General features: G+C 50.6%; 49 protein-coding genes (2 of these 49 running past the window's edge). 19 read left to right on the forward strand and 30 right to left on the reverse strand.

Annotated features, from left to right (window positions below; translation table 11 throughout):
* The 3 genes from MRJ96_08265 to MRJ96_08275 form a co-directional block, all read right to left on the reverse strand.
* Positions 1-632: the 5' portion of a FecR family protein gene (locus tag MRJ96_08265; GenBank protein MDR4501426.1), read on the reverse strand. Its footprint begins 31 nt before the window's first position; only the first 632 of its 663 coding nucleotides appear in the window; its start codon is at positions 630-632; its stop codon lies off the left edge, out of view.
* 45 nt (positions 633-677) lie between these two features.
* Positions 678-1,673 carry a hypothetical protein gene (locus MRJ96_08270; GenBank protein MDR4501427.1) on the reverse strand — a complete coding sequence of 332 codons (996 nt, stop codon included), beginning with the start codon at positions 1,671-1,673 and terminating at the stop codon, positions 678-680.
* A 91-nt stretch (positions 1,674-1,764) separates the two neighbouring features.
* Complete coding sequence (locus tag MRJ96_08275; protein ID MDR4501428.1) at positions 1,765-5,106, reverse strand: caspase family protein; 3,342 nt, start codon at positions 5,104-5,106, stop codon at positions 1,765-1,767.
* Between the two features lie 683 nt (positions 5,107-5,789).
* Here MRJ96_08275 and MRJ96_08280 point away from each other — a divergent pair.
* Positions 5,790-6,437, forward strand: coding sequence for a transposase (locus tag MRJ96_08280; protein ID MDR4501429.1), 648 nt, complete (start codon positions 5,790-5,792; stop codon positions 6,435-6,437).
* Here the strand turns inward: MRJ96_08280 and MRJ96_08285 are convergent.
* The 10 genes from MRJ96_08285 to MRJ96_08330 form a co-directional block, all read right to left on the reverse strand.
* Complete coding sequence (locus MRJ96_08285; protein ID MDR4501430.1) at positions 6,432-6,620, reverse strand: hypothetical protein; 189 nt, start codon at positions 6,618-6,620, stop codon at positions 6,432-6,434. The two genes, MRJ96_08280 and MRJ96_08285, sit on opposite strands and share 6 nt — an antisense overlap.
* Positions 6,617-6,850, reverse strand: a complete 234-nt coding sequence (locus MRJ96_08290) for a hypothetical protein (GenBank protein MDR4501431.1) — start codon at positions 6,848-6,850, stop codon at positions 6,617-6,619. Before MRJ96_08290 ends, MRJ96_08285 begins: the two co-directional genes overlap by 4 nt.
* A 237-nt stretch (positions 6,851-7,087) precedes the next feature.
* The gene (locus MRJ96_08295; protein ID MDR4501432.1) at positions 7,088-7,867 is read right to left on the reverse strand and encodes a hypothetical protein; all 780 of its coding nucleotides are present in this window, start codon (positions 7,865-7,867) and stop codon (positions 7,088-7,090) included.
* Between the two features lie 47 nt (positions 7,868-7,914).
* On the reverse strand, positions 7,915-8,901 hold the full coding sequence (locus MRJ96_08300) for a hypothetical protein (protein MDR4501433.1): 987 nt from the start codon (positions 8,899-8,901) through the stop codon (positions 7,915-7,917).
* 37 nt (positions 8,902-8,938) lie between these two features.
* Positions 8,939-10,981, reverse strand: a complete 2,043-nt coding sequence (locus MRJ96_08305) for a hypothetical protein (GenBank protein ID MDR4501434.1) — start codon at positions 10,979-10,981, stop codon at positions 8,939-8,941.
* Between the two features lie 165 nt (positions 10,982-11,146).
* Positions 11,147-12,604 (reverse strand): hypothetical protein, encoded by a 1,458-nt coding sequence (locus tag MRJ96_08310; GenBank protein MDR4501435.1) that lies wholly within the window; start codon positions 12,602-12,604, stop codon positions 11,147-11,149.
* Between the two features lie 156 nt (positions 12,605-12,760).
* Positions 12,761-12,931 carry a hypothetical protein gene (locus tag MRJ96_08315; GenBank protein MDR4501436.1) on the reverse strand — a complete coding sequence of 57 codons (171 nt, stop codon included), beginning with the start codon at positions 12,929-12,931 and terminating at the stop codon, positions 12,761-12,763.
* Positions 12,931-13,815 (reverse strand): hypothetical protein, encoded by an 885-nt coding sequence (locus MRJ96_08320; GenBank protein ID MDR4501437.1) that lies wholly within the window; start codon positions 13,813-13,815, stop codon positions 12,931-12,933. The genes MRJ96_08315 and MRJ96_08320 overlap by 1 nt, the downstream gene beginning before the upstream one ends.
* Before the next feature lie 16 nt (positions 13,816-13,831).
* On the reverse strand, positions 13,832-14,446 hold the full coding sequence (locus MRJ96_08325; protein ID MDR4501438.1) for a hypothetical protein: 615 nt from the start codon (positions 14,444-14,446) through the stop codon (positions 13,832-13,834).
* 277 nt (positions 14,447-14,723) lie between these two features.
* Positions 14,724-16,184 carry a M28 family peptidase gene (locus MRJ96_08330; GenBank protein ID MDR4501439.1) on the reverse strand — a complete coding sequence of 487 codons (1,461 nt, stop codon included), beginning with the start codon at positions 16,182-16,184 and terminating at the stop codon, positions 14,724-14,726.
* A 166-nt stretch (positions 16,185-16,350) separates the two neighbouring features.
* Between MRJ96_08330 and MRJ96_08335 the strand changes: the two genes are divergently transcribed.
* Both MRJ96_08335 and MRJ96_08340 read left to right on the forward strand, forming a co-directional pair.
* Positions 16,351-16,722 (forward strand): metalloregulator ArsR/SmtB family transcription factor, encoded by a 372-nt coding sequence (locus MRJ96_08335; protein ID MDR4501440.1) that lies wholly within the window; start codon positions 16,351-16,353, stop codon positions 16,720-16,722.
* Positions 16,723-16,996: 274 nt separating this feature from the next.
* Positions 16,997-18,817 carry a DUF262 domain-containing protein gene (locus MRJ96_08340; protein MDR4501441.1) on the forward strand — a complete coding sequence of 607 codons (1,821 nt, stop codon included), beginning with the start codon at positions 16,997-16,999 and terminating at the stop codon, positions 18,815-18,817.
* 263 nt (positions 18,818-19,080) lie between these two features.
* Here MRJ96_08340 and MRJ96_08345 read toward each other — a convergent pair whose 3' ends face one another.
* Together MRJ96_08345 and MRJ96_08350 are read right to left on the reverse strand one after the other, a co-directional pair.
* Positions 19,081-19,392, reverse strand: coding sequence for a hypothetical protein (locus tag MRJ96_08345; protein MDR4501442.1), 312 nt, complete (start codon positions 19,390-19,392; stop codon positions 19,081-19,083).
* A gap of 64 nt (positions 19,393-19,456) precedes the next feature.
* The gene (locus MRJ96_08350; protein MDR4501443.1) at positions 19,457-20,080 is read right to left on the reverse strand and encodes an SRPBCC family protein; all 624 of its coding nucleotides are present in this window, start codon (positions 20,078-20,080) and stop codon (positions 19,457-19,459) included.
* Between the two features lie 206 nt (positions 20,081-20,286).
* On the opposite strand from MRJ96_08350, the gene MRJ96_08355 reads away from it, so the two are divergent.
* A complete protein-coding gene (locus MRJ96_08355) occupies positions 20,287-20,694 on the forward strand; it encodes a hypothetical protein (GenBank protein ID MDR4501444.1) in 408 nt (135 codons plus the stop codon).
* An 85-nt stretch (positions 20,695-20,779) separates the two neighbouring features.
* Positions 20,780-21,697 (forward strand): ROK family protein, encoded by a 918-nt coding sequence (locus MRJ96_08360; GenBank protein MDR4501445.1) that lies wholly within the window; start codon positions 20,780-20,782, stop codon positions 21,695-21,697.
* A gap of 16 nt (positions 21,698-21,713) precedes the next feature.
* Here the strand turns inward: MRJ96_08360 and MRJ96_08365 are convergent, their stop codons facing one another.
* The 3 genes from MRJ96_08365 to MRJ96_08375 all read right to left on the reverse strand — a co-directional run bounded on the left by MRJ96_08365 (position 21,714) and on the right by MRJ96_08375 (position 25,314).
* Positions 21,714-22,070 (reverse strand): YdbL family protein, encoded by a 357-nt coding sequence (locus tag MRJ96_08365; GenBank protein ID MDR4501446.1) that lies wholly within the window; start codon positions 22,068-22,070, stop codon positions 21,714-21,716.
* A gap of 18 nt (positions 22,071-22,088) precedes the next feature.
* On the reverse strand, positions 22,089-22,307 hold the full coding sequence (locus tag MRJ96_08370; GenBank protein ID MDR4501447.1) for a YnbE family lipoprotein: 219 nt from the start codon (positions 22,305-22,307) through the stop codon (positions 22,089-22,091).
* Between the two features lie 175 nt (positions 22,308-22,482).
* Entirely contained in the window at positions 22,483-25,314 is a 2,832-nt protein-coding gene (locus tag MRJ96_08375; protein ID MDR4501448.1) for a YdbH domain-containing protein, read from the reverse strand.
* A 149-nt stretch (positions 25,315-25,463) separates the two neighbouring features.
* On the opposite strand from MRJ96_08375, the gene MRJ96_08380 reads away from it, so the two are divergent.
* The 6 genes from MRJ96_08380 (at position 25,464) to MRJ96_08405 (ending at position 35,114) form a co-directional block, all read left to right on the forward strand.
* The gene (locus MRJ96_08380; GenBank protein ID MDR4501449.1) at positions 25,464-27,149 is read left to right on the forward strand and encodes a glutamine--tRNA ligase/YqeY domain fusion protein; all 1,686 of its coding nucleotides are present in this window, start codon (positions 25,464-25,466) and stop codon (positions 27,147-27,149) included.
* 317 nt (positions 27,150-27,466) lie between these two features.
* Positions 27,467-27,721 (forward strand): hypothetical protein, encoded by a 255-nt coding sequence (locus tag MRJ96_08385; protein MDR4501450.1) that lies wholly within the window; start codon positions 27,467-27,469, stop codon positions 27,719-27,721.
* Positions 27,722-27,861: 140 nt separating this feature from the next.
* Complete coding sequence (locus tag MRJ96_08390) at positions 27,862-29,406, forward strand: tetratricopeptide repeat protein (GenBank protein ID MDR4501451.1); 1,545 nt, start codon at positions 27,862-27,864, stop codon at positions 29,404-29,406.
* A 788-nt stretch (positions 29,407-30,194) separates the two neighbouring features.
* Complete coding sequence (locus tag MRJ96_08395) at positions 30,195-32,705, forward strand: ATP-binding protein (protein MDR4501452.1); 2,511 nt, start codon at positions 30,195-30,197, stop codon at positions 32,703-32,705.
* A gap of 277 nt (positions 32,706-32,982) precedes the next feature.
* Positions 32,983-34,296 carry a hypothetical protein gene (locus tag MRJ96_08400; protein ID MDR4501453.1) on the forward strand — a complete coding sequence of 438 codons (1,314 nt, stop codon included), beginning with the start codon at positions 32,983-32,985 and terminating at the stop codon, positions 34,294-34,296.
* 437 nt (positions 34,297-34,733) lie between these two features.
* Positions 34,734-35,114 (forward strand): response regulator, encoded by a 381-nt coding sequence (locus MRJ96_08405; protein ID MDR4501454.1) that lies wholly within the window; start codon positions 34,734-34,736, stop codon positions 35,112-35,114.
* A gap of 43 nt (positions 35,115-35,157) precedes the next feature.
* Here MRJ96_08405 and MRJ96_08410 read toward each other — a convergent pair whose 3' ends face one another.
* The 6 genes from MRJ96_08410 to MRJ96_08435 form a co-directional block, all read right to left on the reverse strand.
* Positions 35,158-35,625 (reverse strand): helix-turn-helix domain-containing protein, encoded by a 468-nt coding sequence (locus tag MRJ96_08410; protein ID MDR4501455.1) that lies wholly within the window; start codon positions 35,623-35,625, stop codon positions 35,158-35,160.
* A 115-nt stretch (positions 35,626-35,740) separates the two neighbouring features.
* The gene (locus tag MRJ96_08415; protein ID MDR4501456.1) at positions 35,741-37,882 is read right to left on the reverse strand and encodes a TonB-dependent receptor; all 2,142 of its coding nucleotides are present in this window, start codon (positions 37,880-37,882) and stop codon (positions 35,741-35,743) included.
* A 253-nt stretch (positions 37,883-38,135) separates the two neighbouring features.
* The gene (locus MRJ96_08420) at positions 38,136-41,699 is read right to left on the reverse strand and encodes a PAS domain-containing protein (GenBank protein ID MDR4501457.1); all 3,564 of its coding nucleotides are present in this window, start codon (positions 41,697-41,699) and stop codon (positions 38,136-38,138) included.
* Positions 41,700-42,251: 552 nt separating this feature from the next.
* Positions 42,252-45,356 (reverse strand): DNA polymerase III subunit alpha, encoded by a 3,105-nt coding sequence (locus MRJ96_08425; GenBank protein ID MDR4501458.1) that lies wholly within the window; start codon positions 45,354-45,356, stop codon positions 42,252-42,254.
* Positions 45,322-46,539, reverse strand: a complete 1,218-nt coding sequence (locus MRJ96_08430; protein ID MDR4501459.1) for a hypothetical protein — start codon at positions 46,537-46,539, stop codon at positions 45,322-45,324. The genes MRJ96_08425 and MRJ96_08430 overlap by 35 nt, the downstream gene beginning before the upstream one ends.
* Before the next feature lie 241 nt (positions 46,540-46,780).
* Entirely contained in the window at positions 46,781-47,515 is a 735-nt protein-coding gene (locus MRJ96_08435; GenBank protein MDR4501460.1) for a hypothetical protein, read from the reverse strand.
* 121 nt (positions 47,516-47,636) lie between these two features.
* On the opposite strand from MRJ96_08435, the gene MRJ96_08440 reads away from it, so the two are divergent.
* From MRJ96_08440 to MRJ96_08455, 4 genes are all read left to right on the forward strand, one after another.
* Positions 47,637-47,867 carry a hypothetical protein gene (locus MRJ96_08440; GenBank protein MDR4501461.1) on the forward strand — a complete coding sequence of 77 codons (231 nt, stop codon included), beginning with the start codon at positions 47,637-47,639 and terminating at the stop codon, positions 47,865-47,867.
* Positions 47,868-47,888: 21 nt separating this feature from the next.
* Positions 47,889-48,113 (forward strand): hypothetical protein, encoded by a 225-nt coding sequence (locus MRJ96_08445; protein ID MDR4501462.1) that lies wholly within the window; start codon positions 47,889-47,891, stop codon positions 48,111-48,113.
* 235 nt (positions 48,114-48,348) lie between these two features.
* Positions 48,349-48,549 (forward strand): hypothetical protein, encoded by a 201-nt coding sequence (locus MRJ96_08450; protein MDR4501463.1) that lies wholly within the window; start codon positions 48,349-48,351, stop codon positions 48,547-48,549.
* A gap of 5 nt (positions 48,550-48,554) precedes the next feature.
* Positions 48,555-48,785: a hypothetical protein gene (locus tag MRJ96_08455; protein MDR4501464.1), complete on the forward strand. Its 231-nt coding sequence runs from the start codon at positions 48,555-48,557 to the stop codon at positions 48,783-48,785.
* 109 nt (positions 48,786-48,894) lie between these two features.
* On the opposite strand, the gene MRJ96_08460 is transcribed toward MRJ96_08455, so the two are convergent.
* From MRJ96_08460 to MRJ96_08475, 4 genes are all read right to left on the reverse strand, one after another.
* A complete protein-coding gene (locus MRJ96_08460) occupies positions 48,895-49,194 on the reverse strand; it encodes a type II toxin-antitoxin system RelE/ParE family toxin (protein ID MDR4501465.1) in 300 nt (99 codons plus the stop codon).
* Positions 49,194-49,487: a type II toxin-antitoxin system Phd/YefM family antitoxin gene (locus tag MRJ96_08465; GenBank protein ID MDR4501466.1), complete on the reverse strand. Its 294-nt coding sequence runs from the start codon at positions 49,485-49,487 to the stop codon at positions 49,194-49,196. Before MRJ96_08465 ends, MRJ96_08460 begins: the two co-directional genes overlap by 1 nt.
* Positions 49,488-50,683: 1,196 nt before the next feature.
* Positions 50,684-51,463 (reverse strand): DUF4393 domain-containing protein, encoded by a 780-nt coding sequence (locus tag MRJ96_08470; protein ID MDR4501467.1) that lies wholly within the window; start codon positions 51,461-51,463, stop codon positions 50,684-50,686.
* Positions 51,464-51,861: 398 nt separating this feature from the next.
* Positions 51,862-52,182 carry a PAS domain-containing protein gene (locus MRJ96_08475; GenBank protein MDR4501468.1) on the reverse strand — a complete coding sequence of 107 codons (321 nt, stop codon included), beginning with the start codon at positions 52,180-52,182 and terminating at the stop codon, positions 51,862-51,864.
* A 347-nt stretch (positions 52,183-52,529) separates the two neighbouring features.
* Here MRJ96_08475 and MRJ96_08480 point away from each other — a divergent pair, with 347 nt between their 5' ends.
* From MRJ96_08480 to MRJ96_08490, 3 genes are all read left to right on the forward strand, one after another.
* The gene (locus tag MRJ96_08480) at positions 52,530-53,057 is read left to right on the forward strand and encodes a hypothetical protein (protein ID MDR4501469.1); all 528 of its coding nucleotides are present in this window, start codon (positions 52,530-52,532) and stop codon (positions 53,055-53,057) included.
* Between the two features lie 327 nt (positions 53,058-53,384).
* Positions 53,385-55,169, forward strand: coding sequence for a TIGR03790 family protein (locus MRJ96_08485; protein ID MDR4501470.1), 1,785 nt, complete (start codon positions 53,385-53,387; stop codon positions 55,167-55,169).
* Between the two features lie 5 nt (positions 55,170-55,174).
* Positions 55,175-55,693 (forward strand): methylated-DNA--[protein]-cysteine S-methyltransferase, encoded by a 519-nt coding sequence (locus tag MRJ96_08490; protein MDR4501471.1) that lies wholly within the window; start codon positions 55,175-55,177, stop codon positions 55,691-55,693.
* A gap of 23 nt (positions 55,694-55,716) precedes the next feature.
* On the opposite strand, the gene MRJ96_08495 is transcribed toward MRJ96_08490, so the two are convergent.
* Complete coding sequence (locus MRJ96_08495; protein ID MDR4501472.1) at positions 55,717-56,304, reverse strand: NUDIX hydrolase; 588 nt, start codon at positions 56,302-56,304, stop codon at positions 55,717-55,719.
* 308 nt (positions 56,305-56,612) lie between these two features.
* On the opposite strand from MRJ96_08495, the gene MRJ96_08500 reads away from it, so the two are divergent.
* Entirely contained in the window at positions 56,613-56,849 is a 237-nt protein-coding gene (locus MRJ96_08500; protein ID MDR4501473.1) for a hypothetical protein, read from the forward strand.
* On the opposite strand, the gene MRJ96_08505 is transcribed toward MRJ96_08500, so the two are convergent.
* A protein-coding gene (locus MRJ96_08505) for an XRE family transcriptional regulator (GenBank protein MDR4501474.1) crosses the window boundary here: on the reverse strand, positions 56,850-57,671 show its 3' portion. The gene runs 270 nt beyond the window's last position; 822 of the gene's 1,092 nt are visible here — the last part of the coding sequence; its start codon lies off the right edge, out of view; it ends in the stop codon at positions 56,850-56,852. It lies immediately after the preceding gene.

Below are 57,671 nucleotides of genomic sequence, written 5' to 3' on the forward strand. Positions count from 1 at the left end.
TTCGGACTGACGTTGACCGACTTTGGCTTCGTGCACTTTTTCCCACGGTCGCCATAACTGATATTCGACGTTTTAATCGGACAGGTCCCAAAGGCTGTTCCGAACTCTACCACCCCGCTTACCACGGTGAGTGTCGACTGTCCGTTCTCATCGACAAGGAGGTCAAACTCTGTACCTTTGACCGCAGCCGTCGCGACGGGCGTTTCTATTTCCAAGGGTTTGGGCTCACCTTGTGTGTCAACCCAGACTTCCCCATGCTTCAGGCGCAGGACCCGCGTAAATCCTTTGGATTTTTCCCATCGTGACAGAATCAAAAACTCGGTATTCTCATTGAGGGCCACCTCGATCCCATTATCGAATTCAATTAATCCTTGGCTGGCGGACTCTGTTCGAATGACGTCGCCTTCAAAAAGCGGTAGCGCACCTTTTCCTTCCAAGCCCTCCTCGATTCCGTCACTTCGAATGATGGTAAAACCGCCAATCGCATTTTTTGCGATGCCGACTGATTCTGGAGAGGCCAGGGCTACTGGTCCCTGGTACAAAACAGACAAGGTGATTATCGTGAGGCATAAGAGTTTGAGGGTATCGCTTGCCCTCCAACGCGTGCAGTGCTGATTATTGTTCGTTTTCATGTGCTCCTCCTGTATCACGGTCATTTCATCAAGGTTCAAAGCTCGTTATCTGGACGCCACGACACGTATGGGTTTTTGGCCAACCGGGATGGTCGATAAGACTTTGTTGGTGCCAGTATCGATGATCTTCAGATCGTTGGATTTGGTATGCCCCACATAAAGCCGCGTTCCGACAGAATTTGCCCAGATACCGTTGGGACCTTGCCCGACATCAATCTGTTCTTTGATTTGCGGTGTGGAGGTATTGGCGCTCAACACGACGACTTTATCGAGTCCGGCTACCGTGACGTAGGCATTTGGACCGGCCGTGCCTTTAAAGGCAAAGGCGATCTGTTGAGGGGCCGCGCCGACCTCGATCTCATTGGAGATTTCGTTCGTTTGTGGATCGATCGTGTAGATGGAATTGCTCCCGGTATTGGTTCCCCAGATCTGGCCATCTGGCCCAAGGACCAGAAAGTGGGGATTGGGCCCGACGGGAATACGTTTAATGATCTGATGCGCCATCGTGTCGATCACATTCACATGCTTGTCTTGTGTGCTGACATAGGCCAACTTGCCGTTACGGGAGAATGTGATACCCATGGGTCCCCCCGGAATCGGGATGGTGCCGAGGATGCGAAAAATTCCCGTATCGATGATGGAGATCGTGTTGTCGGCGATATTGGCGACCCAGGCCTGCTTGTTGTTATTTGTGAGGGTAACGACATGAGCGCGATCCCCCGTGAAAATGGACGCAATCGTCTCCATCTTCTCCGTGTCGATGACAGAGACGCGTCCTGAGGCCAAATTGGTCGCCCACAACTGCTTTCCGTCACGGGTCAGGGAGAGGTCATGCGTGGCATGGTTCAGAGTATCGATCTCGCCCAATGGCTTAAAGGTCGTGCCATCGACGACGCTGACGGAATTTGAACTTTCATTAGCCACATACACTTTCGTGTCAGGACCTTCCGGTTTAGTGGGAAGCTTGGCGATGCAGCCAGCGAGCAGGCTGGCCGCCAGCATACCTCCAAGGACTGAGAACAGCGTAGACGCCACCTTCATATCAAACCTCCTTTATCTGCGAGTTGTTCACAGTATATTTTTTCATGGTCAAAAGGGAATGGTCAAATTATGCAGAATCTTCAACTAGGTTTTATTGAACGCGCCCCATGATCAGTTGGCCTTCGACCTCTCCCTTCTTCACTGGGTGTTGATTCTGACCGGTCACGGAGGGCACTTGTGTGGAGACGTAGGAATAGGCCTCATCGACTGTGATGATGCCATCGGCGTCAAAGTCGGCTTTTCCTTTAAGTCCTTCCAACAGATAATACGTAAAAACGCCATGTCTCAAATCGTCCCGTTCTTCACTAACTTCACTGGCTCGACTGGCCGTCAAGACCACTCGTCCCTTGCCTTCGGCTAACCGAGACAGGAAATTGTCCGAGACCACGGCTCGACGCGCTGCGGTGGAAAATGTCCGTCCCGCTGTGGCGCCACTATAGCAGGAATCTGTGATGAAAATGACCCGTTCTGCGGCAATACGGTCAAAAATGGTCTCGACCTCCCTCATCGGCAGGCCAGTGGTATAGAGGTCTTGCGGGTCAGCGTCATAGGGGATGAGGTATTTTTCAAGACCATCTCCGTCGGGACTTGCCGAGTCCGTTTCTGGGGCGCCATGCCCGGCGTAGTAAATGATGACGGTATCCTTGGGCCCGGCCTTGCGCTTCAGCTCGGTTCCCAAGGTTCTCTTAAGATTCACCAGCGTGGCCTGCTCGTTTATGAGCGACGTCAGGTGTTCTGCTGGAATGCCAACATCGTTCATGAGATACTCATGAAAGGCTAAGGCATCGTTATCCGCGTACTTGAGGGGGCGGACCTTGTCGTACCTGGAAATTCCGATGACGACAGCCCAGATTTTGCCTTTATCCAGGATGCGGGTGACGTTGAGGGTTCGGGTAGCTGAGATTTGTTCACCATCAAACGCGGTGATGCTGATCGTATTGGTCCCCTCCCGCAACTGAACAGACTCCGAAAACTCGTAGGTGGTATTCGTCGCAGTCCGACCCGGCACGACGGCGATTCCACGGCCTTGACGCCTGGCTTGAAGTTCCTGGTTCACTCGTACTTCGATGCGTGAAATGCCTTTTTCGCTGGCGGCAGCCCCGATTAATTGAATGCGATCAACTTTCACTTCTTGATTCTCGAATGGAGAAGCCAAGGCGATGGCTGGTGGCGTTTTGGGTGATGGGACCGTCGTGACTTGAGTCAATTGTTCTTTGAGCTCCTGTAATTCTGTTTGATACTGTCTGAGGGCTCTTTCTGCTTGTTCTCGCTGCGCATGTTCGGCGTGAAGCTTTTCCTCCATCGTGGAACGTTCATGGTTTTGCGAGGAGTGCAGAGATTCCAATTGAGCACGCAACTGCTTCATCTCATGTTCTCTGGCCTGTAACGTGGCGGTGGTCTGTTCACGCTCCGCGCGTTCCCGTTCGAGCTCTTCTTGTGTCGATGAGAGCTTTGCGTTCTCCGTGTTCGCAAGATGCTGGAGCTTTGCCTGCAAGTCGTGCATTTCTTGCTCGCGTCGTTGCAAAGCCTGCTCGATCTCCTCTCGTTGAATTTGCGCTTCTTGCAGTTGCTCATTCAACGTGATGAATTGAGCCGTTCGCGCGGCCTCTAAGCCTTGAATGATCGGAATCGGCATGCTGCCCTTGGCCATGGATACGGTGACCGAGGCTTGATTCTTGGAGATCCAGCCGGACTCCGCTTCGGAGAGTTGTACGCGATACCAGTCACCCAACTCTCCTGTTGCAGCCAGGGTTTGATCGTGTTGAACTGCGGCGATGACGGAGGAGTCCGCTCCCGCGCCGCTCAGGATCGAAGCCTGTTTCGCAGTGACCGTGATGAGCTTGTTGGTCGCCACGATCTGAAGTGGCGGCTGTGTATCGACGGCCAGATTCAAGGTGTCGTTCAGGAAAACCTGTTCTGATTTTTCTTGAATGAAGAGCTTGAATTGGAGTTCTGCGCCCGAAAAATCTGGCCACACGGTAAAGCTGACTCTGGCGCGTTTGGACGTTTCCCCTTCGAGAGCGCCAAACCGGATCACGCGAGGCCGAATTTTCAGGTGTTGATCAGCCCCATTATTGATTTCGACCCAGGTGTTCTTCGCGGGGACGGTGCTGACGTTTCGTAGGGTCAACAGAAGATCGACCGCTTCACCTTTTTGAATCCTCCCATCTCCATTTCCCACAGACTGGCCACTGCCATCATCGAGAATTTGATAGTTATAGGCTAATCGCGGTTTGGTCGAACCCGTCAGATGAATCACTGCCTGCAGTGGTGGAGGGGTGAATCCGTTATATTCCTCGAACACAATCTGCATCGGCGCCGTGTCCTGGTCGTGATCTGCTGGAATTTGGACATGCACGACCTCGGACTGCTGCTGTCCGGCTTCGATTTTTCCAAAATACAAGACTTGACCGTCGAATATTGGGTTTTCGCTCTGCGTGGTCCCCTTCATGCGATAGACTGGACCTTTTCCGGTATTCTTGATCGTCACCTGAAGTTCGACCGGATGCCCGGGCTGGGCTTCATGAGGGCGAATCACGAGTTCGGCTTGTGGGCGGGGAGGGGGAAATGGGGGAGGGCCCACTTCGTTGTCTTTCACCTCGATGGTGTTCTTGGCCTCTGGCGTTCCGCGTTGGACAATGCGCATTGAAGGATGAAATGGCTGAAGCTGGACGATGCGATCGCGGCCTCCGGAGGCAAGTGATTGACCGTCAGGAGAAAACGCTACTGCCCACACTGGTCCACGATGATTCGTGAATGATCGCAATTCCTGACCATTCTTCCAATCCCATACACGGATGCTTCCGTCTTTTGCGGCGGATACGAGAGTAAGCCCATCTGGAGAAAAGGCGAGAGATTGCAGGGCGTCCGTATGTCCAGTCAAGATTCCTCGTTCGTGGCCAGTCGAGAGGTCCCACAGGCGGATGGTTTGATCGGCTCCCCCGCTGGCGAGAATTTGGCCATTGGGAGAAATGGAGACGGCTAGAACCGCTCCCCGGTGCCCGGAGAAGGTCTTTTGCTGGCGGCCGCTCGACGGATCCCACAGATGCACCATGGCATCGCTATTGCCAGTGGCCAGCAGGTGACCATCCGGGGAAAATGCCATGGAGAATATGATCCCAAACCCACTTTTCATGACTTTTTGCGGATTTTTTGTCTGCCAGTCCCAAAGATAAATATTTCCTCCATCTCCTCCTGTGGCGAGTGTTTTCCCATCGGGGGAAAACGTTAACGACCGAACACTCCCGAAGCGCGTGCTTATATTCACCAGTTCTTTGCCCGTTCCGATCTCCCATAGTCGCCAGGTGCGGTCACGGGCACCGGAAGCTAGGAGCCGGCTATCAGGAGAAAAAGCCAACGCCCGAACGGCACCGGTATGACCTTGTAAGATCTTACGTAGACGGCCCGTGCGGGGATCCCAGAGGCGAATCATTTCATCGCCGCTCCCAGAGGCGAGATAGTGTCCGTTTGAAGAAGTGGCTAATGAGAAAATTTCACCTTGATGGCCCATCAGCGACCGTGTTGGGGGATCGATTTCTGGAGAAGGGGATGCCTGAAGAGAGCACGGGTTGGCAAGAAGCCAAAGTACAAGACAGATAGTAAATCTTAAATAAAAATACATATTAACTTTTGAGCCTGCATTCTACGATCAAGGTTTCTCTTTAAAATATACCGCGGAGATTTGATCATAATCATCTCCCTGTCCTTGTATTGGTCGCATAAAACGAGCGAGGGGTTCGATGTAAAGTTTGCCTATTCTCTCAATGCTTGTCCTCTACATAGGCTTTCCTATCGATAGCCAGAGAAAATCATATTGAATGGCCACCCAACCCGGAAAGAGCGAAACCAATTCTTGATGACAGCGGTTGACGGGCAGTTACTGGCGCAAGAGGCCCTAAAAGGTTGTCACCGGGAAAACTTTGAACCCTAGGCTCCTTCTTTTCGGACTATTCGAAAATGCTATGTTCAACATCAATGTAACATGGAAGAAAGTGTGGGAGCACTTTCGTGAAAAAGATTGAAGATGCAACTGAGAAATATGAATCGAGAATTCTCTAAAGGGGACATTCTGTTTTTCTGTCGACTGTCAGCTCGCCGGTACGCTATGGTACAGCCATGCCCCGTACCGCTCGAGCTTCCGTTGGAGGCATTTGTTACCACGTCTTGAACCGCGGCAACGCCCTGGCCGATGTGTTTCATGATGTGGAAGATTATCAGGCATTCCTCAAACTCTTACAGCGCAGCGTCGAAGAGCGTGGCATGCGGATTGTGGCCTTCTGTCTGATGCCGAATCATTTTCATGCACTGGTCTGGCCCAGAGTAGACAGGGAGCTCAGTCAATGGATGCAATGGTTGCTGACGACTCATGTCCGGCGCTATCACCGGATGTATCAGTCCAGTGGCCATGTATGGCAAGGGCGATTTAAGGCGTTTCCTGTCCAGCAGGATGAGCATGTTCTGATGGTGCGTCGGTATATCGAACAGAATCCCGTACGGTCTCGTCTCGTGACAAAGGCGGAAGAGTGGCGGTGGTCGAGTATTTCAGGGAGGGAACCCTGGCTCCATTCCGGTCCGGTCGAACGCTCTGCAGGGTGGAAAAAATTGGTCAATACGCCCCTCACGGGTGATGAAGTGGACACGATACGTCGAAGTGTTTACAGGGGAGCACCGTATGGTCAGGAATCATGGGTTCGGCGGACCGTGAAACGTTTAGGATTAGAAGCGAGCGTGAACCCTCGTGGGCGGCCACGGAAGCTGTCATAAGGTCAAATCGCCTCCGTCCAGTTTCCATTCCCGAACACGATACAGGAAAGTAAAAACACTGGCTTTTCCTTGAGCCGTGCACTCGACCTGTCCGTTGTGATCGATTCGCCAGAGGCATTCTCCATCTCGGAGGAGATACATTTCCGCTTCCGACGATCTTGCAATCCCCATCGTCTCTATCATCGTTCGTTCCTCCCTCGCGTCGATAAATTGGTGGAACTGGCCAAGACATTGGTACGGTCGCAACAACGCACGGCATCGTTCGAAACAGAAAACAACCGAATAAAGTGAGCGCACTCCACGCAAGACAGATAGCCAGATCCCTTAACCTGATAGGGGTAGATGGGGGCCAGTTCATGCCACTTGACGGTCTCGATGGACTGTTGAGTTTTAGTTGGTGTTAAGGTGTGCATGACAGAACCCTCCCTGTAAAAACGATTCCAGTTTGATGTGATCGCGGCTGCCTTTCAATTTTGTCTGGTCAGTCGCTTGGGGAGGGTCAATGGTTCAAGTCACGCAAATTGTGATCATCACAAAAGGAGGGGAGTGCGAGAAAGGCCTTATTATTTAGCGTGCTCGTCGCGATGGTCATGCCGGAATCGGCTTTTGTCGTTGGCTGTCCATGCGACAGAACCTGTGGTAGTGGTGGGCTACCAGACGTTTCCCGCTCCAGGAGTATAGGACGAGGAGATAACGCTGTTCGTGACGACCGAGTCTGACTGCACGACTCCGGTAAATTTTGACATTCCTGAATTGACCTTCACCATCCCGCCCGAGACTTCCACCATGCTGGCATTGAGCGTGATTTTAGCCGAACTGTTGAGCGTAATACCGGTTTGGCCAACTTGCATGGCCGATTCAAGCTTTGAGAGGCGGCTTTGGAGCGCATGCGCAATCTTCTGGAGGTCTTGTACCTGTTTCTCTAACTGTTGGATGGTGTTTTCGGGTGAATGAGCCTGTGGGTTCTTCTTTGTTTGGCGACGCAACACCGTTTTGGGTTTTGTCGGAGGTGTGACCTGCTTCGCTTGTTTCACCGCTCGGGATCGAATTTCACTCGTGGAGCCTTCTGCTTCCAAGCCATGGCCATCAGGCAGCAGTACTTGAATGATGATGGCATGACCTTTCTCCGGGAGAAGATTGACGATCGGCCTACTCACGTGCTCGTCATGATGAGTCGGCGTAGCCTTTAGTAAGAAAGTCTGTTTGCGTTCACCGGGTATCAAGCGAAGCCAAGGATCCGCAGCTTCCACGTGATATGTTCCTGGTTTAATGACAATATCGCTACCATTCGCCAGAGTGAAATGCGCGGGACTTTCAAGCGTGAGAAGGAGAGTCGAGGCGTTCATCTCACTTGCTTTGAGAGGATCAACGATAAGGAACAAGAGGAGGAGCGCCAGCGTTGTTGTAGAACGGTGTGGATCGATGAACATGTTTTCTCCTTTTGTGGCCCAAACGGTGCTGCGTTAACGGTATTGGACTAACGGTTCCATTCGTCGCACACAAAGCTCACACTATCGATGTATGTTCCGTATTTCCCGCGCAACGCTTTTCCGACTTTATTGCCCGGGCAAAAAAAGTCATCGCTTCTCGTCCCCCCGAAAGGAGTCCCAGGCGCACCGGCGAACGCGCATTCTGTATTGCAACTCTTGACGTCTTTAGGAGATTTGAAATTTCTGGGTCGTTTCTTGGCGGCGTCCCATCTCGGACAGAACATGGTGATCCCATTCACAAACATTCCCGATCGTGCGTGAAACCCACCGACAACTCGACCGTCCCCACATCTATCGATGCGTCCCGTGCCGCCGGATCCTCCAACCGGTTTTCGTGTATAGTCTTCTCCCAGCGAACCATCGTGATTGACCTCTTGGCAAATGAGTCCAAGCGCGTCAATCCATGAGCCACTTTTCGTCGTGACTCCCACCATCACGCCATTCGGGCCACAATCAAGGTTGTACCTTTTCTTTCCGCCACCTCCCCCGAGCAGCGGCGTTTCGAACTCAGTAGAGCGGGTGCTTTGCCGGGAAGCCAGAAGAGCCTGCAATTGTTGACGGCTCAGTTTTGATCCGGCTCGTGATCGAATGCCGCTATAGGAGCCAGTCGCCTCAAAGCTTTTTCCGTCCGGTAGTAGCAGGACAAGATGGTGGGAGTCAGGCTCGATACCCGTAACCGACAACGCCAATGGAGTCTTTAATGACTCTTGATGTCTGCCCACATGGGCTTCAAGCAGGTACGCATCCATGGCTAGACCATGGCTGGGAATAATCCGGATCCAGTCTTGGGCAGGCTCCACGACATACTCTCCGGCACCGATCCTGAGATCGCTGCCGTCTGGCGTCAGGAAGTGAATCGGGACTTCAAGTTCGATCGTGTTGAGGGCGTTGGTCGACTCGGCGTGGGATTTTAGCGCGATTCCCAGGATGATCAACGATAAAACAATTCCGATAATCCATTTCAAATTTTTCATAGTATGTACCCCATCCGTTTTGTTGATCACGTATCAGTTATCGGGCTGCGGCTTCGGCTAATAACAAGACACTCCGGTTATATCGTTCCAGGGCTTTCCTCGTGTCTTCTGTGTGCGTACTCGCGAGAATGATGATTTGCTGCTTCGATGGCAAGTATCGAAGGATCGCTGTCAATGGGCCGGCATGTTGTTGAATGGTTGCGTAGGGGCGTCCGCTTTTGAGCGCTTTTTTCCCTTCGTCGATGACCTTCCCATAGGCATACAGCAGTCCGCCCTTTACGCTGCCAACGATAATATTGTTGATCGTCAATTTCCAGATGACATCGGGAGTGACTTTGGCCACACCCGAGATGATGCCTCCCACCTCGGGGACGAGGCCGGCTGCACTTTGAACGACCGTGCCGACGGTCTGTTCGCCAAAGTCCAGAACCTCCACTGCGGATCGGATCAAAAAACTCCCACCACCCGGTAATTCACTGTTCAGATAGTTTTTTCCTACCACGCGTAGTATTTCCATCCCAATGTCGATGTACAGCGTTTCCGTCCATGGACTATTTGGGTCAAGAGCGGTTCTTACTCCACTCAAGGCTTGCGCTCGTTGTGCGGTATTGTCCAGCGATCTCGAGAGTCGTTCGACGTGAGAGGCTGCGGCGTGCAAGGTCTGTGGGTTCAAGAGCTGATCGGCCAGCACGGCATTTTTAATGTCGATGATATCTCCTAGTCCTGGAATGACTTCGCCAAGTAAGGCTTTAGCATCGTCACCGCCAAATCCTCGAGAGACAATCTGCCCTGGCGAATCAGGGCTATCGCTTGGTCCATATTCTTGAGCAATGCCTCGTGAGCGTACCGTTGTTTGGGCGATGTCACGGGGTGTCAGCGATGTCGCAGCCGACAAGATTTTGCCGATTTGCTTGCTGATGCCGCCATACAGGACAGGGGCCACTTGGTTGTCAAAGATTCGTTTGGCCTGTGTCTTGGCTGTCTGCTGTACCTGTCCGGACATCTTGTTCACTGTCTTGAGATGAGGGCTTGCAAACTGCATCAGACATCGTCCAGCTGGTCCCTTTTGCGCTAATTTTTCCAACGAGCGAAATGCCATGCTGACGACTTGCTCTCCTTGTGGTGCGGAACGGGAGGGATTCTTGATGAACTGGAGTTGTTCGCCCATGATTTCACTAAAGTTCTGTTCCCATTGCTGCATGAGGTCTTGAAAAAGCTTGTTGGCAAATCCGGCAGGATTGTTCACGAGCTGTTGAGCCATCTGCCCGACATTGCCGGTCGCTGACCCTGAGGCCTGCGCGAGGCATCCAAATAGCGGTTCGAGTTTTAACTGTCTGACCGCTTGCAACGTTTGAATTTCACTCTGTAGCTTGGCGAGCATGGGGTTGTCTTGGAGTTGATTGACGCCGTCCTGCACTCCACTTCTGACCGCGCCAGCCACCTGTCGACCGGCTTGCTCAACCTGCCGCTTGGCCTGCAGGGCGGCGTTCCTGGTGTTTTCTACACTTTTTTTCGCTTGGGACACAGCCTTCTGTGTTTGCTGCTTGATTTGTTTCGTCGTTTTTTGTGCGGTGCTCTTTCCCTTCGAGACCGCTGTTTCCGCCGTAGATCTGGCCTTTTGGTATGCGCGGTTCGCCTGTTTCTTGACATTGTTAACGGCATGATCAAACATGCCCCTCTGTCGAATGCCACTATAGGTTCCGGTGGCTTCCAGGCTCTTTCCATCAGGAAGCAGGAGGAGAATATGATGACGGTCGTGTTGTCCATCTTCGGTGTCGGGAACAGACAAAGCTAACGCCTCAGAAAGCTCGAGCTCATGGGTGCCTTTCTTCGCCTCGATAAGGAGTGCATTCTGTGGCTCGTCCGGGATGAGTCGAATCCATTCTTGTGCCGCTTCGACGGAAAAGGTTGCAGAGTCCGTGACCAGCGGGCTTCCATCCGGCGCGATAAAGTACACGGGCTTGTCCAGCTCAATCGTGATTAGAGGATTCGAGAGAGTGGCATGGGCTTGGACGGTAGGTCCAAACCACACACACAATGTAAGTGTGGCCACAATGGTTAGCCGGGAGAGTTTCATCATGAGGGTTCCTCCTTGCCGTGAACGTATTCGTGTCTATTGCTATCAGTCAGTCGAATGCCTGGTGAGAAAGGTTCACGTATACAGGTAAAGTGTCGGAAGAATCGACCGATTGGTGATGTCCTCACCTTTTAAACGGAGTCATACGTGGCAGGTGAGTCGCGATCGTCACGGGTAAAATTTTTTTCTGTCTGTTTCTTCGTTCTTGCGAAAAAAACGAGAGCTTTGCGGGCAAGGGGCATCGGCTTCGACCCAGGGGTCGATTTTGCTGTACCACAGCAAAGGTTTGTTGGGAAATGGAACCGTCAACTTCTTCCCTGTAGGCGTGGTTCCGTCACTGACGGCCCAAAGTATTCTCGGATCTTGATGAAAGTGATCGTATAACCGTTTTGGGTCAGGTGGGGTTTCAATTTCATTGTCTTTATTCGTAAAAGGGCCAGTGACTTTTTCACAGATGAGATGTGCGCTCCAGCCTTTCCAATTCAATCCTTGAGTGGCGAGTGGTGAAACCCACCGGTTTTTTATCTCCGGCGAATTATGACAATCCATGCAGAATGTGGGGTTCTGTGGTCTGGCTTCTTCTTCAAATTGGTACGGGAATTGTTCGACGCCCAGGCGGTATTGGTGCATTTCCACGATGGAATCGTGGTCGATGAGCGCGTGGCAAGTGGTGCAGCGATCATGAGAAAAAATGGGATACAGGACCGAATCGAAATAACTCATGGATCGGGCGTAAATTTTCGTATCCGAGGATTCCCACGATTTGTTCCCTTTCGTGACCACCACTTTGACAGTTTTAGGCCAGGTTTGCGCACGCAGATCATTGAGCTCCACGCGTGTGAGGAGGGTTCCTCGTTTTCCGAATTTCAACCGGGAAATCGGTATCTTTTCCCCATTGAGCGTCAACGTGATGCAACATTGCTTTTTCTTGACGAGATTTTGAAAGTCTTCGTTGTGCCGGGGGATAAACGACGGATGTAGGGCACCCTTCTCCCAATATCCTCCCCAGGTCAATGTCAGGATTCCGGAGTTAAGTGTATCGCTCACTGGGAGTTGCCACGTGGTATGGTGCTTATCCCCCTGATAGGTTTTATGAGAATCGGGATATTCGAGGGAAATGCTCGACAAGGTTAGATGCGGAACGCTGGCTTGAGCTTTTTGCTTCTCGTCGATGTGAAAGAGCAGTCGTTCGTTCGGGAGAGGTGGATGATCAGCTGTTCGAGTATGAACGCCGGTCAGCCCTCCCCGTGCTTCCCAACGCCGACCATTCGGCAGGAGTAAGGTCAGGACAAATTCGTCTTTGCTCTCAGAAAATACCAGTGCGAGCGGCGTTTTCGTCAGACTATCCTGCTCAGTGATGTTCGCTTCTATCAGGATTGATTCGTCCCCCAATCCTTCTTGAGCGATTAACCGAAGGCCAAATTTTTCACCATTCAGTCCATAGGCCCCGGGCAAAACCGTGACCTTTTCTCCAGCGGGCATGAAAAAGTGCAGCGTTTGATCGATTTCTACGGTGGCAGGCTTGTGGTCCGTCGATTCTGTTTTTGATGGAGTGGAGCATCCGGATATTATAAAAATTATGGTGAGTGAACCCATCAAGAATGCGAGCCACCGGAACGGAATCATGTAAGCCCTCCTCTGGCTTTTTGCCTAAATTACCCAAAATGGGTTCATCTGGAGCCTTTAGTGATCATAACTGAGAGAAACTCCTAGCGTAAAATATCATTCTTCGTCCTCATATGATGAAGAAGGCTAGATTGTCGAATGAGAGTGTGTAGGACGCTATTCTTGTCCGGTAAACATCATGGGTTGTGTCGTGACATCGACGGGAGGAAATCCCGGCCCGCCCGTAAACTGCATAGACTGTGTCGTTTGATCAACCGATTGAAACGCCGCGGCTAGCCCCACACTTATCGCGAGCAGGAATAGAATCATTGGAAGACTTTTAATCATCAGTTCACGCTCCCCTGTGCATGGATGCGAAATGGCGTTCCGTCGGCGGAGACCAGCCACGCTGGTTTTTGGTTCCCCAGCGGTGTGCCATGCTTTCCTGGCTGTCGGAATCCGATCCCGGGTTTGTGCAGTAAAATACCGCAATAATATTGATCGGCATCCTCAGGCTCTTTGCCTTGACTCGCGTTAAACATGACGACGACGGTTCCTTGATATTGCCGATTGGCGATATTGGCGACCGATTCCCCTTCCCCAATTCTTCGGTCGTATTTTGTCGCATCGTTGCCACTATGCGTCCAACATTGCAGCTTCAATTTATCGATGTCTGGGTCCAAGTGACTGAGTTGTATGGGGACTCGCAGGGTAAAGTGGGCCTTGATGGTCACGCGCGCTCGGCTCGTTAAGCGTGCGCGGTCAAATTGTTGTTTGACCGTGGCGCGCGACGCTCCTGTTCGTTTCTTGGTCACGTGCGTGGCTCTTGATCGGATGCCGCTGTATGACCCTGTGGCTTCAAGGGCTTTGCCATCAGGGAGCAATAACATGAGCACGTGGAGATCGTCTTGTTCTGAGAATGAAAGAGGCGTCGGGACGGTGACCGTCTCTTCGTGAGTCGTGGGATGGGCTGTAATGATCAGCGGGTGATCCGTCGTCTCTCCCGTGAGTTGAAGGTACCCGTGCTCTGAACTCACTTCGTACGTACCCGGCGGGACTGGTATGTCTTCACCCGTTTGACTCACGAAATAGGTTGTGCGATCCAAGGTGATTGCTGTCGGGAGTGGATTTGTTTCTTCGTTTAGAGAACGGGACGTGCAACTCGTTAAGATTCCTGTCCATCCAAGGATTCCGGCGAGTCCGAATGCAAGCATGGTATGAGATGTCGGCATGTTCTGCTGGCTCCTCTCATTTCACCCTGGGGACAGGGTTGTGTAAACGTGGCGATGTGTTCGTGACTTTGCTGCCTTTGATCATGACGTCGTTCGATCCTTTGATGTCGATGTTTTTTCCTGAAATCGTGATGTCGCCATTCTTCTTCATGATGAACGAGGCTTTTCCGGTTTTGATGACGATTTCATCGCCGGCTGTCAGCAGAATTTTTTTGCCGGCAGAGACAGTATGATTGAGCCCTGTGTTTTGAAGAGCATTTCCTTTGACTTGCTGAGAGGAGTTTTTCCCTACCGTCAAAGATTGCTCTCCGCCGATCGTGCGGTTTTGGTCCTGACCGACTGTCTCTGTTTGTGTCCGGCCGACTTGAGAGTGTCGATGGCCTCCGACTTGTACCCGCTCATCTGTTCCGATCGATTCCTGTTTCTGTTGTTGGACTGTCACGGTCAAGGCGCCTTTCGAAATCTTGAGCATGGATTGTAGCGCCGCGAGCTGTTGCTGCAGCATTCGCACCTGATCTTGGAGGGATGAGAGTTGTTTCGTGGTATGCGGGTCTTCGGCTGTCACCGAGGCAGGGAATATGGATCCCCACATCAGGAAAAGGATTGCTATGGATATGGTGATTCGCGTCATGATTTACTCCATACGTCAACATTCGATTCCGTTCGGATGTTGACCGCTAAGATTGAATCGAGCTTCGAATTTGAAGAAATGCCCGGCTTCACATTGAAACACGACTTATTTGATGGGGGCAATTGGTTCATTGATATATCTGTCGTGCGGTTTGCCGTGGTGGTTCAATGCTTTTCATATTTTCTTTGAAGAAGGTCGGGCGAGTGTTTGTTGACAATGGATACGCATAACCTAGTGTACTGAGGAGACTGACATTTGTGAAGGGAAGAGGGGGGAGTTACGAGCGGGAGTCCGACGAGGATGATTCCTCGAACCAATCGTCCTTGTGTCCGGTGGCGAACATCCATGTCAGAGCTAACGCGTATCGGGCAGCGCGCTCAAGAACAGCCGGTTGTATAGTGTCTCCTGTGTCCGAAGGCTGGTGAAAGTGTGCGTGTGTACCACTGCTCACGACTGTGACGGTTGGGACTCCGGCTTCGTAAAACGGGACGTGGTCTCCACCGGGAAAGTATCCATACAGCGAAACCCGTTCCGACAGGCCGGCTTGGTCTGCCGCTCGTGCCCCCATGGACTGGGGGATTCGCGTCAAGCCAACGGTCAGTTTTCCATTTCCGGCGCCCACATGATCAATATTGATCATGGTAAAGATGTTGTGAAGCGGGTGTGTAGGATTCTGAACGTAGAGTTTCGATCCCAAGAGTCCTCGCTCTTCACCGTCGAACGCAGCAAATACGATCGTTCGTTTCAGGTCCGTTTTGTGTGCCTCCAAGAGACGCGCCAGTTCGAGTAAGAGCGCAGTACCTGAGGCATTGTCATCGGCTCCGGCAAACACCAGGCCTGCCTGTTTTCCGAAGTGATCCCTGTGAGCGCCGATCAGGATGATCTCTTTACGAAGAACAGGATCCTGTCCAGGGAGCGTCCCCAGGATATTGATCAACTTTCCTGAAGTCTTTTGGCTCTGCCATCGCCAATGCGCGACGATGCCCAGGTCTTGTACTGGGACAGGCTTGCCTTCATTCAATCGGGTCTGGATGTCGTTGAGAGAAAGTTCTTGCGAGGTAAATAAGGTGTCCCCCACGTTTCCGCTGATCCAGATCCCAGGTAAGGGACGAGTATCAGGAGCGGCAGAATACATGGCAAGGGGAATGTTCGCCAGCCCGCGACGGGCTTCGTAGCGGTTCAACAACGGACCCGTCAGTGTAATAAATCCAGCAGCCCCGTGCTTTCTGGCCGTCTGTTCCTTTTCTTCATGCGTGACCCACCGTGAATAGCTTGTAGGTTTTCCGCGCAAGAACAGCACGATGCGATTCCGGACATTCAGGCCCTGGTAGTCATTGATGCCGCGAGCTGGATCATCGATGCCGTACCCGACGAAGACGACAGGGGCCGTCACATTCACGGATGGTGAATCAAGAACCGGTAAGAAGTCCGCTTTCAGTCTAAGGTTGACATCGTATGGCTGACGGCTCTGTCGGATCACCGTAAAGTTGGCCGTCACCTCGTCTGAAACAACCGTCGCAGAAAGGGGCCGCTGTTGAACCCAGGATCGTTCCATTCCTTCTTGAGCTTCTCCGGCTGGGAGTATTCCAAGATGCTCGAAACGCCGGATAACAAAATCGGCTGATTTCTGTCCGCCAACCGTTCCAGCCTGCCTTCCTTGGAAGTTTTCATGACTGAGTGTCTTGATGTCTTTTACGATACGTTGAACATCGATGTCTTTGAGATGCTCAAACGACACGTCCGCGGCCTCAACATCACCAGATATGAAAGATATGAACCATGCCAGAACAAAGTTGAGAATGAACAAAGACCATCGCCGTCGCATAGGGAATTTATACCTGAGATATCCGTCGTGTGAAAGGTAGAGGAAATCAGAGGGCTTGATACCCTTGGATGCAAGTTATATGTTTAGCCATATGGTTAACTATGTGGCAGGACAGCTTGAGCTAACCTTTTCCGCGTTGTCTGATTCGACGAGGCGAGCCATCGTTGAGCGATTGACGACTGGTAAGACCACGGTAAAAGAGTTGGCTCGGCCTTTTCAAATTTCCCTTCCGGCAATTTCCAAGCATCTCAAAATTCTTGAACATGCTGGCTTGCTAACAAGAACCATCGAAGAGCGCACCCATCACTGCGAATTGAATGTCGCGCCCCTCAAAGCCTTCAATGAGTGGTTGGTGTGGCATCAACAGTTCTGGGAACAGCGTCTAGATACGCTTGAACGGTATCTCCAAACATCCGATCAACCATCTTCAATAAAGGAGTTACCATCATGAGTGCGATGACTGTCACTATGTCAACTATCCTTACAGGTCGGTGCGATTTGAGAACAAATTTTTCACACGTGAACTGGACCTGAAGCTTTGAAAAAGTGGTTTGGGTCTTCAGACGACTTCAACACGTCTATCACCAAAAACGATGTGCGTGTTGGAGGTCGATTTCAGGCATGTTGGTTATGTAAGCCCAGAGTGATCAACCGACTTCTGTCCTTTATGAAGGTATTAAACCCAAGATAAAACCAGTTATGAAAACCAAGAAGGATAAAGCCGTATGAGCACATTTGATAGTACGAAGACCCCGTTGCCGGACATTATTCGGGAAATTACAGACGGGGATTTGCAGTTGCCAGATTTTCAGCGAGGCTGGGTTTGGGATGACCATCATGTACGATCGCTACTTGTTAGCATTGCGCGTTCTTTTCCTGTTGGTGCGGTCATGCTTTTGGAGACAGGAGGTGATGTGCGGTTCCAGGTTCGCCCTGTAGAGAATGTTGGTTTTGCTGTAAAGAATCCAGAACCTGAACGCTTAATCCTTGATGGGCAGCAGCGTCTCACCTCCCTCACGCAGGTCCTGGCTTTGGATAAACCAGTAAAGACCTTTGATGAGAAGGGTAAGCCCATTGAGCGCTACTATTATATTAGCATTAATGAGGCGCTTGTTGATGACCTTCTTGATAATGCCTTTATTGCGCTGGAAAAAGACAAAAAACTCAAAACCAATTTTGGACGCGATGTGGTCCTTGATTTATCGACTAGGCAAAAAGAATGCGAAGAGTTTTATTTTCCCTGCAACCAAATTCTGAATTCGGATTCCTGGGAAGAGAGTCTACAGGAATTCGCGCCGGAGAAGTTTAGTGACTATATGGGGTTTCGCAAGAAAACCTTAAATGCTTTTCGCAGTTATCAGCTTCCCGTCATCGCCCTTGGAAAAACCACCAGCAAAGAGGCCGTATGCCTTGTGTTCGAAAAGGTGAATACGGGCGGTGTTCCGTTATCGATTTTCGAATTGGTAACCGCGAGTTTTGCTGCCGATAATTTCAATTTACGTGATGACTGGTTCGGCAGTACCCGGAGAAAGGTTCAAGGCCGCTCGAAGCGTATCAAGATCGAACCTATCTTGGATTCAATCGAGCCAACGGACTTTCTTCAGGCCATAAGCCTTCTTCGCACCTACGAGAAGCGAAAAGCCGATATTGAAGCGGGGAAAACCGGCAAGGCAGTGTCAGCCGTTAGCGCCAAGCGTGTAGCCGTGCTCGCGCTCGCCCTTGATGACTATCGGCAGTGGGCCGATGAGGTTGAAAAAGGCTTTATGCTTGCAGCAAAATTTTTACGCAAAGAGTGTTTTTTCACTTCGCGCGATCTGCCGTACCGAACGCAGATCGTTCCGCTTGCCGCCGTGTTGACGGTTTTGCGTGAGCGTTGGCTGGAGCCGCGCATCTACGAGAAACTCTGCCGTTGGTTCTGGTGCGGGGTTTTGGGTGAATTATACGGCGGTGCAGTCGAAACGCGCATCGCCAATGATTTAGAAGAGCTTCTCGCGTGGATCGAGGGTGATGCCGAGGAGCCCCGGACGATTTACGAAGCGTCATTTCAACCCAGTCGGCTTTATACGCTTCGTTCCCGTCTCAGTGCAGCCTATAAGGGTCTGAATACGCTTGTCCTGCGTAAAGGGGCGCAGGATTTCTTCTGGAAGGCGACAGTTCAAGAACTTGACCATGAGGAAGTTGCCCTCGACATCCATCATATTTTTCCAAAGGCATGGTGTGAGTCGCGCGGAATCAAACCCGCCGTCTTCAATGCGATTATCAACAAAACTCCGATTTCCTATAAGGCGAACAGGATGATTGGCGGTAAACCGCCATCATCTTATCTGTCTTCGATTCAGACGCATAAGCAGGTAAGGCTTTCAGATGAGGCGATGGATGGGATTCTTGAATCCCATTTCATAATGCCCTCTGCCCTCAGACAAGATGATTTTGAGGCATTTTTCGAGACTCGTAAAAAAAATCTGCTCCACATTGTCGAGCAGGCTATGGGCAAGGAGGCCGAGCCCGGAATCCAGGAAGAAGTCTGGGATGATACTGATATGTAGCTAATTTTGCGGGAAGCGAGTGGATAATGAGTGACGTTGATAAGTCAATGCAGCTCCCAGGAGTGTTGTGCTCGTGCTCATAACGTTGCTCGCGTTTTGCCGGTCAGCGAGATTGCGGATTGAGACAGGCTCAAATGAACGGCCAGGTCCGTCGAGGACAGTCTCAGTTTGGTGCCATCTCCAACATAAATCACTGCCTTGGCCGTGGAGAGAGCGTTGGTGTGAACTTTTTTGGTCAGACAGGCTCAGTATTTCCTTTTTCGTTATCGAATCCAATCGCCTGGGCTAAATAGCATGCCGCGTTCGGAGAGGCTCGGCCGGCGTTGAGGCCTGTGGCAGTTGTCTGTGATATGGCCCTGAGGGTGGGGATTGCCTTCATAGCCCCAGATTCCATTCCACATATTGAGCCAATAGCGTCCATTGGGGATCGGACCGCACCGGATCCGTTCCAGGTTCTGTATTTCAGGGATTGAAAGCCGGTGACCATTTACGACGACGTATCGTTCGGCGTAGGCGACTCCCAGGCAGGTAAACAAAAGAAAAAAGACTATGATGGGTAGCAATGTTCGGCTCATGGTCTGCCCTCCTTGTTTATAGTTCGTCAGTCGGGGGAGGGCTGGAGGAGGTTCAAATCGTTTTCTACTGGCGGGCAGATTCGACTGACACTTGGGTCAGGATTCGTTCGAAGTGATCTTCGAGTCCATTTCTCAGGGTCCATTCATACAGCACATTCGGGGTCCACGCTGCTAGCCATCCTTGGGGCTGCAAGAGAAGCGTCATGGTGGCGAGGGTGATGTTCTTTCCTTTTCCTTGAGTAAATTCCCATCGGAGATGGTACTGTTCATAGTCCCCTTCAAGGAGCTGGAGCTCAAAGGTCTGAGGAGGGTGCTCAACAGCCTTGACCCGCAAGTGTGTCGACCAGGGAACGAGGGCGTGCGGGATCGTCATGTCTGCGATGACCGTACAATCTTCCAAGCATTCAAAAAGTTGAATCTGAAAGCCTTGAGGAAATAGGGCGTTCCAATGTTCATAATCTGTCAGAATCTTAAAGGCATGTTGTGGATCGGTGAGCAGTGTAAGGCGTCCGTGTATCCGTGCCGCCCCATGGTCTAATACCTCGATCTGCAGCGTGTAAGGTTCCTCGCCGGCGAAGGCGGGAGCGGAAGAAACCAGGAACAGACCTAGAAAAATGATGCATAGACAAGCGAACGTTGTCCGGACGTGCTTTATCAGGGAAAAGACCGGTCCATTGTTCAAGATCATTGAGCAGACTCGTACCCGAAGGGCCATGGAAATACTCTAGCCTTGCCAAGAGCGAATTACCATCATTAATATCTCTCAGTCTTCTTTCTGTCGCGGGCCATTCGAGGGAATGTGGCCCTGAAAAGTACTCAGAGACCATGCGAGGATACGACGTTTACCCAGTCTCGTTGTCGAAAGCTGATGGCCAGTAACACCGGAGGCATACCATGAAGCGAGTTATCAGACTTATGGGGTTTTGTTTCTGTATGCTTGGTCTGTATGGAAATCCAATGCTGTTTGCCGAGGACAAGCAACAGAGTATCTCCACGAAAAATTCTACTCCTAAAGAGGAAAAATCATCTCCGCAATCCAAGAAACAATCGCACAAAAGCCTGATTCCTTTCGCGCATTTTGAGGAAGCGCTCAAAAAATCAGAACGCTGGAAGGCCATGTCTCCCGAAGAGCAGAGCGAGGCGCTCGAAAAGATTAAACAGGCCCGGCAACAATTTCGAAAGCATGAAATTGAACGTCAGAAACAATACCTGCCTTTACTGAAGCAACGGCCATCCAAAGGAAGGTTGGCGATTCCAGAGTATGATGCACTACCTGATGAAACAGAGAAACCTGTTCAATAGGGTGAACTTCTAGACGGTTTTCCTCCGTACAGGACGAAAAGGTTTTCATCCACCACTTACCAATTTCCAGCGTTGCAGGGTCGGAATGCGTATCGGCATTGATCTTGGCGGAACGAAAATCGAGGCCATTCTCCTGGCTGAGAATGGAACGGAATTAACTCGTCGGCGAGTACCGACGCCTCAAGGGCAGTATCGTGAGACGTTAGAGACGGTCAGTCAATTGGTCCGGGAGATCGAACGGGAATTTTGTGAAGAAGCTCTCGTCGGTATCGGAATTCCCGGGACGATTTCTCCTGCGACCGGCTTGGTGAAAAATGCGAATTCCATTTGTTTGATCGGTCATCGGTTGCAAGAGGACTTGGAGGGGCTTCTCCGTCGTCCTGTGCGGATCGCCAATGATGCGGATTGTTTTACGGCGTCTGAGGCGACCGACGGCGCTGCCGCCGGAGTGCATCTGGTGTTTGGGGTCATCCTGGGAACCGGAGTAGGCGGCGGCGTGTGTTGGCAAGGGCAGGTGTTACGTGGACCGAACGCCATTACGGGTGAGTGGGGACACAATCCGCTTCCCTGGCCGGAAGACGATGAACGTCCTGGAACGCCATGCTATTGCGGCAGAAGCGGGTGTTTGGAAACGTTCCTGTCCGGTTCAGGTTTGCAGCGAGCCTATAAGCAGCTGACAGAAGAAGATGCGTCTCCACAAGACATTTATCATCGTTCACGGCAGGGCGATGTTCGAAGCGAACAGGCTCTTCGTCTGTACGGGAGCCGCCTGGCTCGCGGTTTGGCCTCGGTCATTAATCTGCTCGATCCCGACGTCATCGTTCTGGGAGGCGGGTTGTCCAATGTGAAGCGATGGTATGAGGAAGTCCCGAAGATTTGGGGGAAATGGATATTTTCCGATCGTGTTGAGACAAAGTTAGTTCCCGCCAAACATGGAGATTCTTCCGGTGTTCGAGGAGCGGCCTGGCTCTGGCCTGCGTCATCGTTCAAGGAAATTCGATGATTGACTCGTCGCCACCCTACTTTTTCTGCCAGGTCCCATCGGGCCGTTGAATGTAATGTCCCGCTTGGGTTTTTGATATAGCCGTCTTCGCGGCTAAGGCCTCGACGGCGTTGAGGCTCGTCTTATTGCGCTTGGCGATTTCCTCGTACTTGACCTTTCTCTTCTGATTGACTTCATTCATTAAAGCTTTTACATCGGCTGGAGCCGAAGGCGTGACCAGCCCCAGGTATCCGCTAGATGTTTCCCCGAGATAGCCTTGCGCTTTGGCGTCTTCGAGCGTCGCGGCAAATCCTTGACTGCTGATGCAGACCCCAATGATCATGGCGGCCATGATGAGAGCTGTATAAAAAGAAGATGGTGATGGGGATTTCATGATTCTTCTCCATTCTGATTAGAATAAATCGCTATCTTTGGACAGGACTTGATCAAGTTCTTTTTCGACTTTGACGCGTACTTCATGGTCGATCTTGACATTCAGGTTAATAGTGATGGGTTTCTCGGGCGCGGCAACTTCAACTCGAGCAGTCGGCGTGCAACTCGTAAAGGCTAAGAGTAACGCGGTCAGAGACATGATGATAGGCGAAATGAAACACGTACGGCGTCTGTTCATAGTATGTTGCCCTTCGTGAAAGAGGTTGAGTCTCTCGAGTGACGATGACGGCTTGTGACTGTTGGTCGCCTGTTCATGGGCAAATGAGTGAATGGCATGTTATAGCCATTTCAAATAATTTCCGTATGGTTCAACGTCGTACCGCGCGGGGTTTGTCGTCTGTATTGATTGGAATTTATTTGGATTCGCTATTATAAAGGCCCGGTATGAGCGTTTGCTCCGAACGTTGAATCAATTTTTCTATTCTGCCTTCGATGTCCTTGGCGACTTGCAAGCTTTTGAGCAGGGCCGGGATATTTTCCTCAACGTTTAAATTGAAGTGAATCGGCTTTCCGCTGTAGAGAGCAGGATTTTTTCCTTGCAATTTCGTTCTCAGCAGCAACGTTCCGGTATGATCGTAGTCGGCGCCGATCGTCAGGACATCATAGTGGAAATTACTCAGTGCTTGCAAAACTAAATTCATGTTCTCATTCGTGTTCTTGAGTACATCCGCCGTTCCTTCGCCCGTATGATACTGAATGATGCCGCCAGGGGGGCGTGCTGAGAGGAGTCCGTCGAGCACCTCCACGCCTTCTTCAGTCAAAACAAGGGGGATGTTCCCGTCAAGAAGTCCGGTCCCCTTAAGCCCCTCCTGCTGTTCGAGTTTGAGAATTTTCCCGACATCGAGTCCTTTGGCTTGAAGAGTGAATTCATGCCTGGCCTTGGAAGGGATGAATGTAAATTCTTTGATTCCCATCTCTCCGTCGAACAGCTGTGCCGAAAAGTCCCGTATGTGAACACGAGGAAGCGTGGAACCTGGAAAGGCCTCTAAGTCGAGCATCATGGACATATTGGAAATCGTTACTCCAGTTTCCAACTTGTTCAATCGGACAGGGGCGGGTTGTGCCATCGCCCAAGAGTCAGCCGTAACCAACGTCATGTTCGTACTCAAGCTATCAAAAATGATGTTGTCATAATGACCGCTCAATCCGTCGATGCTGATGTTCGCCTTGGCGGCTAATTGGGGGGAAGACCCGCTGTCGGAGTCAGAAGGGACTGTCCATGTAACCTGACTCTCCCCAGAGAGTTGTCCGCTCGTGATGTCGACGGGATTGGGCCACGGATTTATGATCTCTTTGAGGTTGATCCCCATGGGCGAAAGACTGACTGGGGTCAGCTTGAGGGCGAGAGTGCCTTCTTTGGAAATCATGTTCTGGTTGATATGTCCATAGAGCGATAATTGCTTGTCTGAAGACTGTCCGAGAAATTTGACTTGGAATAACCGTGGTTGCGCTGAAAACGCGAACTTCCAGTTTGTCTTGGGTGGGACGATGTTCTTGTTCGCAGTCTCGATTCCCAACAGGACGACTTGGCCTTGTGTCTCCCATGTGGACAGTGATCCTTTCAACTGCTTCATCGTGAGTTTGGTGTCTTGTACCTGAATAGTCATGTCCTGCCAGGATATCTGAGGCGTTGTGAGCCGGAGAAAGGACGGTTCAGCGTTCCAAAGCTGATGATTCAGATCATACGATATGGTGAATGGTTGCACGAATGTGAGCGTAGCTTCGGGAATATGAAATTCTTTGATTGGAGGGAGAGAGGCTTGGAGGAAAGAGCGGGGTCGGAGTGAAACCCTCATGGTTTGATTGTTCATGGCCAGAGCGCCTGAAAAATTCCATTCGAGTCGTTTGGCTGGAATGTCAGGTTCAAGTTGCCGGTCCAACATGCCGGAAAGCAGAAATTCTCCTTCAGCCATCAGATCTTCGAACGAGTGCCCCGACGCATGTGTCAACGAAGCGCGAAGCTTGACGGGAGAGTCAGGGATTCGGTATTCGCTTTGAACGAGGCCATCTGCCGTGACGAAAGGGGCCTGCTTCTGAAATTCGATAGCGCCTTTGAGAGGCCGGGGAAACGTGATAGAGAGGTGATGGTCCTTTCGTGGAATAATCGATCGAGCGGGCTCCGGGATCATGGCTTGATCGATGCGAATATTGGTCGACGCGTAAGAATTTTCGAGTATCGTCCAAGCCACGCGGTCATGTGCGGCAGAAAACCAGCCTTGTGCGGCAACTTTAAGATTGTTCGCATGGCCTTGGAGTTGTGGGAGGGTTGCCTGAACCTGAAAGGTGCCGTCCAGGGTTTTGCTTACCGTTGTTATGAATGTGTCGAGCTTCGTCGTCTGCGGAATCGTGCTGGTCCAGCTCAATGAAAGGGTACCGGCCAGTTTTGAAAGCTCCTGGTCTATGGGATAGAAACGTTCGGCGAGTGTGATCACATTGCCGATATTGGCCGTCAGGGTCCCTTGAATATGCGTGTTGTCGGCAACCGGCTTGGCTTGGGAAGAAAATTGCGCAAGAGTCGAGGGCGTAGTTGTGGGGGAATGGAGGGACACCATCGCATCACCCAGGGACGTGCCCGATAGCGTGAATTCATAAGATGGAATCTCTGCCCCGTCAACGCCGATTTGAGCCTGCCATTTTCCGTCGTGATGGTCGAGGGTTCCCGAGAGGGATATATTCTGTAATGGACTGTCATCCGATGAACGATGGATGGAGATCTCTCCAATCCGGAGTTGCGAAAAGGGGAGGATGGGAAATGGTTTGAGCAGTTCGTCAAGTGTGAGAGGAGGGGCTTGTTCAGGGGAAGCGGAAGTTTCATCTGTCACGTCCTGCCCTGTCGAAACATCGGCGGCCACTGGCCTGCCAATGGTCACGGAGCCGCGTTCAATGGCGATGTGTTGTAATTGACCGTTGAAAAGTTCAGTGAGTCGATAGGTAAAGGTCATGTCGTGTAATGTACATTTATACAGGGTTTCGGCGATGTCTTTCTCAAATGCCAGTTCCTGAACCTGGAAGGTGTTGGTGCGAGGATAGCCGAGTTGAATCGTGATATGCTTGAATCCGTTCTTCGAGAGTTCTTCTTGTAGGAGTGCCGTCGCGATGAACGGGAAGCTGCCATATAGCACCATGGGGGCCAGCAGGAGGCTCGCGAATCCTAACCAGAGAAGTCGTCGACGGCGTGTCTGCATGGACCCTTTATAAAAGAGATATCAACCGTTTCTTGATCCGGAGTTTTTGCGTGAATGGCGATTGCGGTACTATGGCATGAGCAGGACAGTACGGTCTATACGATGGGCAGGCCTCTCATCGTTCTACGTGTCAGGGATAAAGGAGCACTATGACAGCAGAGGGTACATCACATTCGACAGATTTTATTCGTACGATCATCGAACAGGACATACAGGAGGGAAAGCAGGAAGGACGTGTGCATACCCGGTTTCCCCCGGAACCGAATGGCCATCTTCATATCGGTCACGCCAAGTCGATTTGCTTGAACTTTGGCGTTGCTGCGGAACTCGGCGGGCTGTGTAATCTGCGGTTCGACGATACGAATCCCAGTACCGAAAAGATCGATTATGCCACATCCATTCAAGACGATGTTCGGTGGTTGGGGTTTGATTGGAACGACCGTCTCTACCATGCGTCCGACTATTTTGAGCGTCTGTTTCAATTCGCGCTGACGTTAATTCATGGCGGCAAAGCGTACGTGGACAGTCTCTCAGCCGAGGACATTCGCGTGAATCGCGGAACCTTAACCGAGCCTGGCAAGGACAGTCCGTATCGGACTCGTTCGATCGAAGAAAATTTGGACCTCTTCACACGTATGCGGGATGGGGAATTCGAAGATGGCGCGCATGTCCTCCGGGCCAAAATCGACATGGCATCTCCCAATATGAATCTCCGCGATCCGACGCTCTACCGTATTCGCCGGCTTCCCCATTATCGAGCCGGAAAAACGTGGAGCGTATACCCGACGTATGATTTCGCCCATCCCTTGTCGGATTCACTCGAAGGGATTACCCATTCGCTCTGCACCCTGGAATTTCAAGACCATCGACCGCTGTATGATTGGGTGCTTCGCGAATGTCAGGTCGCGTGTCATTCTCAACAGATTGAATTTGCCAGATTGAACTTGAGCTATACCGTGACGAGCAAGCGAAAACTTCTACAGTTGGTCGAGGAAGGACATGTGAAGGGATGGGATGATCCCCGCTTGCCGACGATCAAAGGGTTGCGACGTCGAGGGTATACCCCCGAATCGATTCGGAGTTTTTGCGAAGGCGTCGGAGTGGCAAAACGTGATGGAACGATCGAGATGGGAAAGCTCGAGCATGCCGTTCGCGAAGACCTCAATGCACGGGCCCTCCGTGTCATGGCGGTCTTGCGTCCCTTGAAAGTGATTATCGACAATTTCCCGGAGGGTCAAGTCGAGTCTATGACAGCGGTGAATAATCCAGAGGATACGACTGCCGGTGAACGGACGGTGCCGTTTTCGAAAGAAATCTACATTGAGCAGGACGATTTTCGGGAAGAGCCACCGAAGAAGTTCTTTCGTTTGTCTCCTGGAAAAGAAGTTCGTCTCCGGTATGCCTATATCATCAAATGTGAACATGTTGTGAAAGACCCACTGACAGGAGCGGTGCTGGAAGTCCACTGTACCTACGATCCCGAGACGCGGAAGGGCGGCCCTCAAGCAGGAAGGAAAGTCAAGGGAACGCTCCACTGGGTTTCAGCCCCACATGCGATTCCGGCAGACGTCCGTCTGTACGATTCGTTGTTTCTGACTGAAAATCCCAATGCGGAAGAAGACTTTCGTTCTGTGCTCAACCCCGACTCGTTACAGGTACTGACGAATTGCCAAGTGGAGCCTAGTCTGCGCGGTGCAACAACAGGCATCCCCTATCAATTTGAGCGGCAGGGGTATTTTTGTGTCGATCCGGATTCCACGCCCGAGAAGCTTGTGTTCAACCGGACTGTGGCCTTGCGAGATTCCTGGGCCAGGCTTGAAAAGAACACTCAATAAGGCCTGTGAGGCCCGCCAAGCTGGTTGAGACAGCCGAACAGTCTTTGAGACTATTTCACTTGCATGTCATCTTTTTGACGGTGACTGTCAGGATCTGAACAGATACGGGAGGTATCTGTTCAGATACAAGTTTTTGCCCAACCGTTGGCTAGGGTTCAAAACAACCGCGGCTGCCAAAACCTTTTGATTCTTCACGGAATACACTTGGGGGAATGAATCGTCAGCGGCAATGAGCCACCTGGCATCGCGCTTGCTGATCTTGAAGTATGACGATCACGTATTCAAGATCATCCACGATTTGACGAAAGGGTTCACCCATGAAAAATCTACTCGTTCAAAAAGAAACTCACGCACCGCTCACGCATCATATGGGTATTCAGTCGATGGACAATTCGGCTCGTTTGCTCGGCCTCGCCCAGGGACTAGACCGGAAACAGCGATACGAAAAGATGGTTGAACGGGTCTATGGCGAGTCGGACGCAGCGAATCGTTTGCTCTTGAAAACGCTCTGTCTCTCAGTGACCGATGGGCCAATGGAACAACTGGTCGCCCTCGAATGTTCTGACAATTAGCGCCGAAAGAGCATCAGCCGGATGTCCATGGGTATCGTTCGGCCCTTGGGGTGGCATGGTGTTCAGTCTCGGCATAAAAAATACTGTAGTTTCGTCTTTCTGAATTCTCATCTCGATTTCTCCTCACGTTTTGCCGACACATGAAATGGGAGACTGGGAGTCTTGCCCGGTTTCCCATGGAATTTCCTTATCCAGCGTACAGCCGTTGTGCAGACGTGACCGGAGTCATGAATATGAGAACCGTATGGCCAGCGAGATGGACTGTAATCTTCTTGGGAATCGTCATCGGTTTTGTTCAAGGTTGTGATGATGAGAACGCCCGCTGGGTTTCAAAAAGCTCAACTGGCCATAAACTCCAAGCAACCAACCCTTCGTCCTCCAGTGCCTTGCGGCGGGGCAATGTCCTGCCGGCTCAGTTTGATCGACCAGGGCAGGATCAATCAGAACAAAAGGCATTGACGGCCACTGCTCAAGCACCACAAAAGCAAAGACTGGAACGAGAAAATATTCCATCTAGCCAACGTAAAGCTGGAAACCTTCCGCAAGGAATCGAGGTTTCTCACGTAGCCTTGCACACGCGGGCGCCAGTCCCCCACCAAGTCAAAACAGATGAAGAGGAGCCGTTAGGATCTCAGTTTCCTCAGAATCAGAATGCAAACACAGATCGACAGGGCGGAGCTGGAAGGCCTCCCAAAGATGCTTCATTTCATGTCGATCAAAATCCAACGGCATCAGAAGGCAAGAGGCCTTACGATTCATTCGTATTTTTTTCTAAAGAAAGTTTCGAGATATCTCAAATACCCCTTCCCGGCATCGAAGCGATAGCCGTGCCAGAATCGACGACCAAATCTACAGCGACGGGACAAGAACAAAAAGGCGTGCAGCCCAAGGTTCATGTTGTTTCAATTCACGATCGAGGGCGCGAGCCATCAGTGCCGTCTGCCGAGCAGAAATTTCCTGCAAAGGACTCGTCAACTGCGAGTAACGAAAAGCTTTCTGATATGAGTCTAAATGGGGAAAGGCCGGAACAGAAAAACTCCGTTTCCGGGAGAGCTCTGCAATTACCTCATTCGAATTTTGTGGTCACACCGCATCACAATCACGCGAAGAATCCGACAGAGGCAGAAGCAGAATCGACGTTTGAAGGAGGGGCGAAACGTGATTCAACGATTGAACAGGCTTTCGTTCCATCTGAAGCGCTGGACGCTTGTGAGAAGGGACGAGAGCATGCAGCACAGCTACAGTACCAAGCCGCCATCAAGTCTTTTTCTCAGTCGATTCGCTTGTCCTTGACAACGGGTTTTCCGATCGCTCAACGATCAAGACTGTTAGATTGTTATCGACAACGGGCCCATGCCTTTTTTCAATCACAAGATTTGTCTCAAGCGCTTTCCGACATCAATCGTGTTCTTCAAGATTCAAAGCATGATGGACCCCGCCGGCCAGATGATTTCTTTTTTCGAGGCCGTGTGTATGCGGCAAGCAAAGATGCTCGACGGGCGATCGAAGATTTGTCCACTGCTTTGACCTTGGGGCTGAGCACGCATGAGGAGGCCACAGCCTATTATCTTCGGGGACTATCGAATTTACGCCTTCGACGCCTTCAGGCCGGACTCAAAGATTTGAGCCGGGGGTGTATGGCTAAACATGCGGAGGCTTGTAGGTTCTTAGAGAAGATTTTGTGACCGGAAATCTCGTGGAAATATGTATTCCGGTTTAATGGAAAATGTCTGGGAAGCACAGAAAAATTTGGATTTTACAGAAATGTAACAGCCCAGAAACGCGAAAGGGGTTTTTTCTTGGCACAGGATATGCTTTGATTAATAGTGAGATGAATGCTTATTTCAATATCGGTATACAAAAGACGCATTGTAGGTTTACAATGAAACGTATATGGACGACTGCCGAATACAGACATGTCTTGACGTTCAAGCTATCATCATTGTCTTCCGAAATAAACAATAAGTGATTACGAAAGGATGATTCACTCGAAAGGTTGAACTAATGCTGAGTAAAATCGCTTTTGTCATGATGATGATTTTTTTGGCGTGTTTCGTCGTCGTGCTTTCCTGGTTTGGATGGGTGACCGGCTATTCCTGGTCGAGCCGAAAAGATCACTTTCAGAAAATCTAACCGTTCCTCGTAACCTGCCGCGGTGATGATATCGCCGTTATCGGTCACTTCTCTTTTCAAGATCTGCGTCTTGATCTCAATAATTCGTCGCTGAATTTTCTTTCCTTGCCCCTATGCGTGTGGCACAGGAATGTTCCCTAATAGACACGAGATTCACAGCTGAGACAGGAATGTGCGGAGATCAGCAACATCATGTAAGCGTTAAGAATATGAAGAAAGTTCCGATGTATATACCAGAGGCTTAATGCGGGTTGAGTACTATTGATCCTGACGATGTCGTGGGACATGTCTGATTCCACGGTTTCTGACAGCTGCCCAAAGGAAGGGATGATTGATTCATATGAGTAATTTGATCAATGCCTTAAATCGTTTGCAGTCGTTACGATCCGACGAGGACCCCTCCGAACTCGATTCGTTACAAAACCCAACGGAAAATTTTCAGGTGGCCATCGTTTCCAGCGATATGCCAGTGAGCCCGGAGGCCCTGAACTTAGTGGCAGCTGGATCTGATTCGCAGGATACCGATTCTCATGCCCTCTCCGTTGCACTGCATCAAGAAACGTGGCTGGGCATCGTGCGAACAGAGTACCTCCAAGGCTACGTACGCGATGGGGGAGGGTCGGTCAAGTTTGTCGTCCTGCCGGATGCTGACAGCCATCAGGCTTTTTCAGATGTGCTCGGACGTCATGCCAGAGAAGAGCAATTTGTGTACGTCAAGGTGGATACCCGGTATACCAAGGCTCATATGGTTGACCGTCTTTTTCACAAGATTGCTAAGCAGTTGGATTGGGATGAACTGGCCTATCACTATGTGGTGCATCTTCTTAGGGAGCATGGTTATCGGGTGCCGGACGAACGAAAGGCGTTCACTCTCCATCAGGTCGCAGCGCTGAATGAGCGAAAAGAGCCATTGCTGCGTCGAGATATTCAAACCTGGCTGGAAGATACGATCGACAATGATGTGAAGCTGTGCCGCGAGTTTCGGATGGCCGTCATCCGCTTGTGTTTGGCTCAGCTGGACAGCGGGGAATCCGATCGCGTGTTGGCCGAGGCGGTGAAAGAGTGGCTGTGTGGGGAACTTCGATTAATCTCCGGTGTCAAGAAGGCTCTCATTTTTCAGAAAATTATGCGACATAACGCTCGCTATTTACTCTCGTCGCTCACCCATTGGTTGAGACTGGCTGGCAAGAGTGGAATTGTGTTGTCGGTGGATATTTCACGGTATCTTGTCGCAAAGCGTCCCGCCGAGCCGGATCGCACCTTCTACTACAGTCCCGCTGTCGTCCTCGACTTGTATGATATGTTGCGACAGTTTATCGACACCTCGAATGAACTCGAGGGCTTTATGATGGTGGTACAAGCGCCCACCGAATTTCTGACAGATACGCGCCGGGGGGTTGACCGGTACGAAGCACTCAAGCACCGAATTTGGGATGATGTCCGAGATAAACATCGCCAGAATCCACTCGTGCCCTTGGTCCGCTTATCACAGACTGTGCTTCCTGGGGAATATGCCAAAGTTGAATCATCGATGGAGACCGCTACTGAAGCCGACCGCCTTGTCGCGCGTCATGTCATTGAGGGATTGCGAGCCGGGGTGCCCAACCGTCATGTAGTCGAGACGCTGGGATGCCCCCAAGGTGAAATCGAATGGCGCTTCCGGCGTTTGCTGGAAGGCACACAGCAAAATATCGCGACGGGTCACTGCTCGAAAGGCCTGATCGTGGAAGGCAGCTTCGGGAGCGGGAAGTCGCACGTCTTGGAATATCTTCAAAATGTCGCCTTGGCTGCGAATTTCATCTGCAGTCGAGTTGTGATCAGTAAAGAAACACCCTTGTATCATCTTGCTCGACTGTATAATGCGGCGATCGAGTCGGCTGTGATCCCAGACAAGAAAGGCGAAGTGCTGTCAGAAGTCGTGAGTCAGTGTGATGCGTGGAACCCCAAATATAAGCATTTATCCACATGGGTCAATAGTGCGGACAGCGGGATTGATGCACGTTTTGCCGCCACGCTTTTCCTTCATGAACGGATGGGAACCGATCAGGAGTTAGGCTATAGGATGGCCAGGTTTTGGACCGGTGATCCCATGGGAGTGGGGGAACTCAAGCGGTATCTCAAAGAATGCGGGATTGCGGGTCGCTATGAGTTCGGCAAGATCTCGATGATGGAGTTGGCGTCTCAGAGATTTCAATTCGCCTCACGATTGATGCAAGCTGCGGGCTATGCGGGCTGGATTATCTTGATCGACGAGGTCGAGGTGATTGGGCGGTATTCGTTGAATCAACGGACCAAGTCCTATGTTGAACTGGCTCGACTCGTCGGGGGGCAGGATTCGATCAGTTATCCCGGCATCGGCGTGGTCGTGGCGTTGACGGATGATTTTCAGCAAGAAGTTCTGCAAGGCAAGGGCGATATGGAAAAAATCCCCCAACGTCTTCGTACTCAAGCTTTGGAGGATCATGAGTCCATGGCCCAGCAAGCCGAACTTGGTATGAATCTGGTTGAATCCCGACGGATTCCGCTGGAAGGTCCGAACGAACAATTGGTGCAGCAGACCTACCAGACGGTTCGCCATCTTCATGCTCAAGCCCATAAGTGGCGGGATTGGGACCATTCTGCCATCGTTCCCCAACTGGAGGTCCGGCCGGGGACTCGGATGCGGGAATACGTGAAAAGCTGGATTACGGAATTGGATTTGAAACGGTTGGTCCCTGATGAGTCCGTAGAACTGGAAGTCGCCAATCTCAACCCTCAGTATGAAGAGGATCGTGTCTTAGCGACTGTTACGAACGAGGACCCGGGCCCTTCTGAAGTAGCTGAGTCAGACCATCCCCCGGAAACCACCTAGCCTTCTCCTGTAATTCAAGAAGATTTTCTCAGTCGCTCCCTTGACCTGTTTGCTGGTAGCATATGAGTGTTCCTTGGTTCTCCCGTCACTCTTCTATTCCTTTCTGACGGATTCTGTCGGCTTCAGCCAGACTCAACAATTGGTGTGATGCGTTGGGGCAAGCAAGTGGCCCAAGTGGCCAGTGATGTCGCGAGTCGACATGTCCGGCTGACAGCGGGAAAATTCGAGGCGGAATGAGTACAGACTAGCGGCTGACTTGCTGACGATGCACACGACAATGAGTTATCGGAAAGTCTTTGAGCTTTGGTGGCCTTTGGCGGGTAGTTGGTTGCTCATGGGCATCGAACTTCCGATCGTCAGCGCGGTGATGGCTCGGCTGGCCGATCCCGAGATTCACCTTGCAGCGTATGGCGGGGTTGTCTTCCCACTTGCGTTGATCATCGAAGCGCCCGTCATCATGCTGTTAGCGGCCTCGACCGCATTATCCAAGGATTGGACGTCGTATGCGTTTCTTCGCCGATTTACGGTTCTGTTGGCGTGCGTGCTGACAGTTCTTCATATAGTTGTCGCGTTTTCCCCGTTGTATGACTGGGTTGTGTCAGGAATCTTAGGCGCTCCTGAGCAGATTCGAGAGCCAGCGCGAATCGGGTTGATGATTATGACTCCCTGGACGGCAGCGATCGCCATTCGACGCTTTCAACAGGGAGTCCTGATTCGGTACGGAAAGACACGTTTGATCGGTGTGGGAACGGCATGTCGTTTGGCGGCCAATATGGGGGTATTAGGGGTCGGGTTGCTATGGGGGACAATTCCGGGAATCATCGTGACTACTGTTGCGGTCTCGCTGGGCGTGTTGACGGAAGCCCTGTTTGTTTACGTACAGGTTCAACCCCTATTGGCGCGGATGAAGGTTGAGGTGGGGGACGATACCGCTCAACTGACGATGAGTCGTCTGCTGACGTTCTATGTCCCCCTCGCGATGACATCGCTTCTGGCATTGTTAGCCTTGCCGATTGGCAGCGCCGCGTTAAGCCGAATGCCACGCGCCCTGGATTCGCTGGCTGTGTGGCCGGTCATGGCAGGCATTTCATTCTCACTCAGAAGTCTTGGACTTGCGTTTCAAGAAGTGGTCGTGGCGTTACTGGGAACACCAGGTTCAGTCAAAATTCTTCGAAATTTTGCAGTGGGGTTGGGGTGTTGTACAAGCTGTCTTCTTCTCATCATTGCCGCGACGCCATTGGCCCGGTTGTATTTTGGAGATGTTGCTGGCCTTTCACCTGAGCTCACAGAGTTGGGAAGTCAAGCTATTTGGCTGGCGTGTCTGTTGCCCGGGCTGAGTGCGTTCGAAAGCTTTCTACAGGGGAGGCTTGTCCACGGGCATCAGACAAGATGCATCACGGAAGCTGTGGTAATTTATCTGATTGCCAGCGCTTGTATCCTCGTTTCAGGAACATATTACGGACACATTACGGGATTATACGTCGGAGTCCTTGCGGTGAGTACGGGATTAGTCTGTCAGACGCTATGGCTTTTGTTCCGCAACTGGGCGATGATTTCCAGCGATTCAATCGATCACTCTGTAAAAATATAGAAACACTTTTCGTGAAAAATAGACGAATTTTTCGCGAATGTGAAGGGATTTACCTTCACCTTGACCGATTGCTTAAAAATCAGGGAGTTCAATAACCTATTGGAATTTCAGTAAAACTCCGAGTGAACTATAAGACAAATGTAAAGGTACACTGATTGCACATAATTTGAGCGACTAATCATGAGGAAATATGCGGCTGTTTCTATTTTCAAGTATTTATTCCTAATCAATGTGAGACCGTGATTTTTATTTATTATCATTGACATTTTCAGGGAGAGGATTCACCGGCTACAGCGTCTTACGATTTCTTGATGATGCTTTGGTAATTCGTATCGAGCATTTTTGTATCTGAGTTGGTTATTACGAGGGTTTGTTCTCGAAAGACGGTGTATCTTCTGTGTGCGGCGACTTTTAGTGAAGTCAGAGGAGGGTAGGGTATGGAGCGAATTCTAGTCATAGATGACGATAAGTTTGTCCGGGACTCTCTTGCTTTAACGCTAGAGTGGGCTGGCTATGCTGTCGCGGAAGCCGCCAATGCTCGCGAAGGTTTGGCGTTTCATCGGGAAAATCCTGCATCTGTTGTGATTGCCGATAACCTCAATGCGGATGAAGAGGCGTGGGAAGATCTGAGAGCGCTTCGCTGCCATTCGCCGGCTTTGCCAATCATCTCAATCTCCGGCACCGTACCCTCTACGGATCAGGAAAGTGACCGGCTCCGGCATATCCTGGGGGTAGTCTACTGTCTTCAAAAACCATTTACGGTCGATGAACTTCTCTCGACGATACAAATGGCTCTTCCCAGTTTAGCTCGTTCGTAGGAAAACCCTACCTTTACGTTGCGGCTCTATCGGGGCTGTTTCTCTAATCACTGGGCGGTTCAAAGTGCCCTGGTATGCGGTTCTGCCAGGGGACTGTGGCTGTTTTGGCTTGCTTGAGGAGGCTTCTGAGGTTGACTTCCGCAGCTCTCAGGAGTTTGGGTTCCTCACTTTGAAGGAGTGCCGTGAGGAGTGCGTACATGTCTCGTTGTTCAGGCGTCGAGTGAGCGACGAGTTGCAGGATGGGATCTGGAGAATCCACGTTTGTCCAATCGTTCTCGTTCTCATCAGGGTCGCTCAGTAAGAGTTTGAGTGCGGTGGGATTACTGTACAACCACCCCGGAGGTATTCCGAGCGCAGTCGCCAATGCTTCAAGCGCAGAGACTGGAGGATCCAACTTACCGGCTTCAATGGCTTCAAGCTCTGCCGTTGGCATCCCGACTTTATTCGCCAAAGCCGTGACTGAATTGCCTCGCATGCGCCGCCAAGCCTGAATCTGTTCATTGATTGGCATGAGCCGATCTTAGCCAACGGCAGGGCTCATGTCCAGCTGAGGATTGGGTTCATCACCGCGGAGGGAACTCATTCTTCCTTCCAGTATGTGAAATCCCTGATGATGCCCTCCATGCCTAATACTTCCACCTGAATACCCCGCCAAACGTCCTGGGAGTTCCCCATAGGACATTGCCTGCCGCATCGTTAATCACTGCGGCTTCAAGAGCATATTCAGTATCCATGACATTATCGACCGTGAAATAGGCTGCCCAATGCTCAGATTCAAACCCTGCGCGAAGGTTGACCAAATCGTAGGTGGATTGTTTGAACTGAGGATTGTTGTCGTTGGTGAAAAACGTTGACCCAATTTGAGTCCAATCTACACGTGCCATCAAGGGCTTCAGGCGGTACTCAAGGCCCATGTGTATGGTATGCGTCGGGGTATCCTGGACATAGTTGCCTGTGTATTGAAAAAACCCGGCATCATATTTATCAAACTCGGCGTTCACAATCCCAATGGCGGCATTCAGAGTCAGCCAGGGCATGATCTTCACCAGACCCTCGATTTCAACCCCTTTTGAAGTCACCTTTCCCGCGTTCCCCGCAACAATCGCGCCACTTGGGAAAAACTCCAATGTTTGAAAGTTCTTCGTCGTGATGTAAAAGAAATTAACATTGAGTTGCGCACGTCGATCCCACCATTCTGATTTTATACCTGCCTCAAAGTCATGAGATCTTTGAGCATCAAACCGGACATCTGTCACCCGAAAGAAAGTCCCATCGCTTAAGTCTAATGAATTGTATCCTCCGGGCGTATACCCACGAGCATAACTGCCCCAAATTCGAATGTTCGTGAAGACTTCGTAATCCAATTGCACTCTTGGGAGGAAGGCATACCATGTGTGGTTCTCTTTGGTGTCAGTTATCGTCGAGGGTTGTGGGGGCGAGGCGTCATAAAACTTACCGATAAAGACAGAGTTTTTGAAATTCCTGTGCGTGATCTCGGCTCGAGCTCCCATGGTCAGGCCAATCTTTTGAGTTACCGGAATCCTCGCCTGTCCGAACAACGCGCCAACAAACGTCCGGGTTCTGGCTTGCACATGCGAGTCTGGCGTCACCTGTCCCCGTGGAAAGGAGGTATCCAAATCGCGATTTTCATACTCGAAATAGGTGCCGATATTCCATTTACTCCATGCACTCGGTAAGGACCGGAGCCGTAACTCCTGTGTGACGGTGATGGTATCTTCATCCACGAGCTGAGGCCGTCCATCCACTTCATCGCCAGATCCAAAGTCATTATCCCAACGCTGGTCCCAGCTGAATCCATTGACCCCCGTCGTGGAGACCACATCAAACCAATTGGTTTCCAATGTTTGCCCAAGGGTCCCCGAATTGACTTCATAATTGGAGAACCCGTCGATATCATGGGAGACGGTCTCCACCCGGTCATCGATGACTCCACGAGCTGCCGTACGGCCTTGCCCATTATCGCGCACATCTCGATTGAAAAAGAGACGAGCCGAATACCGGGCGGTCGGATACCATGCCAGATCGCCATGAAATTGATCGCGCCGTTCATAATCCAAATGATCTCCATGGGTCGAAGGGGAAGCGGGATCGTTGTGAAAGGTATTCCGGATAAATCCATCCGTTCGCCAATGTGTGTATCCAATCCCCATGAAGAGCTTGTCTTGGAGTAACGGTCCGCTCAAGTACGCTTCCCCACGGTAGGAGTTACGGGATCCTCCAAAAAATTCCGCATGGCTTCGTACTTCATTCGTCGGTTTTTGACTGGTTATATTGATGACCCCGCCAATCGCGCTTTGTCCGAACAAGGTGTTTTGCGCGCCACGAAGAAACTCTATTTGTTCAACCGTCCCGAAATTCACTGAGAATGCTCGAAACTTCGAGACAGGCATCCCATCGATGACGAGAATGACAGGAGATCGTTTGCTGAACGTATCCGCGAGAAATCCGCGGAAATTGATCATCCGCTCGCCTAGAATTCCAGGTGCGTTTAAGATGTTGGGCAGGTGTTGAAAGAGGTCTTCGAGCCGGTAGACTTTTCGGTCAACCAGCTCTTGCTTGTTTAATACTGTGATAGGGATGGGAATGTCTTGCGGATTTTCTTCGAGCTTATTCGCCGTGACCACCACTTCCGGGAGCTGTTCAACCGAGGCCTGAGCATAGAGTATCTCGACCCCGCCAAAGTCTCCTCCCCCCAGAAGCCACACAAGTCCTAAGATCAATCTGCCTTTGGATCGTAGCCGCAGCATCAGATTGTGGATTTCAATTAGTATGATGTAAGTCACATTAATTGTACAAAAACTTGAATGAAAAGTCTGTTTCTTGAATCGAAGCTATAGAGGGGGTGTTTGGCGATGTATCAATGCATTATGGTGGCGCAAAATCTTTTGTCATGGTTTCTTTGGCTGATCGTGTCATAGCCTTAAAGATGTAGGGGGTGCGAGGCGTGGGACCAAAGGAGGTCATCTGCAAGTTGACTGAGACATCATCCCCACATCTGTTTCAACTCCATGAAGAGGCCTCAGAAGTGACTCCATCGGCTTTCGGCTTAAGAGACGCCTCACAGGGGATACGAATTTGAAGGACCGTACCATGTCCGGGTTGCGAGAGAATCACTAACTGCCCGTCCATTTCTTTTACGCGAGTCTGCAAATTCTTCAAGCCGTGTCCCGTCAGTCCTGGTTGAAGTCTTCGCCGAGACAGATCAAACCCGCACCCGTTATCCACGACATCTACCTGCAACATTCCATGTTCTTCATCGAGATTCGTCCGAATCCATACACGTGACGCTTGTCCATGCCGGACGGCGTTACTCAACCCCTCGCGCAAAATGTGTTCCAAATGGTCTTCCTGATGGGTGGCCACCAATTCTAAAAGCGTTTGGGAGCAATCAATGTGAGTCTGAATCGTCCCTGTCTCTTCGAGGGCTCGCGAAAAATTCTGGAATGTCTCCAACCAATTGAGACCACGCAGGTTACTTGACTCTTTACCGGCCATAGACATGCGAACATCCCACATGATTTGATTGACTTCTTCTAACATCTTGTCCAACGAAGCTTGAGCTTGTACGGGATGCCTTTTTAAATCTCTTGCAACACTCTCAAGGCACAATCCATGAACATATAAGTTTTGTAAGATCGAATCGTGGAGTTTTTCGGCCAACTGTTCTTGTTTTCGGAAGTGTTCTGCCAATTGTTGTGCTTGAAGCGTAAGTTGAGAGGTGTCCACCAGCATCAATAGGTATCCTATGGATTGGCTGGCATGATCAGCCAAGAGAGAGCAATGCACCTGTATCGTTCGTTCAAGGCCCCATGGATTGACCGGAAGCCTTGTTTCATAGGCCGGTACTCTCCCAGTTGATAAACACTGTGCGAGTTGATCAGACAATCCTGGGATTCTTCTTAAGGCCGCGAGACAAGCATGAGGATTCTCCGGCTGATCCACCTCGAGAATCTGCAGGGCAGCTTGATTAATACTCTGCACCTCTCCCTGTAATGTTCGCACAACGATTCCTACAGGTGCTTTATCTAACATTTCACGATAATTCACGACGGTGGATTGTCGACGGAGACTGGCTCGTTGCATCGTTCGATAGAATCCCATGAACACCGTGAGGATTTGTAGAACCATGGCTGTCACGATGAGGAACGCATGACTGGACTGTACATGCACGATCAACGGAGAATACCGAGATGATTGCGCCCAAATAATACCCAGGAGAAACGTTAAAATGAGCCCGGCCAATAGCAATCCTCTGGCAATAGTCGTCACGGCCGCTAATCCAAACAGGGAACTGACGGCCACCAGCCAGGTCAACGGATGGAGTCCGCCAAACAAGACGGCAACTCCCACGATCAACAGTCCACTCCAGAGACTGTATCCAATAATCACGAGGGAGAGTGCCTTTTGATGTTCTAGCCACAGCAAGCCAACAGCCGCTCCTACGGCCATAAGAGACACTCTCATTCCCCAATCCCAGAGGTGAGGATCTACGGCGCTGACCCAGGCCAAGGCCCCAAGAGCTTGTCCCAAGAACACGAGAAGCAACGGATGGAGACGTGCTGCCACTATTCGGTCATTTTCGGTAGTGAAGGTTGGGGGAAAGGCCAATCTTCGCAGCCGTTCGATCCATCCTTTCCGCCTCTTCATCATGGTGTCACGATGCGCCCCATCCCCCTGCGTCTCTTGGACAGGGCTCTTCCGGGAAGGCGAAGATGGTTCTTTTGCCTTTATCCGGCTCTTTGCCCAAGAATCGCCAGGATTCTGGCTGACTTCTTGAACGCATTCTCGAATGTTGCCCATGATCTTCTCGACATTCCGAAGACAATCGGGCAAGAGCCAGCTAACCATGTCGGAAGAACTCTCCTCAAGTAACTTTGCCATCTGTCTCAAGAGTACCTGATGGGCACTCAGCTCTTCTAAGATCCGATCATGGAGAAGACCGTTGATCTTCGTTCGAGAGGCGATAGCCTCCTCTAGCTGTTTTTTCTGTTCGTTAAATTGGGATAGATCCACCAACATCACATGACAGCCCATGACCTTCCCATGCTCATTCAACAGCACGGTGCCATCTAGTTTCAAAGCAACCGATGGGTTTTCTTCTGAAGAATCCAGTGTTGTCGTGAATGATGCGGTGGGCTGTTGGTTCTGCCAACAGTGACGATACATGTGTAACTCGGGAATGGCATGAAGACGACAGGCGAGGGCTTTCATATCATCAAGCTCGATCCCGATCATGGCGTAGGCTGAGGGGTTTGCCGAAAGAATATTCCCTTCGGCTGAGAACAACACAATGCCAATCGGGGATTCGTCGATAATTTTCTGGTACATGGTCAACATGGCATGACGTTGTTTCTGGAATCGCAGGTGAGTGCGTTGAAAGGTTCCCATTACGACTAGGCTCATCGCCAATGTCGTAAGAAGGATGATGCCAATGGGATAGGCCCTGGCCGGATATTCTCGCCACTGTAGAACTTGTATATCAATGATGCTCATCGCTCCTAAGACTGCCAAGAGGCTGACTCCCAACCCTATCCCGGGCGAGGCGTCCAACACTAAGACAAAGACCAGCATGGCGGTAAACCATGAGGCCAATGCCAGTGGATGAAATTCTCCGTATTCATACGCGACTAAAATGACGATTACATACCACATTCCACAGAACATTCGGGTGGCGCTCCGTCCGTGTCCCTGAAAGACCCACATCAAGCACACACCGTGAATGCCCAGGTACAAAGCACTCAGCAGTGCCTCTCCCATTAAATAGGTCGGTTCAATCCGCAGTCCTAAGATAGTGCCGATAAGGTACGAGCCGATCCCGCATAACAGCAGAGGATGAAGTTTCTGCGCCTGACATGACCGCTCATCATCAGGAAACTCGGGAGCCTTGAGAATGTTTCCCACGGCTTGGGTGCCTGCACGAACCCATGCCGGCAATTGAAGGACACACCAATTCCACCATCCTTCCACCTTTAGTGAAAAATGTTGGGGGACGCTTTCACCCCACCGGACGAAGAGCGCGACCATCAACCACGTCTGGAAAAGCTGGGTCGCCATACTTCTTGCGAGGAGGTCTAGCGGATAACTCACGGAAACCAATTGGGCGGAGGGAACGAGCAAGTATTGGATTCCCAGCAAGGAAGAAATGGTCACTCCAACTCCCACAGCGGCTGGCATTCCGTAGAGAAGGAAGGTCAAGACCACATAATTCATGACGGCTGGGAACGTGAGAATTCTATCGTCAAGGCCATGCTTGATCAGCAGTAACAGCGTGATCGTGAAGGAGGAGACATGAAGCAAAAAGACGATGGTGGTTCGTCCCCGGTGAAGCAGCACCAGGCTGACGAACAACAGGAAGACCATGATCGCTGTACTAGGCGTACTAAAGGGATCAGGGCCAAAGAATTGATATACGACCTGGCAGAGACTGAAGATCGTAAAAGCGTAAAGAATAGAGGCATTCCGGTGGAGGGCTGCATCGTGAAACGCCGGTGGCCCTATCCACGACTTTATGCCATTCCATCCCACGCCTAACCACAGCGTAAGTGATGTGAGTGTCCTTTCCATTTATATCAATTCTCCTGCAGGGTGAAGGGTTCCCTCTCTTTCCCTTCTCCATCGTTGAGGAAAACCTGGAGGGTGTTTGAACTGATAACCGGCAAAGGTCTACACACAGTGCTACCACAGTCGTATTATAAGATGAATGACTATTGAATCAAAGGGGGAGGCCATGAACACATACAAGTGCCGCAAAGTTGCGGCATATCAACAGAAGAAAATGCCTGCCTCGACCATCACCTCCGTCTTTCTGGCAAATTGGTGTCTCGAGCCAGCAGGAATGGTTCAGAGGCCTTATGAGCCTGACAACTCTAAAGGGATTTGGACGTAATCAACCCTTGTAGGCAGTTATCATCTATATTCTTCAAAAAGAAAATAGGTGTTTTTCTGAAAATGTCGGCACTTCCTGTCGCACATGACAAAAAACCGTGCGGAAAACGTGTGGCAGAAATGGAATGACAGGCATCCTTGCCTGTGTAGATCCTGTGTATTGAAAGTTGTGCTCCCTGACGTTCGTTGGATGATGTGAATGCGTAAGCTTATGATTTTTCTGAAATTGTTCTAAATTTTTTCAGGCGAAAACCTTTTCGTTTGAGACTGATGTGGTGCTGGGGTTACAGCAAGGCGAGGCGGTATGTCGCCGGTGAGCGTGCGGACGTTCTTCACGATCAGGGAATAGGTTTGAAATTCCTCTTCAACTGTTCCTTCCAAGATATAGGGTCCGTGATTCGTGAGAAGATGGCCGAATCGCCGGTACACTTTGGGAAACAACGTCGCTTCATACAAGCCGGTCAGGTCTTCGAATGTGATAAATTCCATGGGCTCTTGGTGTTTCGTCCGAACCGATTTTTCCGTAATCATCCAGCCGATCATCGTGATGGCGTGCCCCATATGTTCCTTCATGTCGCGGGCTGATACGGCGTTCAATCCTCGAACGGCTTCAGCATGGAGTGCCAGTGGGTGCTGGGAGAGTGGAAACCCAAACGATTCGATCTCATGTTGGAGGTGTTGGAGAGGCGAATAATCGGGAGGAATGGGAAGAGCCGATGACGCGTGACATGACGGAGTATCTTGCAGGGGGTGTCCGAATCGTTGCTGTTCATGGTAGGCATGTAGGCGCCAGAGGAGGCCCGGGCGTGTGACCTCTCCCGCAATATGATCAAAGCATCCAGCCTTGATGAGTAGACGGATTTGGGCTTGTCCGTGCTTCGTGCGGATCAAAAAGTCCTGGAAGGACCGAAACGGGCCGTGGTTGGCGCGTTCAGCGAGTACCTGCTCGATCGACTCGGCTTTCAGCCCTCTGATCTGCATCAATCCCATGCGAATCGCCTTGTCGGTCCCCGTATATTTCCAATGGCTGGTGTTGATATCCGGTGGTAAGATCGCCAGTCCCATACGACGGGCCTCCGAAAGGTACACAGAGGGCGCATAGAACCCGCCTTGGTTACTCACGACGGCTGCCATGAATTCTGCAGGATAATGGGCTCGAAGGTATGCGGATTGGTATGACACCTGTGCATAGGATGCAGAGTGGGGTTTGCAGAAACTGTACCCAGAAAAACTCATGATCATGTTCCACATCGTCGTGACAGCCTGGTCTGATGCGCCGTGGGCGCGAGCTCCCCGATCGAACTGAGCCTTATAATCGTGCAACTGTCGTTCCTTATGCTTTTTGCTCAAGATTTTTCTGAGTTGATCCGCCTCTTCGACTGAAAAGCCTGCGACAGCCATCGCCACTCTCGTCACGTCCTCCTGGTACACCATAATGCCGTGCGTGTCAGCCAGTACCTGTTCAAATTCTTGATGAACCGGCTGATGGGGCTCGCCGTGGGCGCGGAGGACAAAGTCTCGATTGTAGGGATTTCCTGCGGGACGAACGAGGGAGGAGACCATGACCAAATATTCAAAAATCTCCAACTCTGATGGCTGCTTTTCCGACAGTGTTGTCCATAGTTTTTTCAGCAAGAGCCGTGTGGCCGGTGACTCGACGTAAAAGCAGCCGATCGTGTCACTGTCACGGATCAGTGCCTGTGTTCGCGAATCGGAGACGGGATCCCATGTGTCTTCGTTCAGAGGGCATCCGGTGTGCCGTGTCACTGCGTCAAGCGTATCCCGAATCACCGCAAGCGAACGGTTGCCCAAGATGTCGAGTTTGACCAATCCGGCATCCTCGGCTTGATCCTTTTCCCATTGGATGATAGGGACGCCTTTGCTGGCGATTTGAATCGGGACATGCCGGTGAATCTCATCAGGGGCAATGATCACGCCTCCGCAATGCACGCCGAGGGTTCGTAGGCAGCCTTCGAGCTGAAGCGCGATAGAGATGATTGCTGGCCAGGGTTCCGTCATTCCCATGGTCTGACAGAGGCTTTCCGCCCAGGAAGCGAACGCTGGTTTCGTGGGAGGTTCATGAAATTCCACTTCACGCACGAGACGTGGGATGACGCGATTGAGTTCAACGGGAGGCAGCCCATAGACTCTGGCGACTTCACGAATGGCTGAACGGAAGCTCAACGTGTTGTGATTGGCCACCATCGCGGTCCGGCGCGTTCCATACTTGGTGAACACGTAATCCAAGATGCGATCCCGTTCGTCCCATGGAAAATCAATGTCGATGTCTGGCGGGTCCTGCCGCCCGGCATTCAAGAACCGTTCAAAAAACAAGTTATGTCGAATCGGGTCAACATGGGTAATCCCCAGGCAATAGGAGACGATCGACGCCGCCGCTGACCCGCGGCCGCAGGTACGTGGGGCCTGTTGAACGATATCCTGGACGATGAGGAACCATCTCGCAAAACCCTTCGACTGAATCACATCCAACTCCGTCTCGATCCGATCTTGGACTTTCTTTGAAATGTTTCCATATCGCCATCGTGCGCCTTCATAGGTTTTGGCTTGGAGTGTAGAGACGGTGTGCGGCTCGATCATGTCGCGAAAGGCTTGAGTGACGCTGTCCTTGAAATTCCACTCGGTATGACAGCGGTCCGCGATGCGTCGGGCATTGAGCAAGGCATGAGGAACATGCGTATAGTGCGGTTCCAGGACGGCCGTTGGAGTCAACCAATGGTGAGGGGAGCAAGCCGCGCCGGCCGGTAATCGTGAGAGCGTGGTCTTCAAGGCGATGGCTCGCAGAACGTGATGAAGATGAAATTGGTCAGGCCGTACAAACTGCACGCGATTCGTGGCGACGGGTGGAATGCCCGATCGTCGGCTGAACGCGACGGCTTGATGCATCATGGCTCCGGGGGTTAATTCAACGTAGACATTCTGTCGTTTCCGTTTTTTCCATGCTGTCAGGGCAGGAATTTCGTCGGATAACACGATAAGGTCATGGTGCGAGTGGCTGACGGCTTCGATCAAATCAAAGTCATCGTCACAATGGCGGGCCGAGAGTAATCGACACAGGTTCGTATACCCGGTCATCGATGTGGCAAGCAGGGTCGCGCGATGATGGTGATGAGTCAGCTCGGCTCCAAGTATGGGCTTGAGTCCTGTCCGTTTCGCCACCTCGATGAATCGAATGGCCCCATACAGCCCATTGGTGTCTGTTAAGGCGAGCGCATCGGCTCCATGGGCTTGGGTCTCAGCACACAGCTCTTCCACGGAAGAGACCCCGGACATCGGCGAATAGTTAGAATGAACGTGAAGGTGCACGAAGGGTGTCATGGGCATGTGTCCTTCCCCACCAAATGGCCTGAGCGCCGAAACGTTTTCGAATATGATCCAGAGCGAGCGTGAGACGTTGAGCCTTTTTGACGGGGAATGGCGTGGTGATTCGTTCTTCATGGAACAGCTCGCCTTGTTGAATGAACCCGGTCAATCGTTCGGCCCGTATGGTGAGTCGGCTCACGCGGACGCGGCGTACGAAATTTCGTGTACATAGTTTGGTCACGAGCGGCATTAACTCAGTTTCCCAGTAGGTTCCTGGCCTGACGGGGAGAGCCTTCATGATTTCCAAACCGTCACGATACTGGAATCCGACTACGATGACATGACATATCCGCTGTTGATCCCGTAACTGCTGGCAGACGCGTTCAAGGAGTTGATACAGAGCGCCTTGAAGTCGAGGAAGATCGATCTCATCAGGTTCTGGTTTGATCGTGGCTTCGATATGGGGTTGTTGAGGCGGGCATAAGACGGGGGAAGGGTCGGCACCGTGGGCCCAAGCATGAAGCGTGCCTGCAGGCCGTCCTAAGACCATTTCAAGGTGAGGGAGGTGAATGCTGGCGAGATCTTTGAGTGTCTGGATATTGAGATCAGCGAAGAGCGGCAACAGGGTTTTTGATTGCTGTGGGCCCAATGGCAAAGTTTGAAGAGGAAGGGGGGCTAAAAAGGCCTCTTCGGAACCCGGGCGGATGTCGCACAGTTGTGGTGGACAGACAACGGTTGAGGCGATGCGCGAGACGAGTTTGTTGCTGGCCAATCCCGCGACACCGATTAATCCTTGCTGCCGGGTGATTTCCCGCTCGATCTGCATGACGACATCGCAGGCCGACCCAAAGAGCCGCGTTGTGCCAGTGAGATCGAAAAAAACGTGTCCTGGTTGAATGGGTTCCCACACTGGGGAAAATTGTCTGATCGTATTCGTCAGTGCCTGATGAGCATGGTGGATGCGAACGGTTTGGGGAGGAAGGATGTGTAATGCCGGACATCGCTGTTTGGCCTGTGTGATGTGAAGTCCAGGCCAGACGCCCTCTTGCTGGGCTTCCTGAGAAGTTTCTGCAATGAGTGACCGGGGGGATTGTGACGCGGCGACCGCTATTGGCCGTGTTCGGAGTGAAGGAGCATCCAGTCGAGCGAGCGAGATGGATAATGCGGGAATCGAAAAACAGACAATCTGGCGATCCATTGTGCACAAATAGCTTTTTGCAGCGGAAAGAAAAATGGCGATCGGAAGGCCCTGAAATCTCCAAACCATCAATCTGAAATATAACCAATGGTTGCATTTTGGGTCTGTTTCTGTCAAGAATTGCCGGCGAACGTATCATCATGAAATTAGACTTGGTCGAGAATTAGGGAGAATTCGCTCTGGAATCCATGCGGGACGCACGACATAGGAGAAAAGGCGCATGTGCGCGTTTTCTTGCTGTTCAATCATTGATGAGTTTCAAAAGAGGCTCTTCCCATCCAAAGCACGTGTCTCGATTTTTCAGTTTCTGGAATGTTTCAGCACATGCGGAATCGTGTTGTGCGTATTCTTTAAGCACCTGTACGGTTTCTTCGATGAACCCTCCAACCGTGCCATTAGAATCATCGACCCCACCTTGGCACAGTTTACGATCGAGGCGTAAGAGCAGATCAACGAGTAACCCTGCTGTCTGCTCGCTCACGGGAAATTCGGAAACAATCTTTGCGAAACGATGACACCCCTCCTCAAGAGAATGTTGATAAGAAAACCAGAGACGAGATGGGCCGTGGTAGGGCTTGATATGGCGCATGGCAGCGGTCAAGGCTTTTTTCGTCGCCGTCAATTCTCCCTTATTTAAAGCGCCCAGCCGGCCACTGCACACAGCCTGATGTGTGAGGGTTTTTTCTTCATCATTCAAGGGCTCACCACCAGTGATGGCCCGAATGGCTACGGCCACCATGTGCTTGCAGAGCGTGTGACGCTGACCGAGATAACATTCGCAATGGCCAGAATCGTAACGGCGCGCCTCCACCGATACCCGATACGGTTTGGTGCCCCGCACCACAGCCGAGTACGAGCCGACCTGTTCCTCAAATTGCATGACCTTTCCGCGCTCATACAAATCTACTGCTTTCTCAAACGTTGGCCGGTCAGTGGCAAATTTGATTTTTTCTAAATCATACTTCGGAGGCATCATGGGACGTATTGTCAACAGAACAAGCGGCGTAGGCAAGGTGGAGGAAAGCTCCAAGCTTATGTATTCATATATTGACACATAGATGAATGACAAAATGCATTTATATGTATGAAGACGACCGTTGATCTTCCTCTATTATTTAGATGAGGTAAAAAAGCTTGCAGCCATTCATCGAACGATGGTGGAAGCGTTGGCGGAAGAAGGGTTGCGGCATGTCATGAGCGAACACCAAGGTTCTCGGGAATTTCGTCTCCGTAAGGCAAGGTTTACAGGCAAGGGCTCGCTATCAGATGTAGAGGCAGCGTTTTGGGAACCCATACGAGACCGTGCGTATGAAGGTCGTGGAGGGTGACTGCGGTTGGAACCTCCACGCGTGCAGTTATTGACAGAATCAAATGGCTATTGGCCAGTCTTGCGAGAACTAGCTCTTGAGGGGAAAATTCAAGGTTCGATCATGCATGATGCACGGATTGCAGCCCTTTGTCGTCAGCACGGTATTCAAGAACTATGGACCGCCGGAATTTTTCGATGTTTAGGATGCGTCTATAGACATAGCCTCAAGGACTTTTTCGCCCCGGCTAAAAAGGGGCGGGGTTGAGATATGCGGGGCAAGATATGTCTTATACGAAAAAATAGAAAGAATACCCCTTTTTCTTTCACTCCAATTTTTCTCTTGTTTTCTTCCGTAATCATACAAATGCAGTCTGACATCGAAATCCGACTCGACCCCATCATGAAAACACATTACAATCCAGAATTAGTGATTGGCTGAATCGATCTTTATTGTACGTGAAGGATATTGGGCTTGTACTTCAAGGTAATTGGAGCGATTCGTGAGATTGACCCCATTGCCGCTGGAGGGTGTATTAGAGACATTATGCGTCTCCGAAAGCAATTTGGCTCAAGCCGATGGAGAAAAAGGTCGTGCTACAGTTCGTCTTGAAAGCGGAAACCTTCGAAAGGCAGAATTGCACTGGTATGAAGCTCACGGCATTGGGAAGCGAAAAATGAAAATCAAGCGATTCTTGGATTAACAACCATGGCGAAAGCAAAACCCAAGCTCAAGTTTGTTCTTTGTATCGAAAACAAAGACTGTGAAGACCTGCAGAAAGGGAAGGTCTATCCTTTGTTGGCAGATGCGAAGGCCAAGCGAGAAGGGTTCGTGCGTGTCATTGATGACTCGGGTGAAGACTACCTTTATCCCGAAACACATTTCGTCCCTCTTGAAATTCCTGTCAAAGCCCGCGAAGCTCTGGGCACTGTAGGCTAAGAGATCATAAATCGGAAAAACGAAAGCAGCCAAGTTTTTCCCAGGAATAGAGGGGGCTGGTTGTTTTCTTTGTAAGATAGATGAACAGATTGAATTCAGTCGGGGAATATCAAGACGTTTCCTGCGGTCTTCGGCTCACCTGTTCGGTCACAGTTTCGTAAATGGAACGTCGGTGGCCAACGGCGAAAAGACGAATGACTTTTTTTCTCCGATCAATCCCATACACAATCCGAAATCGCCTGACCCGAAATTTCCACAATCCTTTTAATTCCTTCACAAGAGGTTCGCCTTCGCTTGGGTTCGCACACAGGGTTCGAATGGCTGACTTCATGCTGCGTTTGATGTCAGGTGGCAGTTGCCGAATGACATCGGCAACGTGTGGGGGGATGTCAACGTGAAATGCTGGCATTATCGTGAACGTTTGGAAGGCGGCATGAGAGGTTCTCCGAATACATCTTCAAACGATCGTCCTTTTTTCTTCGACGCATAAAACGTTTGGCTTTTGCGTAGTTGTGTCATGAGATCTGCATCGCTAAGTATATCAATGGTTTCGCGAACTCGTTCATATTCTGCATAGTTGATCAAGACCGCTGCTGGTTTCCCATTGCGAGTCACCACGACTTCTTCTTCTCGGTCGCATACGCCCGTAACCAGCTCCGGGAGTTTGGCTTTCACTTCAGAAATCGGTAGTGTTTTCCCCATTTTGAGAACCCCTTTATTAAATTGGTCATAATTCTGGTCACCTTTTTACTGTACGGGCACAGGGAGAATCTGTCAAGAAACGGAAGCAGGAGAGGAGCTCACATGTGCATGGTCGAGGTCAGACGAGACGGTTCGAAATTGCCAGAACGGACACATGGAAACAAGATCTTTCAAGAATGTGCTTCCTGAAGGCCGGAGAAAGGAAAGAGGGACATTCTGCCCTTCGATTTTGACGTCATCCTTACTTCACTTCTGAAGAACTTTCGGGCTTAGCCGTGCCGCGAGCATTCGAAGATAACGCAAAGGTCGAAGGGGCATACATCATGATTGTTGCCTATGTCAGAGCATTGAATAGTGAAGTTATCGAAGACCATATTTCGTCAGAAAGACGTTGTCCCGCTGTAGCGTTGGGGCGGTTCAAAAAAGTCTTGGCTCACCTTTTGTATTTCATGTTAAACACTTCATTACGCGAGGGAATGGGGTAGTAGTGGAAATCATGAGCCATGCGAGCCAAGCCTCCCCCCCCTTGGGCACGATGGAGCCAAAGACCATGGCGTGTGAACGACATGCCTTGTTGCCGACTACGTGCCAGTTGCCAGTGCGATCACAGGTGCCCGAGTGACGCGCAGAGCACGAGGGCACGGTCGGAGATGAGAGAGCGGGCACATGTTGTGGACTTCAGTTCTCAGGGCATGTCCGGCTTCACAGTCTCGATATAGAGGCCGAGAACACCGCTCTCGGTTTTCGTAAGCACTTCGGCGGAGTAGGGGGCGGATTTTTTCAACATTCCTTGAAGAGTAAATTGTAGAAATGGCTTTCTATGCAATAGAAAGAGCAGATTCCACTGATTCTGGTAAGAGCGGAGAGCGCTTTCGGGTGTTACGTTACAGTGGACGGGGATGTGATATTTGATGAATCAGCGCATATCGTAACGGGAGCAAAGTTTGAGGGGGGCGGTGTTGTGACGAATGTGCACGATCAAGGCGAAGCCATCGTGAAAATTTATAGGGTTGAATCACGAGGATTTTTCCTCTGATTCATCTTCTCCCAAGGGGTTCCCCAATACTCTATTTAACTAGACGTGCCATTTTGTCCTTCGACATAACACCGACTCTAAATTTTAAAATTATTGATTTTTTGTTCTTTTATGAAATTGTATTTTCCCCTAATGGCTAGCAACTCAAAGCCTCAAATGCTTAACTAGTTGTACATGCATTAATGAATTTTCGTCCTACATCGGTCAATTGGTATTTGCAGAATACCTTTGTTCCGGTTTGCACCTGGTTTCCGTCTATCTCTTCATGAATAGGCTCCTGATTTTTATAGTCGTAAATTCCCGCTAACCCCAGGCTACTTAAGTGATTCATATAAAAACCGAGATTTTGATGAAATTGGAGCGCATCGGTTGGGAACTCATCAATTTCAGTTTTCTCTCTCGTAAATCGTCGTGTGTTTTGATCTAATGAAGAGGTATAGACATACTCATAGGTAGCCTCTCTAAGACGTGAAAGAATTACGGCTTCGTCGGAAGAAAGCTGTCTAATTATCCATGGAAAAGACGGATGAGCTTCTTCTACTCTTTGAGTATCCATGGAGCGGCTTAAAAGTTGAGAAAACATTTCGTTAATCGGTGTTGATTCCGGCTCATACCTAATCCCTTCAAGAACAGGACCGAGTATCTGAGGGGCAGGTGCTATGCGCTGTTCTTGAGGAACTCTTCGCACGGATACGTCGAGAAACTTTCTGTATCGATCTTGCAATGCCGCCATATATTGAATGGGTGTTGCGACTAACATTAGAACCTTCATAATATCAGACATGATATTTCCAACTTCCTTAGCAGGGTTTTTTATGGCATCCTCATATACCTCTTGCATCGGAAGCTGTTTAGCCAACTTTTTTGCTATATCTTCGATGGGATCTGCCATTCTTTGAGCATTCCTTTTTACTATTTTTTCAACAACCTGTGGATTCATATGCAATTGCACAAAAGGGATCTGAGTGTTGTACCAAATTCGGCTTATTTTTCAAGTCCGGTCATTCACGTAATGCGAAAAATGTTTTTTTAGAACCGCCGAAATTTTTCGATGTTTAGGATGCGTCTGTAGACATAGCCTCAAGGATTTTTTCGCCCCGGCTAAAAAGGGTGTGTGGCTTATGTCTTTGCATGAGCATGCTGCATGATAGCCACCTGCGTTGTTAGCTGAAGTCAGTAAGAAGGAAGAGTAGTGAAATGAAGGGCGCGCATACTTCTCGTGATGAAAACACGTGACAGGTTTCTTCTTGAAAGCGACTATGTATTTTTCGAACAAGTACGGGAATAAAAAGTGAGTTCCACTTAAATTCTCTCCTCTGTCTCTCTCGTCAAGAACGATTATGTAGGATGGTCGTTGACCAACCCGAGGACTCTGTCTTCGTAGGGAACGAATCTAATGATTTGAGTATAAGGGAGCCCGTCGAGTGGGAGATGTATTTCTGCAATCTGGGTTTGTTTGGTCTTCAAGGCCAGAGTCAGACATTCTTTTACTGTGTGAGCAGCTTCTGTGGGTAATACTTCTTGGATTGACTTTCCGAGAAATCCGGATGGTCCAACAAAATGTTTCGATTGACTTTGTAAATAGTAATAGCCGATATAGATGCCATCGATATCCCAAAGAAAAATCTTATCGGGAACCTTCGTGAGCCAGTGATTCATAATCAAATGTCTATAAGATCAAGGCTTGACTAGTCCTGCTATGATAATCCCTGTCAGTCACCGCAGCTATCCGGAAAAAAGAACGAAAAACATTTGTGGTTAAAATATCATTTCATCTTCAAACCTATCAAATTTGAAGATGGCGTATGCGGAAACTTTTCTGGCTTGCATACGAGGATCCAGAACCTATTTTCACCAAATTTCATGTTGTACCGAAGAAAGCTCTCCTTGTGGAATATTTTTCTGACTTTCCACGAAACGTTTGGCCGAATTGACAATGGCGGCTCTGTTCAGTAGGTTTTTATGCCTTCTAGCGTAAAATCTTCTAACGTAAATTAGGTAAGACTATGGCACGTGTGCTGGTTTTAACAGTAATCGGGAAAGATCGGCCTGGATTGGTTGAAACACTGGCAGATTGTATCGCCGGCCATGGGGGGAGCTGGGACGAGAGCCGCATGGCGCGTCTTGCAGGACATTTCGCAGGGGTCGTTCAGATTCATCTTCCCGAGAGTCAGGGAGAGGAATTTATTGCCGCACTTCCGATGCTTGCCGACAAAGGACTGTCCGTAAGTGTTGTGGATAGCGACTGGAAGCTGGCGGAGGTTGACCATCGCAATTCCCTCCTGTTGGAGCTTATCGGGCAAGACCGCCCTGGGATCGTACGAGAGATTTCAAGTCGATTAGCCGCTCTTGGCGTCAATGTGCAAGATTTTCGAACGGTGATCGAAAGCGCTCCCATGTCAGGTGAACGGATTTTTCGGGCCGAAGCTGAGCTTGTCCCGCCTGCCCAAACCAGTTTCGAACATATTCGATCAGCGCTTCATAAGCTTGCTGACGACATTATGGTTGACATTGTCTTGAAAACCGGCCCATAGATGCTTGAGGACATAAGGGTTATTGAAAGATTACTAATTTCCTCCAACCATTCGTTCACGTTACGGTTTGGCCCACACTTCCATCCTCACCCTTATAAAACACGACGAATTCGGCACTACGGTGAACGATTGGCTGAAAAGCAAAAACTGTAGGGTGATACAATAAGATCTTCACCTTTTTCAGTCTATGACGTTCGTCATGTTTCGATCCGTCTCTGTGATACCATGAAAAAGAAGAACGTCTTACGAGTGCGCACGCGAGGGACTGAGAACGAAGACGAAGGAAAATGATCGTAGTGCGGTGGGCATTTTGAGGAGATTTTGGGAATGTGTAGGGCTCAGCCAGTAATGGGGCTTCTTATGAGTCTGTTGCTCATGATTCTTCCCGAACTGGTGTTCGCCGAGTTGCGTCCGGACCAGATTGTTATTCTCGCCAATCAGAATAGCCATGAGAGTGGTTCAGTCGCGAGGCATTATGCGAAAAAACGAGGAATTCCCGGTTCTCACATTGTCAACGTCGATACCTCCACTCAAGAGACGATCAGTCGAAAGGATTATGAAGAATTTATTCTTGAGCCTCTTCGAAAAGCCTTAGAAACAAGAAAGCTGTCGTCCAAAATATGTGTCCTCGTCACGACATTCGGCATTCCCCTCCGTGTAAAAGCCCCAAGTCCGTCTCCACAAGAAAAGAGTTGGCGTCAGGATGCCAAGGCCTGGAGGAAATCCGCTGGAGAGTTTCTCCAAGAGCTCACGGATCGCGTCATGGCTATAGCCACATCTGAACGTTTTTCTCAAGAGTCCCGTGATGCTGAGGATGGTCAGTGGGATCAGCGAGCGAGTGAGTCATTGATTCAGCGATTGAATCAGGCCACGCAAGAGGCCTATCAACGGGTTGAACGATTGTCGGATGACGAGGAACGGTCCGCGCAATTGCATCTCCTTGAAAAGACCATCAAACAGATCTATGGCCTAGCTGGGCAGGTACAGATTGCACAACATGCCGAGGGGAAAGGGGCGACAGCCGACGATATCCCCTTATCGAGTTTTCTGGCAAAACTCCGTTCGGCAGAGCAGATGTTGGCCCTCTTCCAAGCCAGTCCGTCAGATAAAAGTAGAGAACTTGCCTATCGGGTCGCACAAGAGCATTTTGGCGTGATGGGCGTCCTTCGTCTGGCCAATCGAGAGGTCCAGCAGTTCGGCTATGAACAGGCCGATGCCAGTGTCGATAGCGAATTGAGTCTGTTGTGGTGGGATCGAGCCTCAGGGCATCCTTCAGGAAAACTTCCCAACCCTTGGTATGCGTGGTATCCGGAATCGTCCCGAGATCAGATGATGGGTCTTCCTGTGTTGCTCGTGAGTCGCCTTGACGCTCCGACCTCGGCATTGGCCAAACAATTGGTCGATCATGCCGTGCGCGCGGAGCAGGACGGATTAGTTGGCAACGCGTATTTTGACGCGCGCGGGATGGATTCGGAACAACCGCTGAGTTATGGACACTATGACCGGGACATCCGAAATCTGAGTGAGCTCGTCCGGAATCTTTCCGCGTATCCGGTCATTTTGGAAAATACCCAGAAGCGTTTCAACCAGCCAGGCGATGCTCCAGATGTTGCCCTGTACGTCGGATGGTATCGTCTCCGGCATTATGAAGATGCTTTTACCTTTCTCCCTGGGTCGATTGGATACCATATTGCGTCGGGTGAAGCCGTCAGTTTGCGTGATCCAATCGAACGGGGTTGGTGTAAAAATGCTCTGGAACGGGGCATCACGGCAACTTTGGGGCCGATCGGAGAACCTTATCTCGATGCGTTTCCATTACCCACTCAATTTTTCGGGCTGTTACTGACTGGACGGTATTCACTCGTCGAGGCGTTTTATCTGACCTCGCGGCATGTGAGTTGGCGAATGGTCTTGGTGGGGGACCCGCTGTATAATCCCTGGAAAGACGGACGGTTTGCCGAGAAGGTGAAGGCTTCCGGTGTCTTGCGGTTGGAGTCCTGGCCGATCCCGCCATCCGAACGGGATTTTCCTGATCCTGTTCGCATGCGTAAGATCATGAATGAAGAAAGAACGAGAATCCTGTCGCGACTCTCATCGAGTGCTGGGAGGTAGTCTTTGTGAAGAAAAAACATGAAATATTCTATTACCTCCTTCAAAGTCCAGTGGGTCAATTGCTGCTCGTCGGCAACCGTGATGGGTTAAGCAGGCTTCAGTTTCAGGACGGGAAGCATCCTTATCCTATCCATTCGCAATGGACAAAAGATCGGCGAGTGTTTGAAAATGTGATCGCGCAGCTGAAGGACTATTTTGATGGAAAACGAAAACGCTTCACTGTGAAACTTGCTCAGGAGGGAACAGAGTTTCAACGGCGGGTCTGGCGTGCCTTGCGGACCATTCCGTATGGAGAGACCGTCTCATACGGGGACATAGCCAAGCAGATCGGAAACCCTCAGGCCTCCCGAGCTGTGGGCGCTGCCAATGGCAATAACCCGGTTTCTATCATCGTCCCCTGTCATCGGGTTATCGGACATAATGGAAAATTAGTCGGTTTTGGCGGAGGATTGCCGATCAAGCGAGCGCTCCTTGAACTCGAGCGACGGCATGACGGGACAGACAAAGCCAAACAGAAGGCGTGAGAAGCTGGAAGGACTGAACGATCTTACCTCGCGCTCTTCATTTGAGTCGCCGTGTTCGTTCGGTTCATCGGGGCGATGGACCCAAAATGTACGCCGAAACAATGCTGTCTCAGGTCATTCACATAATGAGTCAGGGCTTCGCGGATCACGGGAAAGGCCAGCTCGTCCCAGGGGATGCAGTCAGGATCGACCAATTTGACTTCTAAGCTCTCGTCTCCCACCCCAAATTCATGTCGCCGTAAGGTTCCGCGGTAGATGGTATAGACTTGATCAACATGCCGTAAGGTGTACACGGCATACAGAGCGGTGATACGCACATCGGCTTGAGCTTCCTCCATGGTTTCTCGTGCGGCGGCCTCCTCCGTACTTTCTCCCATTTCCATGAATCCTGCCGGAAAGGTCCAAAATCCGACTCGAGGTTCAATGGCACGTCGACAGATTAGAATCTGCCCTTCCCATTCAGGTATGCATCCCGCGACGATTTTAGGATTCTGATAGTGGATGGTGTCGCAGGAGGGACAAACCGCTCGTAGACGATCTTCGCCCGGAGGAATCTTACGCTCGACTTTTGTGCCGCACAGACTGCAATAATGAATCGGCGGTATTGCCATTATTCACCGCCGGGAGTGTTGAGTAATGGAGTTCTCAAAGGCCATGTTTCGCCAGAAAGAGGTGGCGGACCAAAAGCTTCGGGGCGGTTCAAAAAAGTCCGGATCCGTCACGAGGTTGTGAACGAACGTCAGGGGCTGTTTGGCACCTGTGCTCGTTTTCTGTCTCGACTCTAGGACACCTCTTATAGATGTACCACAAGTTTTCGGCTAGGTCACGTGCTGTCCACGAGCGACACGGTAGGATAATGTCTCAGTCTGAAATGGATAGTGCCTAGTCGTAAGTTTGCGCCCTGTGGCATAATACGTATATGGCGAAAGGCCCACAAGGACAAAAAAGACCAGGTGATGTAATTGGTGCAGCTATTAAGGTTGCGAAGATTGCGACTGGGGAAGAAGAAGAAACTTTCCAAGAGGAGGGGAAAGATGAAGCTGCTCAAACACTTGGACGCAAGGGAGGAAGAGCCAGGGCTGCCAAGCTAACGAAGAAACAACGCATTGAAATAGCTAAAAAGGCTTCTAGAAAACGATGGGGTCTTAAGAAGTAGCTATTTCGCCAATCTCAGTTTGGGCCCAGATGGATTCTTTTCCGTCTCACTTAAATCATAATATTGCTTCAGTCGATGAGGATGGAAGTGCAGTATCTGACCAAATTCAGGGACTGAATACCCAAAATTACAGAGATGTAGTTTGATCATCTGTGAAATTATCCCTGGCTTCTCCATAGGAAAATCCAATTCAATTGGCTCTCTCAGTTTAATACGATGGAGGCTGAATTTACGCCAAAGATGTGCGGCCTGCCCCTTGTCTACAAACCCTAATGATTGTGCTCGGTACAAAAGTGCCTGCATAGAAACTTTCCATTCCGGCTTAAGCGCAGCAAGCCGTTCTAAATCAATGCGACGACCAGAGAAGGCCGTTTGTATATCACCAGGTGGCATTAAAAGAGCGCTTGCGAATGAATTTGCTTGCAATTCCATCTCTGCATTGGGGAATCGATGCATCACAAGATGGGCTAATTCATGTGCGAGAGTAAATCTTGCCCGATCTGACGGTTGTTCATTATTTAAGAGAATGATTGGTAGCAGCCCAGGAACAGACATTGTCACACCGCTTACCGAGCTACCTCCTAATGCTGAATGGATAATGATTATCCCCGCTCGCTCCATTATGGCAGTAAGGTTTTGTATAGGTCCTTGAGGAATTTGCCACTGCGCTCGAACTAGGGCGGCTATTCGCTCTGCATCCTCTCCATACTCTTCAATATCAAGCTTAGGAATCTTTGTCTGTGGTTCAAAATCCACCCCCAGAAGCATTCTCCGAATGTGCATTATGCGAATGTTTAGCTCTGCAATGATTAAATCCATCTC

The sequence above is a fragment of the Nitrospirales bacterium genome (assembly GCA_031315865.1).
Classification (GTDB): Bacteria; Nitrospirota; Nitrospiria; order Nitrospirales; family UBA8639; genus JAGQKC01.

What these genes read in the sequence shown, in the direction of transcription:
- MRJ96_08270 (MDR4501427.1), bottom strand. Translation starts at nt 1,673, where the DNA reads ATGAAGGTGGCGTCTACGCTGTTCTCAGTCCTTGGAGGTATGCTGGCG.
- MRJ96_08275 (MDR4501428.1), bottom strand. Translation starts at nt 5,106, where the DNA reads ATGATTCGCCTCTGGGATCCCCGCACGGGCCGTCTACGTAAGATCTTA.
- MRJ96_08280 (MDR4501429.1), top strand. Translation starts at nt 5,790, where the DNA reads ATGCCCCGTACCGCTCGAGCTTCCGTTGGAGGCATTTGTTACCACGTC.
- MRJ96_08285 (MDR4501430.1), bottom strand. Translation starts at nt 6,620, where the DNA reads ATGATAGAGACGATGGGGATTGCAAGATCGTCGGAAGCGGAAATGTAT.
- MRJ96_08290 (MDR4501431.1), bottom strand. Translation starts at nt 6,850, where the DNA reads ATGCACACCTTAACACCAACTAAAACTCAACAGTCCATCGAGACCGTC.
- MRJ96_08295 (MDR4501432.1), bottom strand. Translation starts at nt 7,867, where the DNA reads ATGTTCATCGATCCACACCGTTCTACAACAACGCTGGCGCTCCTCCTC.
- MRJ96_08300 (MDR4501433.1), bottom strand. Translation starts at nt 8,901, where the DNA reads ATGAAAAATTTGAAATGGATTATCGGAATTGTTTTATCGTTGATCATC.
- MRJ96_08305 (MDR4501434.1), bottom strand. Translation starts at nt 10,981, where the DNA reads ATGATGAAACTCTCCCGGCTAACCATTGTGGCCACACTTACATTGTGT.
- MRJ96_08310 (MDR4501435.1), bottom strand. Translation starts at nt 12,604, where the DNA reads ATGATTCCGTTCCGGTGGCTCGCATTCTTGATGGGTTCACTCACCATA.
- MRJ96_08315 (MDR4501436.1), bottom strand. Translation starts at nt 12,931, where the DNA reads ATGATTAAAAGTCTTCCAATGATTCTATTCCTGCTCGCGATAAGTGTG.
- MRJ96_08320 (MDR4501437.1), bottom strand. Translation starts at nt 13,815, where the DNA reads ATGCCGACATCTCATACCATGCTTGCATTCGGACTCGCCGGAATCCTT.
- MRJ96_08325 (MDR4501438.1), bottom strand. Translation starts at nt 14,446, where the DNA reads ATGACGCGAATCACCATATCCATAGCAATCCTTTTCCTGATGTGGGGA.
- MRJ96_08335 (MDR4501440.1), top strand. Translation starts at nt 16,351, where the DNA reads ATGTTTAGCCATATGGTTAACTATGTGGCAGGACAGCTTGAGCTAACC.
- MRJ96_08340 (MDR4501441.1), top strand. Translation starts at nt 16,997, where the DNA reads ATGAGCACATTTGATAGTACGAAGACCCCGTTGCCGGACATTATTCGG.
- MRJ96_08345 (MDR4501442.1), bottom strand. Translation starts at nt 19,392, where the DNA reads ATGAGCCGAACATTGCTACCCATCATAGTCTTTTTTCTTTTGTTTACC.
- MRJ96_08350 (MDR4501443.1), bottom strand. Translation starts at nt 20,080, where the DNA reads ATGATCTTGAACAATGGACCGGTCTTTTCCCTGATAAAGCACGTCCGG.
- MRJ96_08355 (MDR4501444.1), top strand. Translation starts at nt 20,287, where the DNA reads ATGAAGCGAGTTATCAGACTTATGGGGTTTTGTTTCTGTATGCTTGGT.
- MRJ96_08360 (MDR4501445.1), top strand. Translation starts at nt 20,780, where the DNA reads ATGCGTATCGGCATTGATCTTGGCGGAACGAAAATCGAGGCCATTCTC.
- MRJ96_08365 (MDR4501446.1), bottom strand. Translation starts at nt 22,070, where the DNA reads ATGAAATCCCCATCACCATCTTCTTTTTATACAGCTCTCATCATGGCC.
- MRJ96_08370 (MDR4501447.1), bottom strand. Translation starts at nt 22,307, where the DNA reads ATGAACAGACGCCGTACGTGTTTCATTTCGCCTATCATCATGTCTCTG.
- MRJ96_08375 (MDR4501448.1), bottom strand. Translation starts at nt 25,314, where the DNA reads ATGCAGACACGCCGTCGACGACTTCTCTGGTTAGGATTCGCGAGCCTC.
- MRJ96_08380 (MDR4501449.1), top strand. Translation starts at nt 25,464, where the DNA reads ATGACAGCAGAGGGTACATCACATTCGACAGATTTTATTCGTACGATC.
- MRJ96_08385 (MDR4501450.1), top strand. Translation starts at nt 27,467, where the DNA reads ATGAAAAATCTACTCGTTCAAAAAGAAACTCACGCACCGCTCACGCAT.
- MRJ96_08390 (MDR4501451.1), top strand. Translation starts at nt 27,862, where the DNA reads ATGAAATGGGAGACTGGGAGTCTTGCCCGGTTTCCCATGGAATTTCCT.
- MRJ96_08395 (MDR4501452.1), top strand. Translation starts at nt 30,195, where the DNA reads ATGAGTAATTTGATCAATGCCTTAAATCGTTTGCAGTCGTTACGATCC.
- MRJ96_08400 (MDR4501453.1), top strand. Translation starts at nt 32,983, where the DNA reads ATGAGTTATCGGAAAGTCTTTGAGCTTTGGTGGCCTTTGGCGGGTAGT.
- MRJ96_08405 (MDR4501454.1), top strand. Translation starts at nt 34,734, where the DNA reads ATGGAGCGAATTCTAGTCATAGATGACGATAAGTTTGTCCGGGACTCT.
- MRJ96_08410 (MDR4501455.1), bottom strand. Translation starts at nt 35,625, where the DNA reads ATGCCAATCAATGAACAGATTCAGGCTTGGCGGCGCATGCGAGGCAAT.
- MRJ96_08415 (MDR4501456.1), bottom strand. Translation starts at nt 37,882, where the DNA reads ATGCTGCGGCTACGATCCAAAGGCAGATTGATCTTAGGACTTGTGTGG.
- MRJ96_08420 (MDR4501457.1), bottom strand. Translation starts at nt 41,699, where the DNA reads ATGGAAAGGACACTCACATCACTTACGCTGTGGTTAGGCGTGGGATGG.
- MRJ96_08425 (MDR4501458.1), bottom strand. Translation starts at nt 45,356, where the DNA reads ATGACACCCTTCGTGCACCTTCACGTTCATTCTAACTATTCGCCGATG.
- MRJ96_08430 (MDR4501459.1), bottom strand. Translation starts at nt 46,539, where the DNA reads ATGGATCGCCAGATTGTCTGTTTTTCGATTCCCGCATTATCCATCTCG.
- MRJ96_08435 (MDR4501460.1), bottom strand. Translation starts at nt 47,515, where the DNA reads ATGATGCCTCCGAAGTATGATTTAGAAAAAATCAAATTTGCCACTGAC.
- MRJ96_08455 (MDR4501464.1), top strand. Translation starts at nt 48,555, where the DNA reads ATGGCGAAAGCAAAACCCAAGCTCAAGTTTGTTCTTTGTATCGAAAAC.
- MRJ96_08460 (MDR4501465.1), bottom strand. Translation starts at nt 49,194, where the DNA reads ATGCCAGCATTTCACGTTGACATCCCCCCACACGTTGCCGATGTCATT.
- MRJ96_08465 (MDR4501466.1), bottom strand. Translation starts at nt 49,487, where the DNA reads ATGGGGAAAACACTACCGATTTCTGAAGTGAAAGCCAAACTCCCGGAG.
- MRJ96_08470 (MDR4501467.1), bottom strand. Translation starts at nt 51,463, where the DNA reads ATGAATCCACAGGTTGTTGAAAAAATAGTAAAAAGGAATGCTCAAAGA.
- MRJ96_08475 (MDR4501468.1), bottom strand. Translation starts at nt 52,182, where the DNA reads ATGAATCACTGGCTCACGAAGGTTCCCGATAAGATTTTTCTTTGGGAT.
- MRJ96_08480 (MDR4501469.1), top strand. Translation starts at nt 52,530, where the DNA reads ATGGCACGTGTGCTGGTTTTAACAGTAATCGGGAAAGATCGGCCTGGA.
- MRJ96_08485 (MDR4501470.1), top strand. Translation starts at nt 53,385, where the DNA reads ATGTGTAGGGCTCAGCCAGTAATGGGGCTTCTTATGAGTCTGTTGCTC.
- MRJ96_08495 (MDR4501472.1), bottom strand. Translation starts at nt 56,304, where the DNA reads ATGGCAATACCGCCGATTCATTATTGCAGTCTGTGCGGCACAAAAGTC.
- MRJ96_08500 (MDR4501473.1), top strand. Translation starts at nt 56,613, where the DNA reads ATGGCGAAAGGCCCACAAGGACAAAAAAGACCAGGTGATGTAATTGGT.